Source organism: Streptomyces sp. H27-H1, assembly GCF_026627445.1.
Lineage (GTDB): Bacteria > Actinomycetota > Actinomycetes > Streptomycetales > Streptomycetaceae > Streptomyces.
Genome location: NZ_JAPNLJ010000018.1, coordinates 1 through 55,602 on the forward strand (window position 1 = coordinate 1; position 55,602 = coordinate 55,602).

Here is a 55,602-nt window from a genome sequence, read left to right on the forward strand (position 1 = left end):
GAGACACCGGGCGGCCAGGTGAGGGCAACCATCGAGGGCAACCGACTGAAAGCCATACCCGGTGTCTCTGGATCTCCGGACCTTACGACTGGCCCATCCGACCCATCAACAACGTAGGACCGACTGAAGGAATCGCCGTGTTGAACCAAGGCATCGGCTCCTGGCCGGCACGCCGGGCCCGCAGGAGCCCCGACCGAATCGCCCTCGTCCACCAGGACCGCACCCGGACCTACCGGGAACTGCATCAGCGCGTCCTCCGTCTCGCCAACGCCCTGCGCGCCCTCGGCGTCCTGCGCGGCGACCGGATCGCCTACCTGGGCCCCAACCACCCGGCGTTCCTGGAGACACTGTTCGCCGCCGGTGTGCTCGGGGCGGTCTTCGTCCCGCTCAACACCCGGCTCGCGACACCGGAACTGGCGTACAACCTGGCCGATTCCGGCAGTACGGTCCTCGTCCACGCGCCGGAGCAGACGGAGGCCGCCCGGGCCGCGGCCGACGAGGCCGGCGTGGTGCGGCACCGGATCACGCTCGCCGCACCCGGGCACGCGGGCCTCGTCTATGAGGACTTGCTCGCCGCGAACGGACCCGAGCCCCTGAACGAGGCCGTCGCCCCCGGAGACCCGTGCATGATCATGTACACCTCCGGGACCACCGGCCGGCCCAAGGGCGCCGTGCTCACCCACGGCAACATCATCTGGAACAGCGTCAACGTGATCGTCGACACCGACCTCGCCGGCGACGAGGTCACCCTGGTCGTGGCACCGCTGTTCCACACCGCCAGCCTCAACATGACCTGCCTGCCCACCCTCCTGAAGGGCGGACAGGTGGTGCTGCTCGACGCCTTCGACCCCGACCGGGTCCTGGAAACCGTCGAACGCCGAAGTGTCACCTACATGTTCGGCGTCCCCACGATGTACGACGCCATGGCCGCCCGGCCCCGCTGGAGCACCGCCGACCTGTCCAGTCTGCGCACCCTCAACTGCGGCGGCGCGCCGGTCCCGGCCCGTACCATCGCCGCGTACCTCGACCGCGGCCTGGCCTTCAGCCAGGGCTACGGGATGACCGAGGCGTCCCCGGGCGTGCTCTTCCTGGACCGGGAGCAGGTCGCAGCCAAGCCCGGTTCCGCCGGAGTACCCCACTTCTTCACCGACACGCGCGTCGTCCTCCCCAGCGGGAAGGACGCCGCTCCTGGGGAGCGGGGCGAGGTACTCGTCCAAGGCCCGAACGTGATGAGCGGCTACTGGAACCGGCCCGAGGACACCGAGGCCGCCTTCACCGACGGCGACTGGCTGTGTACGGGCGATGTCGCCCGGCTCGATGCCGACGGCTACGCCTACGTCGTCGACCGGGTGAAGGACATGTTCGTCTCCGGTGGCGAGAACGTCTACCCGGCCGAGGTCGAAGGCGTCCTCCTCACCCACCCCGCTGTCGAGGAGTGTGCCGTCGTAGGCGTGCCGGACCCGGTCTGGGGCGAGGTCGGCCGCGCGGTCGTCGTGCTTGGACCCGGCCGCCGCGCGGATGAGCACGACCTGCTCGGCCACCTCCAGGGCCGACTCGCCAAGTACAAGATTCCCAAGTCGGTGGTCTTCGCGGACGTCCTGCCCCGCACGGCCTCCGGAAAGATCGTCAAACCCGCCGTACGCGACCGCTACGTGGAGTGACCCGCCAATCTCCCCGTGCGTCACCCGTGCCCCGTCGGGGGCCGGTTCTCCACCCGGCCGCTCCCACCCCGTCACCCACTACCGAACGGACCGATTCACCATGCCCGTCACCGCCCACGGCCTCGACGCCCTCACCGCCCTCAGTGGAGCCGACCTCGGCCACACCGCATGGCGGGAGATCACCCAGGTACGGGTGAACACCTTCGCCGACGCCACCGACGACCACCAGTGGATCCACACCGACCCGGAGAAGGCCAAGACCGGCCCGTTCGGAGGCCCGATCGCCCACGGCTACCTCACCCTCTCCCTCGTCATCCCGATGTTCGGCGAGCTCCTGGACATCACCGGCGTCTCCATGAGCGTCAACTACGGCCTGGACAAGGTCCGTTTCCCCAGCCCCGTCCCCGTCGGCGCGAAGGTCAGGTTGCACGGCGCCGTCGGCACCGTGGAGGAGATCAAGGGCGACGGCGTGCAGATGCCCCTCACCTTCACCATCGAGGTCGAGGGCAGCGCCAAGCCGGCCTGCGTGGCCCTGGCGGTCTACCGCCACTACGCCTGAGAGGACACCCATGGACAAGGTCGTGGCCAGCGCCGCCCAGGCGGTGGCGGACATAGCCGACGGCGCCTGCGCCGCGGGGGGCACTGGCGCCGTGTGACGTCGTCCACGACCTGCGACGCCGGGGGACCAGCGCCCATGGGGACGGGGGCACAGTCGCAGCTGAGGGGCCGTTTCAGGGCAATCCGAAACGGCCCCTCAGTCGTTTCCGGGCCCGCCTGCGGATCGAGGTGGTCCGCGTTGCGTGGCGCACTCGACTTGAGAGGCAAGTGATTGCTTGCCTAACCTATAGCGGTGGCTGATGACCTCGATGACCTCTTCAGGGCTTTGGCCGACCCGACCCGCCGCACCATCCTCGACGAGCTCGCGGAGAAGTCCGGGCAGACGCTGTTCGAGATCTGCTCGCGGCTGAGCATGAAGCATCGGCTCGGCATCTCGCGCCAGGGCATCTCCCAGCACCTCGCCGTGCTGGAGGGCGTCGGACTCCTCGAGACCAGGCGTGAGGGCCGGTACAAGTTCCACGACCTGAATACGGCCCCGCTCCGGCAGATCGCCGAGCGGTGGCGCACGCACGATCCGTCCGGACCGGAAGAGAGCACCCCGTGAAGATCCACCTGACCAGTGTCTTCGTCGACGACCAGGCCGAGGCCCTGCGCTTCTACACCGAGATCCTCGGATTCGTGAAGAAGCACGACGTCCCGCTCGGCGGGGAGGACCGGTGGCTGACCGTCGTCTCGCCCGACGAGCCCGGCGGCACCGAACTCCTCCTGGAGCCCGCCGGCCACCCCGCCGCCAAGGCCTACCGGGACGCGCTCGTCGAGGAGGGCATCCCGCTCGCCCAGTTCGCTGTAGAGGACGTGATGGCGGAGTACGAGCGCCTGCGCGCCCTCGGCGTCCGCTTCACCCAGGAGCCACTGGCGATGGGCCCCGTCACCACTGCCGTCTTCGACGACACGTGCGGCAACCTGATCCAGCTCGCGACCGAGCCGCAGTAGCCGGCCGAGAAGCCGGCCCGCGCCAGGGCGAGGGGCGCGCCGGGCGGCCCTGGCGGGAGGCGCGGTTGGGGCGTCGCATCGCCTTCTCCGCGAAGAGTCCATCTTCGCGTAAGCCAAGGCCATCCGCGTTGGTCTGAAATGGATCACTTGGGGTCAGGTTGCGTTGTTATCAGGATGATGCCTGCTCAGATTTAGCTGTGCAAATGCGAATTGGTTCCCTTACTCTGCGCTGATACACGTGCTTGACGTTCTCAGAGGGACTCCCATTCCATGACTCATCGAAGAGCCGGTGCCCGAGTGCCCCGCGCACTCGCAGCCCTTCTCGCGCTCGTCCTCCCGCTCTCCGCGGCAGACCTGCTCACGGCGCCCGGCGCAGCCGCAGCGACCCAGGCCAAGCCCGAGGTCACCCGCGCGGAAGCTTTCGAAGGGAACTGGGCGCCCGGGGCCGACGGCCTCAGGCCCGTTCCCTGCAACGCCTTGATGGGCCACAGCGACCTGACAATGACCGCAGGCCTGCGTGACAACGACGGCGGCACCGTCACGGCCCAGTTCGTCGTCACCACTGCCGCGGGCAAGGCCGTACCGGTCTCCAACGGCGCCACCACGGTGTCCAGCGGCGGCACGGCGACCGCAAAGGTCCTCGACGAGAACCTCCCCACCGGCGCCTACAAGTGGAAGGTCCGCGCAAGGGACAAGGACGGCAATTACAGCGCCTTCACCAGCGAGTGCGCCTTCAGTGTCGACGCGATCGCGCCCGTCGAGCCCGTCACCGTCACCGTCACCAAGGAGGACGGTACCCCCGTCACCGTTCAGCCGGCGCGCACCAAGTTGCGCCTCAAGTTCAAGCACCCGGCCGCCGACCTCGCCGGCTTCTGCTGGTTCATGGACAGCCCCGTCTCGGTCAACCGTTGCGACGGAGGCGGAGGCGGAGGCGCAGGCACCTGGACTCCTGTCGCCGATGGCGCCACGGAAGCTACCGTCGAAGTCATCCTCGCGATATGGCCCCGGAGCACCCTGAATGTCTTCGCCGTGGACAAGGCAGGCAACCAGTCACCGGGTGACGCCACCACGGTGCTGAATACCTCTCGGCCGTCCTTCATCTACCCGGCCGGGCAGACTCCGTTGACCACGTGGGGCCAGGACCTCCTCGGCGACCTCAACGGCGACGGTTTCACCGACTTGCTCAGCCCCGAACCGGATGGCGGCCTGCGTCTCTACGCCGGCAACGGAACCGGCCGCGTCCAGATGAGCATCGTCGGAGATTCCGGTTGGAAGGATGCGCTGATCGCGCACGGTGGTGACTTCGCCGGCTTGCTCTCCTTCACGGACGCGCCTGATGGCTTTGAGGACGCCGTTGTCCGCCTGGGCGACGGCAAGCTCTACCTCTACGCCGGCAACGGGCTCGGTGGTTTCTCCCACGCGAAGCGGATGGCGCTGGCCCCGCCGAAGGATCTCGGTTCCAAGGGCTGGGGGCGAGTCCAGCAGATCATCGCCCCCGGCGACTTGGACCAGCGCACCGAACCCGGCTACAGGAAGGGCGACGACCTGGCCGCCATCGAGTGCGTGGACGATGCCTGTTCCGGTGCGCGCCTGCGGATCTATTCCGGACAGACCCTGGGCGGTGGAGGCGCGAACCAGACCGCACCCTTTGACTTCCAGAATCCCGCTTACACCGGCGGCAGCACCTGGAAGAACTACACGGTCCTCGCCATCGGGGACCAGAACGGCGACGGCGTCAAGGACGTCCTTTCCCGCAACAAGACCGACGGGAACCTGTACCTCTACGCCGGCAAGATCGGCGCGGACGGCAAGTTCGGCCTCGCGTCCCGCACCGCCTATGCCACCGGGGGCTGGCAGTCCGCCAACCGTCCGTTGATCGCCAGCCACGGCAACACGCAGGGCACCATCGTCAGCAAGACGATCACTGACGACGAGGGCCGGGTCATCGCGTACAAGCAGTTCCAGCCCAAGGCGGGCGACGAGCAGGGTGACGTCTGGGCCACCACTCGGGCCGACCCCAACTCGCGGGTGAACTACGTCAACAGCGCGGGTATGGCGGCCAGCACCACCTGCCCCACCGGCTGCCTGCTCTTCTACCCGGGCGGCCCCACCGCCCTCAAGGCGCCCCTCCTGATCGGCGCGAGCAACTGGTCCACCAGCATCACGAACATCTTCTGACCTCACTCGCCTCGCCCCAACCAGCAGATGTGGCCCCCGTCGAATGACGGGGGCCACATCAGCGTGAGGAGCCCGCTACCACCCGCCCTGCCGGCCGGCTGGGTCCGCTCAGCGGGGCTTGCCCGCGGGATCGGTGCCGGTCGGTCCGTGGGTCTGGTCCAGTGGTCGGCCGGCGTGCAGCTCCAGCGGGCCGGCGCCCGTCGCGCGGGCCCCGAGGCAGGCCTCGATCTGGCGGCGGAGCGCGGGTTTGACGAACCGGCGCAGCTCGGCCGGTGCCACCGCCCGCCATTGCAGGAGCTCCGTCCCGGGCAGGCGGATCCGGGCCAGGTCGGCTGAACCGAGGGTGCCGCCGTCGTAGAGGAAGCGGACCCGGGCCGGATAGCCGGGACGGTGGGACCAGTTGACGCCGAGCAGCCGGCCCGGGGCGAGGTCGAGGCCGAGCTCCTCCAGGACCTCCCGGCGGGCCGCGGCGCGCGGGATCTCGCCGAGGTCGCTGTCGATGCCGCCGCCCGGCAGGTTCCAGTGATCCGTGTCGCCGTACGCGGGCCGCACCAGCAGGACACCGCCCGCCGAGTCGGTGAAGATCACGCTCGCCGCCGTGAGGGCCTTGGGGCGGGCCGCCCGGTGGCCTGCGGGGTCGTAGGCGCCCGCGTGCTCCAGCTCCGCCCGGCGCGCCGGGTCGAGGCCGGCCGGGGAGCCGGGCTGCGGCACCCCGCCGATCAGGTGCGCGAGGGAGCCGGCGTACAGGGCGGCCAGGGCGGCGCTCAGCCGGGGCGCGTTCCGGGCGGGCAGGGCCTCGTAGGCCTCCTCCGGGGTGAGCCAGCGCGCCTCGGTGATCTCCCCGTCCGGGAAGGAGATCGCGGAGGCCTCCTCGGTCGTGAGCGGCCCGACGAGGTGGACGTGAACGACGAGGGACCGGCCGAGGGGCCCCGGCGGGCGGGAGTCCACGGCGAGCAGCCGCCCGACCGGCACGCTCAGGTCCAACTCCTCCTTCAGCTCACGGGCCAGCCCTTCCTCCGGGGTCTCGGTGTCCTCCACGCCCCCGCCCGGGAGATCCAGTTCGGTCTTGTACGAGGTGGTGAGCACGAGGACCCGCCCGCGGGAATCCAGCACGATCCCGGTGGCGGCCACGAGGGGGGAGGGATGGGCGGCGTAGTAGGCGCGGACCGAGTCGGTGTACGGGGACGGGGTCGCGGGCTGATCCGGCACGGACGCTCCTGGAGGTGCGGGGTGATGACGTACGAGATGGCGTACGCGGTGGCGTGGCACGGTGATCCGTACCCACTGGGGGAGTGTCCAAGAGCTGGAGCCCGACAGCAGCGCAGCCGCCTGACTTCCTCTGTGGATCGGGTCGGCCGATCGGGTGGCCGCATGGATCCGTGGGGGGTGTCAGCCCTTGCCCGACCCTTGCCCAGGCTATCGAAATTCGATAGGTTTCCATCGTGAGTCGATGGAGGAGTGGGTCATGGGAAAGCTGACCGTGCGTGCGCTGCGCGCCGTGCTCGTGGTGGTGCTCGTGGGCACCGTGTTGGTGCAGGGGTCGATGGTGTGGGCGTTGGCCACCGAGCCGGAGGAGGGGTCGGGGTCGCTGCCGCTGACCCCGCTGCGGGTGGCCACGATCCTGGGTGTGGTGTCGGTCCAGGTCGCCCTGGTCTGCGTGTGGCGGCTGGTGGCGATGGTGCGACGCGGAACGGTGTTCTCCCACGCCGCCTTCCGGTACGTGGATGTCGTGATCGGCGCGATCGTGGCCGTGGCCCTGGTGTGGTTCGTGGTCACGGCCATCAACGCACCCGGTCAGCGGGAGGATCCGGGTGTCACCGTCATCATGGCTGGGATCGGTGTGGCCATCCTGGGAATCGCGCTCATCGTGCTCGTACTGCGGATGCTGCTCGCCCAGGCCGTCGCGCGCGACGGCGAAGCGGCGCAGATGCGGGACGAGTTGGACGAGGTGATCTGATGCCGATCGCCGTCGACATCGACGTGATGCTGGCCAGGCGGAAGATGTCCGTGGGCGAGCTCGCGGACCGCGTGGGAATCACACCCGCCAACCTGGCGGTACTCAAGAACGGCCGCGCCAAAGCGGTGCGCTTCACGACGCTCGCCGCGCTCTGCGAGGTGCTCGAGTGCCAGCCGGGCGACCTGCTGCGCTGGGAGGCCGAGGAGGCGGCGGCGGACGGATGACGCGCACGCGGATATTCGGCCGTGCCACTCGCGCAGTTGCGTCGGCAGCGGCACTTGGCGCCGGCGTCGAGGGGGCGCCGGTATCGCCGTGGTTCGGCTCCGGCTCCGCCCGTGAGGCTGGAAACGTCCGCGCACAAGACGATGGGACATGTTTCTGAGACGGTAGGTCATTACGCGGCTCATTCGATCTCCCTAACGTTGAGGCATCAACCCGAACGGCAAGGGAGAGTCGCCATGCGTGCTGTTGTTCAGAATTCCTTCGGTGGACCCGAGGTCCTGGAGACCGTCGACATCGACCGGCCCAAGCCCCTCGGCGGAGAGGTGCTCATCCGCGTGCGGGCGAGCGGCGTGAACCCCGTGGACGTCGCCGTCAGATCGGGGGCCTACCCGCTGCTGGGCGAGCCGGCCTTCGGTGTGGGCTGGGACATCTCAGGAGTGGTGGAGGAGGCCGGTCCGGGAGCCCGGTTCAAGGTGGGGGACGAGGTGTTCGGGATGCCGTTCTTCCCACGTGCCGCGACCGGGTACGCCGAGTACGTCGCCGCACCCTCGCGGCAGGTCGCCCGCAAGCCCGCCTCGATCGACCACGTACAAGCCGCCGCCGTACCGTTGGCCGCGCTGACCGCCTGGCAGGGGCTGGTGGACGCGGCGCAGGTGAAAGCCGGCGACCGGGTGCTGATCCACCGCGCCGCCGGAGGTGTCGGGCACTTCGCCGTGCAGATCGCGAAGGCCCGGGGCGCGCATGTGATCGCGCTGGCCAGTGAGGCGCGGCACGAGTTCGTACGGGGCCTCGGGGCGGACGAGGTGATCGACTACCGGGTCACCGACTTCACGGATGCGGTACGCGATCTCGATGTCGTCTTCGACTCGAGTGCCGAGGGCGCGCGTTCGCTGAGCGTGCTGCGGCCGGGCGGCACCCTGGTGAGCATCATGGAGCACTGGAACGCGGAGCTGGCGGCCGAAGTCGAGGCGGCTGGAAGGCATTTCGCGGGTGTGTCGGTCGAGCCCGACTACGCGTCGCTCGAGGCGATCGCCGCGCTGATCGATGCGGGACGGATCCGGCCGCACGTGCAGGAGACGTTCCCCCTCGAAGAGGCGGGGAAGGCGCACGAACTGGTCGGCTCCGGGCGGGTCCAGGGGAAGATCGTGCTCACCGTACGGTGAGGCCATGGACATCCTGACTGAGGCCTTGAGTTCGATGCGGACCGGGCTGCCGACGTCCGTGCGCACCGACGGCCGCGCCCCCTGGGGGCTCCGGCTTCCGCCCGTCGCAGGGGCAGGCTTCCATGTGGTGCTGTACGGAACGTGTTGGCTGGTCCCGCTGGAAGACGCCCCGCCCCATCTGGGCCCGATCGCCCTGAGTCCGGGTGATGTGGTCTTCCTGCGCGACGGCCGGGGGCACATCCTCGCCGACCACCCGTCCACGCCGGCCGAGGTGGAGAGGCCCGAGCAGTTCCGCCCGGGGTCGCCGATCGCCGCCGTGCGGCTGGGCGGCGACGGCGCCCTGACCAGCCTGCTGTGCGGCAACTACCACTTGGACCAGGGGCGGCCTCACCCGTTGGTGAAGCAGCTCCCCGAAGTGATCCACCTGCAGACGCGGCACGGCCGCCACCCCGAGCTGAGCGCCGCCGTCCAGCTGCTCGGGATGGAGCTGGAGAACCCGCGCATCGGATCGGTCGGCATCGTCCCCACGCTGATCGACTCGCTGCTGCTCTACATCTTGCGCGCCTGGCTGGAGGACCAGCCACCGGCGGCCGGGCGGGGCTGGGCCGCGGCGCTCGGCGACCCGGCGGTCGCCCCGGCGCTGGCGGCCATCCACGGGGATCCCTCGGCCCAGTGGACCGTGGAGTCGCTGGCGGTCCGGTCGGGGCTCTCACGGGCGGCCTTCGCGCGCAGGTTCGCGGCGCTCATCGGCGAGCCGCCCATGGCCTACCTGACCCGTTGGCGCATGACGACCGCGGCCCGGCTGCTTCGCGAGTCCGACAACCCGCTGATCGCTGTCGCCGCGCAAGCCGGATACGGCTCCGAGTTCGCCTTCGCCAAGGCCTTCAAACGCGAGTACGGGCTGGCCCCCGGCGGATACCGACGCCAAACCCGGAGCGCTTGAGCTCGACCCTGCCGCGGAGCTCGGAGTGACGGCCTCCTCCTCGGTCAGGCTCGGGTGAGGAGGAGGGCGCCCATCGTGACCATGGTTGCCGCGACGAGTGCGTCCAGGGCTCGCCAGGCCGAGGGGCGGCCGAGCGGTCCGCTGAGCAGGCGGGCTCCGTAACCGAGGGCCCCGAACCAGGTGAGGCTGGCCAGGACCGCCCCGGCGCCGAAGGCCCAGCGCAGGTCGCCGCGGCCGGCGGCGAGGGACCCCAGGAGCAGCACGGTGTCGAGGTACACATGCGGGTTGAGCCAGGTCATGGCCAGGCAGGTCAGCACGGCGCGCCGGGTGGAGGCGGCGCCCCTGCCACCGCCCGGGGCGAGGGCGGCCTCCGGGGCGGGGCTTAGCACCCGGCGGGCGGCGAGGGCTCCGTAGCCGATCAGGAAGGCGCCGCCGACGAGGCCGACGAGGGTGAGGGCGGGCGGCCAGGCGGTGACGAACGCCCCGACCCCGGCCACGCCGAGGGCGATGAGGACCGCGTCCGACAGGGCGCAGATGGCGACCACGGCGAGGACCGAGTGGCGGCGTACGCCCTGGCGCAGGACGAAGGCGTTCTGGGCGCCGATGGCGACGATGAGGGAAAGCCCGGTTCCGAAGCCCGCGAGGGCCGCCGGGATGATGCCGTGTGTCATGTCTTCGACCGTAGGCAGCGGCCGGGTGAGGAGTACAGCTAAAGATTCTTACGTAGCATTAGCTCTCGTGATGGACGAACTGCCTGCCGACCAGGTACGGACCCTGCTCGTGGTGATCGACGAGGGCACCTTCGACGCGGCGGCCGCCGCCCTGCACGTGACCCCGTCCGCCGTCAGCCAGCGCGTCAAGGCATTGGAGCAGCGGACCGGGCGGGTGCTGCTGATGCGGACCAAGCCCGTGCGGGCGACCGAGTCCGGGGAGGTCGTCGTGCGCTTCGCGCGGCAGCTGGTCCGGCTGGAACGCGACGCACGGGCCGAGCTCGGCATGGCCGAGGGCCTGGGGCCGGTGCGGCTGCCGATCGCGGTCAACGCGGACTCGCTGGCCACCTGGTTCCTGCCCGCGCTGACCGGGGTGGATCAGGACCCGCCGGTCTGCTTCGAACTGCACCGGGAGGACGAGGGACACGCGACGGAACTCCTCCGGGACGGGCGGGTGATGGCGGCGGTCACCTCGCAGCCGGCGCCCGTGGCGGGGTGCACGGTGCGCAGGCTGGGACTCGCGCGGTACCTGCCGGTGGCGAGCCCGGGGTTCGCGGCGAAGCATCTGCGGGGGGCGGTGGAGCGGGACCTCAGGGTCGCGCCGGTCGTCGTGTTCGACCGGCTGGACCTGATCCAGGACAACTTCGTGCGGATGGTCACGGGGGACGCGGGCGCCAGGGCGTCGGAGGTACGCCACTACGTGCCGACGTCGGAGGGGTTCTGCGATGCGGCCGTAGGCGGGCTGGGCTGGGCGATGGTGCCGCAGGCGCAGGCCGACCCCTTGGTGGAGGCGGGGAAGCTGATGGTGATCGCGCCGGGGCGGACCCTCGACGTACCGCTCTACTGGCAGCAGTGGAAGCTGGACTCGCCCGCGCTGTCGAAGGTGGCGGAGGCGGTCGCGCGGGCGGCGGCGGGCGCGCTCGGCCAAGACGTGTCCCTCTGATCGGCGGACCGGGTGCGCCGGGCCGGAGGGAATCTTGGTCTGCGGGGCCGACGGAACCGGGTAACGTCTTTGTCATGTTCTTCCAGACACCGATTTACGAGTGAGAGCGTGATGGGCCCCTGCTGACGTCCTTCGACGTCGCCGCGCCCGTCCCCCACCGATGAATCCGTAGATCACCGCACATCATTACCGGGAGAACCCGTGACCGTAAGCAAGAACATCAACAACCCCGTGGGGCAGGGTGGCGGCCAGCGCAAGAGGCAGTCGCGCGCCGAACGGCAGAACAACGGTCCGCACCGCAACTTCGACCGCCAGGGTGCCGCCGACCAGAAGGCGGAACTGGTGCGCAAGATGCGCGAGAAGGCAGACGCTGCCGAGGACGCCGGGCAGACGGACGACGACACCGCACAGAGCTGACGCACCGCCGCCGCGGGCGGCACCGCACGGAGCAGGGCCCGGACCGCGACGCGCGGTCCGGGCCCTGCTGCCGCATCGGGGCCCGGCCGGGGCCCTTGGCCTGCGAGGACCGGGCCGGGGAGGGCTTAGGCTGCGGGCATGGAGTCCTACACGATCGGCCAGGCGGCGCGGCTGCTCGGCGTCAGCGTCGACACGGCCCGGCGGTGGGCCGACGCGGAACGGTTCCCGACGCGTCGGGAAGGTACCCGGCGGATGGTCGACGGGCCGGACCTGGCCGCGTTCTGCGTGGAGGTCGCGCAGGAGAGCGGCGAGGGCGACGAGGCCCCGTACACCTCGGCGCGCAACGCCTTCGCCGGCATCGTGACCGGCGTGAAGCTGGGCACGGTCGACGCGCAGGTGGAGATCCAGGCCGGACCGCACCGCGTCGTGTCCCTGCTGACCCGGGAGGCGGTCGAGGAACTCGGCCTGGAGGTCGGAGCGAGGGCGACGGCGCGGGTGAAGTCGACGAGCGTCTTCATCGACCGGACCTGAGCGACCCGCGGGGAAGGCCCGGCGTCCCCGGGCCGGTTCGCGGACCCGCCGAGGCGCTCGGCGGCCGTGTCGGCGGCCTCGTGCCGGCGGCCCGGGCAAAAGGGCGCGTAGCCGCGCGACCCCGTGGCCCGGTGTTCCGAGTGCAGGTGGGACACTGGCCGGCGATCAGCCTGAGGGGAGTACGTTCGTTGTCCATGTTCAGCAACCTGCGCCGGGTCGTGCGCCGCGGCTACCGGCGCGCCGTCGACCTCAGCCACCCGGTCCGCTCCCCACTGGGCAGCGCCGTCGTCAACTGCATCGTCTACCGGGACGGCGTGCGCCAGGACGGCCACGCCGATGCCGGTGAGGCGCTGCACTGGGTCCGCAAGACGGGCGAAGGCTTCGTCTGGATCGGCCTGCACGAGCCGTCGCAGGAGGAATTCGCCGGGCTGGCAGAGTTGCTGGGCCTGCACCCGCTCGCCGTCGGGGACGTGGGCAACTCCCACCAGCGGCCCAAGATCGCAGGCTACGACGGGACCCTCTTCGCCGTGTTCAAGACGGTGCGGTACGTGGAGCACGAGGAACTGACCGCGACCAGCGAGGTGGTGGAGACCGGCGAGCTCATGGCCTTCGCCGGCCACGACTTCGTCATCACCATCCGGCACGGCGGCCGCGGCACCCTCGGGCCGGTGCGCGAGGAGCTGGAGGCGGCGCCCGAGCAGCTGGCCAAGGGGCCGGTGGCCGTCCTGCACGCGCTGGTGGATCACGTGGTCGACGAGTACGTGGCCGTCACGGACGCGGTGCAGAACGACATGGACGCCGTCGAGACCATGGTCTTCAGCGAGCACGGCGGCAGCGGGGACGCCGGCCGGATCTATCAGCTCAAGCGCGAACTGCTCGAACTGCGCCGGGCGGTGGCCCCGCTGGGCCGGCCGCTCCAGCAGCTGAGCACCCAGCCGCTCCCGGTCATCCCGCCGGAGATGCGCACGTACTTCCGTGACGTCGCCGACCATCTGACCCGCGCCACCGACCAGATCAACGCGTACGACGCCCTCCTCGACTCGATACTCCAGGCCCATCTCGCGCAGGTGACCGTCGCCCAGAACGAGGACATGCGCAAGATCACCGCATGGGCGGCCATCGTCGCCGTCCCGACGATGGTCTGCGGGGTGTACGGCATGAACTTCGACAACATGCCCGAACTGCACTGGACTTACGGGTACCCCCTCGTGCTCGGCGTGATGGCCGTCGCCTGCTTCGTCATCCACCGGGGCTTCCGGCGCAACGGCTGGCTGTGACACGGCCGCTGCCGTGGCCGCGGTGGCCACGCGGCGGAAATCCAGGTGAGGTTGACCGGCAACGCCCGATATGGTCGGCCTGGGCGCGGCTAAACGACGAACGGGCAGGTCAGGCATGCAGCAGGGGTCGACGGACGCGGTGACGGCGGGCGCGGTGACGGCGGTGGATCTGGTCGGTGAGCGGGTGCGGCTTGAACCGCTGGAGGCCCGCCACCACGACGGACTGTGCGAGGCGGTCCGCGACGGCAGCCTGTGGGAGCTCGCGGTGACCCTCGTCCCGCATCCGGACGATGTCCGGGGCTTCATCGAGGACGCGGTCGAGGCGCGCGAGGCGGGCAAGCAGATCCCGTACGCGACGGTGGACGTGGCGACGGGCCGGGTCATCGGGTCGACCCGGCTCATGATGATCAACACCGCGAACCGGCGCCTGGAGATCGGCTGGACCTTCCTCGCGGAGTCCTGGCAGCGCAGCGGCGCGAACACGGAGGCGAAGCTGCTGATGCTGACGCACTCCTTCGAGGCCATGGGCATGAACCGCGTCGAGCTGCTCACGGACGTGCGGAACGAGAAGTCGCGGGCGGCGATCGCCCGTCTCGGCGCGAAGTCCGAGGGTGTGCTGCGGCAGCACATGGTCATGCGGGACGGCTGGGTCCGCGATACGGCGGTGTACAGCCTCACGCGTCCGGAGTGGCCGGACGCGAAGCTCGGCCTGCGGAACCGCCTGGCAGCGGGCCGCTGGGCAGACCGGTCGGCGGGCCCGGCCGGCAGTTGAACCCAGCCGCCCGGGGTCGCCGCGGCGGCCCCGGCGGGTGCGTCAGTGTTCCGCGAGGCCCGGGATGTGTTCCGCAGGGGCCAGGACGCGTTCTGCCCGGGTAAGGAAGTGGGTGGGGGCGTCCTCGTACGTGGCCACGTGCCATTCCGCGGCTTCGAGGGCCGGGCGGAGGTTCGGCCCGGCCAGGGGGGCGTCGGCGCTGACGGCGCGGCCGTGGCGAGCCGCGCGCTCCGCACGCCCGGAGGGGTGGCGTGAGGTCGACGCCGATCACGGTGCCGGCGGCCTCCATCTCCTGAGTCGTGTCCCTGAGTCCTGCTCGCGACCGCCCGGGCTTGCCATGAATCGCGCATATGAGATCTCGACGGCCGTAAATCACCGCATATGCGTAAGTATTCCTCGAGCAGGCTTCTATATGCCAGAAGAGGAATCGTCGGGCATCGCCCGGTCGGAGCGTGGGTCGTACCGGGGTCTTGAGGTGGTGGGACTTCTGGTAGTAAAGTTTCCTAACGAAGTCGCCCGAGCATCAACTCCCTTATGGAGGACCTGTGTTCACCCCCCACCGCAAGCGACTGGCCGTAAGTGCCGTACTTGGCGCCGCCCTCCTCGCCGCACCCGTCACCGCTCACGCGACCGCCGCCCCCACCGCGCCGACGGCCGCTGTGCAGGTGTCGGCGGCCGTCGGACTCGACGATCCGGTGAAGAAGGACATCGCCATGCAGATCGTCTCCAGTGCCGAGAACTCCTCGCTGAACTGGAAGGCGCAGTACAAGTACATCGAGGACATAGACGACGGCCGCGGCTACACGGCCGGCATCATCGGCTTCTGTTCCGGTACCCACGACATGCTCGAACTGGTCGAGTACTACACGGACATCAAGCCGGGCAACGTGCTCGCCAAGTACCTCCCCGCCCTGCGGAAGGTCGACGGCAGCGATTCGCACTCCGGACTCGACCCCAACTTCACCAAGGACTGGGTGAAGGCGGCCTCCGACTCCGACTTCAAGAAGGCCCAGGGCCACGAGCGCGACCGGGTCTACTTCAACCCGGCCGTGAATCAGGGCAAGTCCGACGGCGTCGGCGTGCTCGGCCAGTTCACCTACTACGACGCCATCGTCATGCACGGTGACGGCACCGACTCCACCAGCTTCCGCAACATCCGCAAGCGCGCCCTCTCGAAGGCCAAGCCCCCGGCCCAGGGCGGCAACGAGACGACCTGGCTCAACGCCTTCCTCGACGCCCGGGTCTGGGCGATGAAGCAGGAGGAGGCGCACAGCGACACCAGCCGCGTCGACACGGCGCAGCGGGTGTGGGTCAAGAAGGGCAACCTCAACCTCAACACCCCCCTGGACTGGAAGGTCTACGGGGACCCGTTCCACATCGGCTGACCGCTCCGAGGAGCGGGCGGCGGCGGTCCGGGGCGAACTCCCCTCCCTCCCCGGGCCGCCGCCCGTCGCCGTACCGCCCACACCACGAGCACGGCCGCGCCGGCCAGTCCGTAGGCCACCGGGATCGTCGCCCCGCCGAGCGCGCGGACCGAGACGTACGCCGCCGCCCCCGCGAGCGCCACCCCCAGCCACTCGGCGCGGCCGTCCAGCGCCACCAGCGCGATCAGGAGCAGGGCGTACCAGGAGTACCCCGGAGTCATCAGCAGGAACGCCGTGCCCGTCACCAACAGGGCCGCGCTCCAAGGCTGTTCGGGGTCCCCGCGTTGCCAGACGTACACCGTGATCGCCAGTATCCCGGCCGCGACCGCGGGCACCGACCAGGAGTCCGGGAGCACCAGGCGCAGCAGCGCGTAGCGGCCGCCCGCGCCCGGATCCTCGTACCCCTCCTCCTCGGCGTAGCCGCCCAGGTAGCCGAAGACCGACGCGCGCGAGAACAGCACGTACGGCAGGTACGTCAGGCCCACCACCGCGGCCGCGGGCAGGAGCAGCGCCGCCGCGTCCCGCCACCGCCGGACGCCGGCCAGCGCGCCCGGCAGCAGCACGGCGGGCAGCAGCTTCGCCGCGATCGCCAGCCCGAACAGGGCCCCGCCGAGCGGGCGCCGGCGCACCACGACCCCCAGCGCCGCCACCGACAGCAGGACGGCGAGCACGTCGATGTGCGCGTTGTTCACCGCCTCCACCGCCACCGCCGGACACCAGGCCCAGTACGCGGCCGTACGGAGCCGCGCGCCCCGGCGCCGCTGGACCAGCAGCAGGGCCCCCGTGACGGCGAGCGCCAGCAGGGCCCCTCCGATCTGCAGGGCTTTGTGGCGCACGCCCGCCGGGGACAGGGCGTGGACCAGCCCGAAGTAGCCCTCGGCGACCGGCGGGTAGACGGTGTGGACGGAGGGCCGGTTGATCCGCGTGCAGACCCCCGGCTCGATGCCCACCCGGTCCGGCCCCGCGCAGGCGGCTTCGCCGCGCGGGAACAGCCAGTCGTCGCGCAGGTCGCGCAGCGCCGGATCGGCGGGGGCGTGGTCGTACGGGGAGACCCCGGCCGCCTGCACCCGCCCGTCCCAGGCGTAGCGGAAGGAATCGGTGCTGGTCAGCGGCGGCCCGGAGAGCCCCGCCGCGCAGCAGGCCAGCGCGCCCGCCAGCACGAGCGGGACCACGTACCGCTCCGGCACCCGCCGCAGCGACCAGGCGGCCGCGCCGAACAGGGTCCAGGCGGCCGCGTACCACCAGGTGAGCCGCGCCGGATCGGCGAAGTAGCCCTCCTCGTGGACGGCGGGCACGAGAACGACGGCCAGCGCGGCGAGCAGCAGCACGGTGAGGAAGGTCCGGGCGCGGGGGTGGTCCATGCGGGCCAGCCTCGCAGCGCGGGGCGCCGTCGGGCGGGTGACCCGGCCCGGTGTCCGCGTTTCGTAAGGTGTCGGGCGGGTGACCCGGGCGGGTGTCCGCGTTTCGTAAGGTGTCGGGCCGCCCGTGCCGGGCCCGGCGGCGCTCTCATGGGAGGCATGACTCCGCCCGTACCCCCTGCCGAGCCGCCGCCGCCCTCGCCGCCGCCCCCCGCCCCGCCGGAAGGCGTTTCCCGCTTCACGATCCGGCCGCCCTCCTTCACCGGCCGCCTCCACGACGCCCGCACCGCCACCTCCATCGGCCGCTGGCTCGGCGCGGCCTTCGCCGTCTGCTTCGTGACCGGCCTGATCAGCCACTACCTCCAGCATCCGCCCGGCTGGGCCGCGAACGTGCTGCCCAGCCGCCCGGTCTGGGGCTACCGGCTCAGCCAGGGCCTGCACATCGCCAGCGGGCTCGCGGCGATCGTGCTGCTCCTGGCCAAACTGTGGACGGTCTACCCGAGGCTGTTCGTGTGGCCGCCGGTGCGCAGTGTCCGGCACGGGCTGGAACGCCTGTCGGTGGCAGTGCTCGTGGCCTCCGCCGTCCTGCAGGTCTTCACCGGGCTCCTCAACATCGCCGAGTGGTATCCGTGGCCCTTCGGCTTCATCCAGACGCACTTCGCGCTCGCCTGGGTGGTGTTCGGCTCACTGCTCCTGCACGTTGCCGTCAAAGCCCCCGAGATCAAGGCCCATTGGAGCCGCCGGTCACCCGGAACGCTCCAACTTCCCGCCCAGGACGGCCCGGACCGGCGCGCCCTGATGATCGGGGTGGGCGCGGCCGTCGGAGCCGTCACCCTCACCACCGTCGGACAGGCCTTCACTCCCCTCAAGCGGCTCGACCTGCTCGCACCCAGGCACCCCGACCACGGACAGCAGGGACTCCCGGTCAACCGTACGGCCGCGGCCGCCAGGGTCACCGACGAGGCGGTGCGGGACTGGCGGCTGGAGGTACGGGGACCCGCCCCCTACACGCTGACACTCGATCAGCTCCGCTCCCTGCCCAGGGCGCAGGCGCGGCTGCCGATCGCCTGCGTGGAGGGCTGGAGCGTGGAAGCGCGCTGGAGCGGCGTCCGGATCCGCGACCTGATGGCGCGAGCCGGCGCCCCGCCCGGGGCCGGGCTGAGGGTCACCTCGCTGGAGAAGGGCGGCGCCTACCGGGTGATGGAGATGGGCCGGGACTACGCCGAGGACCCGCTGACCCTGCTCGCCCTGGAACTGAACGGGCAGGTCCTGAGCGCCGACCACGGCTACCCGGCGCGGGTCATCGCGCCGAACCGGCCCGGAGTCCTGCAGACCAAATGGGTCACCCTGCTGGAGGTGCTGTGAAGAGCCTGCGACTGCTCCTGGGCGGCGCCGGGCTGCTGTTGATCGCCATCGGGGGCCGGCTGCTGGCGGACCTGCCCGACCCCTTCGACGTGCTGGTGTGGCTGGGCGGGGCGCTCGTCCTGCACGACGGGATCATCGCGCCCCTCGTCCTGGCGACCGGCCTCGCGGTCGCCGCCGTGCCCGCGCGCGGCCCCGTACGGGGAGCCCTGCTGACGGCGGGCGTGCTCGTACTGGTCACCCTGCCCCTGCTGCTGCGACCGGGGGCGCCGCCGAACCCGTCGGCCCTGCCGCTGCCGTACGGGCGGAACCTGGCGGTGGTTCTCGCCGCGGTGGCGGTGGCCGCCGGGGCGACGGCGGTCGTGGGCCGGTGGCGGCGGCGCTCGCGCTGAGGGCGCGCCGGCGCAGGGCTCCCCGTACGGTGGGGGAGCCCCTACTCGGACTACGGGGATCCGGCCCCGCGTGCCAGGGTGACGAAAGCCCGGCCCGCCGTCGTCCAGTGGCCGGCCGGGGTCCAGCCCGCGGCCGCCGCGTGCCGGGCCAGGGCCGCAGGACCGACGCGGGCCCAGGGGAACGGGGCACCGAGGCCGCCGCGGCCGTCGGCCACCCGGACCTCACAGCGCTCGTCCACGTCGGTCCCGGCCTCCGCCTGCGCGCACTCCACGATCAGCGAGCCGGCCGCCGCGACCACCTCGGCCGTCCGGCGCAGGAGCACCGCGGGGTCGCCGCCGATGCCGATGTTGCCGTCGATGAGCAACGCCGTGTCCCAACGGCCCTCACCCGGAAGGGAGTCGAAGACCGACCGGTGCAAGGCGGCGCCGCCCGACCGCGCGGTCCGGGCCACCGCCTCCGGGCTGACGTCGATCCCCAGGGCCCGGTGTCCCCGGGCGGCGAGTGCGGACACCAGCCGGCCCGGGCCGCAGCCGATGTCCAGGACGGCGCCCCGGCAGCGGCTCAGCACCGTCCGGTCGGCGCCGTCCGGAGCCTCGCACCAGCGCTCCACGTCCAGCGGGAGCAGCCACCCGTCGCCCCGCCGCAAGTACAGCGGTCCCCGGCCGCGGCGCAGGGCCACCGTGTACGGGTCGGCCGACCAGGCGGTGACCGGACCGCCGGCCCGGGCCGCGCCCGAGGTGAGCGTGGTCATCGCAGGACCGGACGGGTAATGGCCGCCAGTCGGGCGGCGAAGGCGCCCGCAGGGGCCTCGGCGGCGACCAGTCGGGCGTCCTCGGCGGTGTCGACGTCCCGCAGGACGGGCAGCCGGCCGGTGCGCAGCCCGGCCGCGCGGAGCCGCTCGTACTGGACCGCGCCCGTCCCGGGGACCGACATCGGAACGCCGCGCAGCAGTGCCGGGTCCGGGGCCGCCAGCCCGAGTGCCCAGAAGCCGCCGTCGACTGCGGGGCCGAACCAGGCGTCGTGCGCCGACCAGTCCACGTCCAGCAGCTCGGGCGTGACCTGCGGGGTGTCCATGCCGATCAGCAGCGCAGGCCCCGTACAGCCCGCGAACGCGGCGGCGAGCCGCAGGTCCAGGGTCCCGGCGCACTGCGGGACCACCTCGAAACCTGGCGGCAGCCACGGGCCGGGCCGGCCCTGAAGGACCAGGACCCGGCGCCGCGCGGGGGCCGCGGCGACGGCGGCGAGGGTGTCGGCGAGCGAGGCCTCGGCCAGCTCGGCCGCCTCGGCCGGGGTGTACGGCGGGGTGAGCCGGGTCTTGACCCGGCCCGGGACCGGCTCCTTCGCGATCACCAGCAGCGTGGTCGTGCTCATCGCGCACCGCCGGAGGGTGAGCCCGCACCGGCCCGGCCGGCGGCCCGGTGGTCGGCGGGCTCGGCCAGAACCCGGCTCATGTCCCGCACCGCCTGCCAGGTGCCCCGCCAGGTGCCCGTCACCTTCGACTTGCCCGAGCGCGGCAGGTACGGCACGTCCTCCTCCCGGATCCGCCAGCCCGCGTCCGCCGCCCGGACCACCATCTGCAGCGGGTAGCCGGAGCGCCGGTCCGACAGGTCCAGTCCCAGCAGGGCCTCCCGCCGGGCGGCCCGCATCGGGCCCAGGTCGCGCAGCCGCAGACCGGTCCGACGGCGCAGGAGCCGGGCCAGCGCCAGGTTCCCGGCCCGGGCGTGCGGCGACCAGACGCCACGGCCCTGTGGACGGCGCCGGCCGAGCACCAGATCGGCCTCGCCCGCGGCGACGGCCGCCACGAAGCCGGACAGCAGCCCGGGATCCAGCGAGGCGTCGCAGTCGCAGAAGCAGACGACGTCCGCCTCCGCGGCGAGCAGCCCGGCGTGGCAGGCGGCGCCGAATCCGCGCCGGGACTCCGTCACCACCGTCGCGCCGAGCGACCGTGCGAGCTCGGCGGAGCCGTCGGTGGAGCCGTTGTCCACGACCAGGGCCCGCCAGCCGGCCGGGATGCGGGCAAGGACCCAGGGCAGCGCCTCGGCCTCGTTCAGACAGGGAAGTACGACGTCTACCGTCACGGTTTCGCTCACGGTTTCACCGTATGAACCGAGGTCCCGCAAAAGGGCCGTGGACTCCTTACGAAACGCGGACGTCGCCCCCACGGACGCGGTCGGGGGCCCGGGCCGGCGCCCGTGGGTGGGAGGCTGGAGGGTATGAGCGGTGACGGCGTGGGCAGTAGTGGTACGGGCGGCGGGGACGGCGCGCGCGAGGGCGAGGCCCCGGGCGGCGACCCGGGCCTCGGTACGGGCGGTGCGCGGCCGGCGCCCGCTCGGATCCTGGTCGTCGACGACGACCCGACCGTGGCGGAGGTCGTCACCGGCTACCTCAGGCGCGCCGGCTACACGGTGGAGACCGTCGCCGACGGCCCGGCGGCGCTCGAGCGCGCCGCGCTGATCCGGCCGGACCTGGTCGTACTGGACCTCATGCTGCCGGGTCTGGACGGGCTGGAGGTGTGCCGCAGGCTCCGCGCGACCGGACCGGTGCCCGTGATCATGCTGACCGCGCGGGGCGACGAGGACGACCGGATCGCCGGACTGGAGCTGGGCGCCGACGACTACGTGACGAAACCGTTCAGCCCGCGCGAGCTGGTCCTGCGGGTCACCTCCGTGCTGCGGCGCGCGGCGGCCACCGGGGCCGCGGGCGCGGCGGGCGCGGGTGCGGCCGAGGCCCGCCTGACGGGCGCCGGGATCACGCTCGACCCGGCCACCCACCGGGCCGCGAAGGACGGACACGAACTGGCGCTCACCGTCAGGGAGTTCGATCTGCTCGCGCACTTCCTGCGCCATCCCGGGCAGGCGCACGGCCGAGAGGACCTGATGCGCGAGGTGTGGGGCTGGGACTTCGGAGACCTGTCGACGGTGACGGTGCACGTACGCCGCCTGCGCGCCAAGGTCGAGGAGGACCCCGGCCGTCCGAAGCTGATCCAGACGGTCTGGGGCGTCGGCTACCGATTCGAGCCGGGCGGGGTGACCGCGGCATGAAGGACATACTGCTCATCGCGCTGTTCGCGTTCGGCGGGGCCGTGTGCGCGGGGGTGCTCGGCGCGGTCGTGCTGAGAGTGGTGCGCCACCGGTCGGTGGCGGTGTCCCTGACGGTGATCGCCGCCGTGACGGTCACCGCCATGCTGGCCGGGACGCTCGCCGTGGCCCAGGCGATGTTCCTCTCCCGGCACGACCTCGGGGTGGTCACCCTGGTCGTGGCGATGGCGGCGGTGGTCTCACTGGCCGTCGCGCTGGTGCTGGGGCGGTGGGTGGTGGCCCGGAGCCGGGAACTGTCGCTGGCCGCACGGGACTTCGGCGACGGCGGCAGCTTCGCGGCGCCGCCGGGCCTGGCCACCGCCGAACTGGACTCGCTGTCCCGAGAGTTGGCGGCGACCAGCGAGAAGCTGGCGGTGTCCCGGGAGCGGGAGCGGGCGCTGGAGACCTCGCGGCGGGAGCTGGTGGCCTGGATCTCGCACGATCTGCGGACCCCGCTGGCAGGACTGCGGGCGATGTCCGAGGCGTTGGAGGACGGGATGGCGGAGGACCCGGCGCGATACCACCGGCAGATCCGCACCGAGGTGGACCGGCTGAACTCCATGGTCGGAGACCTGTTCGAACTGTCCCGGATCCACGCGGGGGCGCTGGCGCTGAGCCCGAGCCGGATGTCCGTGTACGACCTGGTCGGCGACGCACTGTCCGGGGTGCACCCGCTGGCACGGGAGCGTGGCGTACGGCTCGACGGCGCGGCCGTGGACCGGGTGCCGGTGGAGGTGGACGGCAAGGAGATGACCCGGGTCCTCGCCAACCTGCTGATCAACGCGATCCGGCACACGCCGGCGGACGGAACGGTCGCCATCGCGGCCTCCGTACGGGCGGGCGGGGGCGCGGTGATCGTCTCCGTGACGGACGGCTGCGGCGGGATCCCCACCGAGGACCTGCCGCGCGTCTTCGACACGGGCTGGCGGGGCACGCCCGCGCGGACGCCTCCGGCGGGGGTGGCATCGGTTCCGGCGCCTCCGGCGGGGGCCGGGCTGGGGCTGGCGATCGTACGGGGCATCGTGGAGGCGCACGCGGGGCGGGCGGCCGTACGGAACGTTCCCGGAGGGTGCCGGTTCGAGGTGACGCTGCCGGTGTCGACCTGACGGTCGGGCGGGCGGGGCGGCCGGGGCCCAGGGGCGCTGCCCCCGCCCCGCGCCTCAAACGCCGGCGGGGCTGGAGGGTGCCGGCGGGGGCTGGATGGGCCGCATGGGTTGACGGGTGCCGGTGGTGGCTGGATGGGCCTGCGGGGCTGGTGGAGGCTGGATCGGGTCGCCGGGTGGTTCAGGCGTTGGTGGGGTTCTGGTGGGTCTGGCGTTGGGGGGCGTGGGCGAAGGCCGTCATGCCTGTGGTGAAGTCGGTTCGGGGGCGCCAGCCGAGGTCGGTGCGTAGGCGGTGGGAGTCGGCCGTGATGTGGCGGACGTCGCCCAGGCGGAATTCGCCGGTGATGACGGGGTCGGGGCCACCGTGGGCGGTGGCCAGGGCGGTGGCCATTTCGCCGACCGTGTGGGGGGTTCCGCTGCCGGTGTTGTACGGGGTGCACACGCCGAGCGGCGTGCCGGCCTCCAGGGCCAGGGCGTTGGCCTCGGCGACGTCCTGGACGTGGACGAAGTCCCGCCGCTGGCCGCCGTCCTCGTACACCTGCGGGGCCTCGCCCCGGGCCAGCGAGGACCGGAAGAAGGAAGCCACTCCCGCATAGGGGGTGTCGCGCGGCATCCCCGGGCCGTACACGTTGTGGTAGCGCAGCGACACCGCCCGGCCGTCCACGCACCGCGCCCAGGAGGCCGCGAGGTGCTCCTGGGTCAGTTTCGTCGTCGCGTACACGTTGCGCGGATCCGTCGGCGCGTCCTCGGAGACGAGTCCCGGCGCCAGCTCCGAGTCGCAGACGGGGCAGTGGGGTTCGAAGCGGCCCTCGGTCAAGTCGGCCACGCGGCGCGGGCCCGGGCGGACGACCCCGTGGCGGGGGCACTCGTAGCGGCCCTCGCCGTAGACCACCATCGAGCCGGCGAGGACCAGGTCGCGGACGCCGCGCTCCGCCATGGCGGCGAGCAGCACCGCCGTGCCGAGGTCGTTGTGGGAGACGTACGCGGGAGCGTCCGCGAAGTCCTTGCCGAGGCCGACCATCGCGGCTTGGTGGCAGACGGAGTCCACCCCGCGCAGGGCCGTGCGTACGGCCTCGGGGTCGCGGACGTCGGCCCGTACGAACTCGACCCCGTCCGCCGGGGGGACGAGGTCCAGGACGAGGGGATCGTGGCCGCGAAGACGCAGAGTGGTAACGATGTGGGAGCCGATGAACCCGGATCCACCGGTGACAAGTACGCGCATGGCGTGGACGCTACGGAATTCCAGGGGCCCAAGGGGGGTCCCACGCCCTGACGTAAGACTTCCGTCAGCTCATTTCGTCACGGCCGGTGACCGGACCGGAGCAAGCGGGTCAAGTTGCGTCCGGTAAGCGCGTGTTTGGGTGACTGAGCATCAAAAAGTAACTCTTTCGGCGCCTTGTCAAGTGGCTTGACCGCGACGTAAGCGGGGCATAAGTTCTGCCCCGGCTCGCTCCATCAGGACCGGCCCACGAACCGTCTCTTGGGGGGACTCATGCACTACTACACCGACGTTCTGAAGAAGTACGTCGACTTCTCCGGCCGCGCGCGCCGCCAGGAGTTCTGGATGTTCTTCCTCTTCAACACGGCCGCGCTGATCGTCGCCGCCATCCTCGACGCCGTCCTCGGCACGTCGCCGCTGCTCTACGCGCTCTACGCGCTGGCCACCTTCCTGCCGAACCTGGGCCTCACCGTCCGTCGCCTCCACGACCAGGGCAAGTCCGGCTGGTGGATCCTCGTCGGCCTCATCCCCCTGGTCGGCTGGATCTGGGCGCTCGTCCTGATGGCCACCGAGGGTCAGCCCAACCCGAACCAGTACGGTCCGAGCCCCAAGGCCGTGCACGCCTGAGCAGGCCCGTAACCGGTAGTGCGTGAGCGCCGCCCCTGGCTGAAAGCAGCCGGTGGCGGCGCTTTCCGCGTTACCGGGCGGTCGTGGCTACCGTGGCGGCTTCGGCCACCGAGCGTGACGCGCGTCTCGCACACGCTTGCGGCGGGGGCTGTCCCGACCGGCCCGATCACGAGATATCTTGATGTCGAGCAATGTTGCAGACGAGAGACGCAGACTGTGGAGCGGAGCATCCGGTGACTGACTCGACCATCATCTACACGCACACTGACGAGGCCCCGGCCCTCGCGACGTATTCGTTCCTGCCTGTGATCCAGGCGTACGCGTCGACGGCCGGTGTGAATGTCGAGACCCGTGACATCTCCCTGGCAGGTCGGATCATCGCCAGCTTCCCGGAGTACCTGGAAGAGGGCCAGCGCATCGCGGACGCCCTCGCCGAGCTCGGCGAACTGGCGAAGACCCCGGGCGCCAACATCATCAAGCTGCCCAACGTCTCGGCCTCGATCCCGCAGCTCAAGGCCGCGGTCGCCGAGCTCCAGGGCCAGGGCTACGCGCTGCCGGACTACCCGGACGACCCGAAGAACGACGAGGAGCGGGAGAACCGCGCCCGTTACGACAAGATCAAGGGCAGCGCCGTCAACCCGGTCCTGCGCGAGGGCAACTCCGACCGCCGCGCCCCCGCCTCGGTCAAGAACTACGCCAAGGCGCACCCGCACCGCATGGGTGCCTGGACCACCGAGTCGAAGACGAACGTCGCCACCATGGGCGAGAACGACTTCCGCTCCACCGAGAAGTCCGCCGTGATCACCGAGGCCGGCACGCTCCGCATCGAGCACGTCGCCGCCGACGGCGCCGTCACCGTGCTGCGCGACTCCGTACCGGTACTCGCCGACGAGGTCGTGGACGCGTCCGTCCTGCACGTCGACGAGCTGCGCACCTTCCTCAACGACCAGATCGAGCGCGCCAAGGCCGAGGACGTCCTGTTCTCCGTGCACCTCAAGGCCACGATGATGAAGGTCTCCGACCCGATCATCTTCGGCCACGTGGTCCGCGCCTTCTTCCCGAAGACCTTCGCCCGCTACGGCGAGACCCTGGTCGCCGCCGGCCTGTCCCCGAACGACGGCCTCGGCACCATCCTGAACGGCCTGGGCGCCCTGCCCGACGGCGACGCGATCAAGGCCTCCTTCGAGGCCGAGATCGCCGAGGGCCCGGCCCTCGCGATGGTCGACTCGGACAAGGGCATCACCAACCTGCACGTTCCGTCCGACGTCATCGTCGACGCCTCGATGCCGGCCATGATCCGCACCTCCGGCCACATGTGGGGCCCGGACGGCGCCGAGGCCGACACCCTCGCGGTCCTCCCGGACAGCAGCTACGCCGGTGTCTACCAGGTCGTCATCGACGACTGCCGTGCGCACGGCGCGTACGACCCGTCCACGATGGGCTCGGTGCCGAACGTCGGCCTCATGGCCCAGAAGGCCGAGGAGTACGGCAGCCACGACAAGACCTTCGAGCTGGCCACCGCCGGCACCGTCCGTCTCGTCGACGCCTCGGGCGCCACGGTCCTGGAGCAGGAGGTCGCCGCCGGCGACATCTTCCGCGCCTGCCAGACCAAGGACGCGCCGATCCAGGACTGGGTCAAGCTCGCCGTCACCCGCGCCCGCGCCACCGGAGTCCCGGCCGTCTTCTGGCTCGACGAGGGCCGCGCGCACGACGCGCAGCTGATCGCCAAGGTCAAGACGTACCTCGCCGATCACGACACCGACGGTCTGACCATCAAGATCCTCTCCCCGGTCGAGGCCACCGCATACTCCCTGGAGCGCATCCGCCGCGGCGAGGACACCATCTCGGTGACCGGCAACGTGCTGCGCGACTACCTGACCGACCTGTTCCCGATCCTGGAGCTGGGCACCAGCGCCAAGATGCTGTCGGTCGTCCCGCTGATGAACGGCGGCGGCCTCTTCGAGACCGGCGCCGGCGGCTCCGCCCCGAAGCACGTGCAGCAGCTCGTCAAGGAGAACTACCTGCGCTGGGACTCCCTCGGTGAGTTCCTCGCGCTGGCCGTCTCCTTCGAGCACCTCGCCACCACCACCGGCAACGCCCGCGCCCAGGTGCTGGCCGACACCCTGGACCGGGCGACCGGCACCTTCCTGGCCGAGGACAAGTCGCCGAGCCGCAAGCTGGGCGGCATCGACAACCGCGGCAGCCACTTCTACCTCGCCCTGTACTGGGCGCAGGAGCTGTCGCGCCAGACCGACGACCCGAAGCTGGCCGCGGCGTTCGACCCGCTCGCCAAGTCGCTGGCCGAGTCCGAGGAGAAGATCGTCGGCGAGCTCATCGCCGTCCAGGGCTCCCCGGCCGAGATCGGCGGCTACTACCAGCCCGACGCGGCCAAGGCCGCGGCGATCATGCGGCCGTCCGCGACGCTGAACCAGGCGCTCGCGCTCCTCGGCTGAGACCGTCAGGACTGAGGTCCACCGCTTCAACGGGTCCGCCCCGGCCGGCTGCTGCCGACCGGGGCGGACCCGTGTCCGGACACTGTCCGGCGCAGGTCAGAGCCGGTGCACCCGCCCCGGTGCGATGGCCAGCGGGTGGCGCCCTGCGGCCAGGATCCGCAGCCCGGGCGCCACCGCGAGCAGGTCGCGCAGCCAGCCCAGGGTCTCGGCCGCGAGATGGTCGCAGCCGTCGAGGACGAGCAGCATGTCGCGCTCGGCCAGCCATGACGCCGCGTTCGACGTCCCGTACGGCAGGAACGGCATGCCCGGTACGCAGCCCAGCGCGGCGGTCAGGTCGCGGACCCCGAACCGGTGGTCCACGGACACCACGGCCACGCCGTCGTAGAAGTTGCACGCGAGCCGTTGCCCGATCTCCCGCACGAGCAGGCTCCGGGGCTCCCGGAACCGCCCGGTGACGCTGACCACCTTGCCCCGCCGCACGGCGGTGAACAGGCGGGACAGCTCGATGGATGTTGCCGGAAACGTACCGGCGCCTCTGAATTCCCTCATCGGCACGATGCCCCCCATGCATGCGTGACCACACACGGCAAGAGTGTTGTTTCAAGCCGTATGAAGACAATTATGGGCCAGTTTCGTCGGAAGGCCAGAGGAATTCCGTATTCCGGCGAAAGGCCCGTGCCGCCCGGTGATCGTCGCAGTTGTGCAGACGGCAGGCGCCGAGAAGCAAACGTGGGACGGCGCCGACCCCAACCCGAACGGCGAGATCCGCATCGCCGCGGCCTTCGCCGACGTCATGGCGTCCGCCTTCGGCGCCCCCTTACCCCCGTCCCTTCCCCGAGGCCGCCCAGGTGGCGGCGCAGGCCAAGGAATCCACCGACTGAGCCGCCGCTCGGATCCTCCGCCCCGGGCGTAGTCCCCGTAGGCCCCGTGACGTACGCACCCGGTCCCGTCTCCCTGGGAACAGTTGTCCGGGGGGCGGGAATCGGCTGTACTGCTGCGTAGCCCGACGCTCGGGCATATTCCGGGGAGGGGCCACCATGAGTGCGGACCAGCGGCGGGCACAGCGGCGCGGGAGACCCGTTTCGCACCGGCGCCGTCCGGGATTCAGAGGACGCAGGCCGCTGCTGGCACTGTTCCTGTCCGCCTTCCTCCTCGTGGGCGTCTGCGCCGCGACCGGCATCGCCTGGGAGCCGCGCACGGCCGGGGACCACCGCGAGCTCTCGGCGCCGGCCCTCACCGACGCCCGCCCGGGCGGCTCCGACGACAGCGCCGCGCTCCTGCCCGCACCCGCCGACCCGGTCACCCCCGCCCCCGAGGAGCAGAGCCCCGGCGCGAAGACCCCGGACCCCAAGGACCCGGGTTCCGGTACGGACGGCCCGGTGCACCCCACCGGAGCCCTGCCCTTCGACATGCCGCAGCCGGCCGCCCTGCGCTCGGGCGCCGCCGGCAAGAAGCTGGTCTTCGCCCACTACTTCACCCCGTACCCGCTCTCCCTCGACAACGTGAACGCCGACGCCGACTACTACACCCGCAACTACCTGAAACCGGAAGGCGAGAGCGGCAAGCACGCGCGCTACGGCGGCCTGCTGCGCGACCGGCCGCTGCCCGTCCAGCCCAAGAGCGGCGACTGGGAGCTCGCCAACCTCCGGCAGGAGGTCCGTACGGCACGCGCCGCCGGCATCGACGGATTCACCCTCGACCTGCTCTCCCTCTCCGGAAAGAACCGAGAGCGCTCCAACCTCCTCCTGGAGGCCGCGAGTTCGGTGGACCCGGGCTTCAAGATCATGCTGATGCCGGACATGACCTCCCTGAACACCGACGACCCGGGCGTACTCGCCGACGCCCTCGCGGAGCTCGGCAAGGCCCCGGCCGCCCACCGGCTCCCCGACGGACGGCTGGTGGTCTCGCCGTTCAAGGCCGAGGAGAAGAGCGCCGCCTGGTGGAGCCGGGTCATCGACATCCTGAAGTCCCGGCACGGCGTCCGCACCGCCTTCGTACCGCTCTTCCTCGACTCCGGCGCGCACAGCGGCGAGTTCGAGTCCATCAGCTACGGATACTCCGAGTGGGGCAGCCGCAGCTACGTCGGCCAGGAGAGCTCCACGCGCGACGTACGGCGTGCCCACGCCGCGGGCAAGATCTGGATGCAGCCCGTATCGGTCCAGGACGCCCGGCCCAACCAGGGCATCTACGACGAGGCCGGCAACACCGCGACCCTGCGCGCCACATGGAACCGCGCCATCGAGGACGGGGCCGACTGGGTCCAGCTCACCACCTGGAACGACTACAGCGAGGGCAGCCAGTTCGCGCCGTCCCTGCACAACGGCCATGCCTACCTGGACCTTTCCTCGTACTACCTCACCCGGTTCAAGACGGGCGGCTGGCCGAAGATCGTCCGCGACACCCTGTACCTGAGCTCGCGCACCCAGTTCGCCGCCGCCGACCCGAGCGGCGGCCAGTCCCTCGTGATGTCGCTGCGCAAGGGCAGCGCCGCGGCCCGGGACGCGGTGGAGGTGCTGAGCTTCCTGACCGCGCCCGCGAGCATCCGTACGGCCGTCGGGGCGGCCGGGGAGGACCACGAGGCCCCGGCGGGGCTCCACTCCGAGCTGCTGCCCCTGGGTGCGGGCGCCCGCTCGGCGGCCGTGGTGCGAGGCGGCGAGGCCGGAGCCCGGGTGGAACTGCGCTATCCGGTGGACCGCACCGTGGAGGTCCAGGACCTCCAGTACCACGCCGCCACCAGCGGCCGGAGCTGAGTCCGCAGGGGCCGAAGTCCCTTGACTCGGCACCTTCGTCACCCCATATGTAGTGGCGGCTTCCTGCTGTCGCATCTATATGTAGGGTTGGTTCTGCCGGTTCGGCGGGGCCTCTCCCCGACCGAGGCAACAGGGAACCCGGTGGGAATCCGGGACTGCCCCGCAACGGTGAGTCGCCACGGCGACGAGCCCGACACCTGCCGGCACGTGATCCATTCTTCCGTGCCGAGCCTCGTGGGAGGGCTGCCGTGACTGCGGGGGTCGATGCCGTAGAGACCGTGACCGAATACCTGGACCGCCAGGACTGGCGGGTGAACGCCAACCCCAACCAGTCCGCGGGAGCTGCTCCGCCGCGGGCCGCCGGAGGGTGGGGTGTCGCTCCGGGCGGCGGCGGGGCATGATCGGGCCGACAGCCGCGCCGCACCCACGGAGGTCCACGTGACCGAGCCAGCCGAGCCCGCCGACCGCACCGACCGCACCGACCGCGTCGATCCCGCCGACGCCGCCGGGCCGGCCGGGGCCGTCTCGCTCGGCGGGCCGATACGGCCCGCCGAGTTCCCGGGCGGGCGGGGGCTGTTCCGGCTCGACGGCGCCGTCAGCCACCTGAACCACGGGTCGTTCGGCGCCGTGCCCGTCCCCGTCCAGGAGAGGCAGGCCGCTCTGCGGACGCAGGCGCACGCCGACCCCGACGCCTTCTTCCTCGGCGTCCCCGACCGGCTCGTCGAGGCCCGGTCCCGGATCGCCGTCCGGCTCGGCGCCGATCCGGACGGGCTCGCCTTCATCTCCAACGCCACCGAGGGCGCCAATCTGGCCCTGGACTCGGTGGAGTTCGCCCCCGGCGACGAGATCCTGGTCACCGACCACGGCTACGGCACCGTCGTCGCGGCCGCCGCCCGCCGCGCCCCGCTCGTCACCGTGGCCCTGGGCCCGGACCTCCCCGACGAGGACGCCGTACGGGAGACCGTGCTGGCCGGGGTCACCCCGCGGACGAGGGTGGCCGTACTCGACCACATCAGCTCGCCCACCGCCCGGCTCATCGCCTCGCCGCGTCTGCTCGCCGAACTCGCCGACCGCGGCATCACCACCATCGTGGACGGCGCCCATGCCCCGGGCATGATCCCCGAACCGCTGGCCGCAGGCGCCGACTTCTGGTTCGGCAACCTCCACAAATGGGCCTACGCCCCGTCCGGCACCGCGATGCTGGCCGTCGCCCCGCAGCACCGCGACCGGGTCCGGCCGCCGGTGCCCTCCTGGGAGGACCACTACGGCTTCCCGCGCTCGGTCGAGAACCGCGCCACCTTCGACTACACCGGCTGGCTCGCCGCCCCGGACGGGCTCGACCTGCTGGAGCAGCTCGACGCGGCCAAGGTGCGGGCGCACAACAGCGCCCTCGCCGCCTACGGCGCGGCCCTGCTCGCGGAGATTCCCGCCCTCGCCGCGCTCCCGCACACCGAGGGCCTCGCCCTGCGCACGCTGCGGCTGCCGCCCGGGGTGGCCGAGACCCCGGACGCCGCCCGCGAACTGCGCGAGCGGATCGCGGCCGAGCAGCGGATCCGGGTACTGATCTGGCCCTGGCCGGGCGGCGGCGGTATCCGGGTGAGCGGGCAGATCTACAACCGGGCCGAGGAGTACGAACGGCTCGCCGAGGTACTGCCCGCCTACCTGCCCTAGGCCGTCTCTTTCGGATCGGGCCCGATCCGAAAGACGGGCTCAGCCGCGCCGCAGCAGGTACGTGTCCATGATCCAGCCCTTGCGGGCGCGTGCCTCGGCGCGCAGCTCCTCGATCCGGCCGGCCACCTCCGCCAGCTTCCCCGAGACCAGGATCTCGTCGGGGGTGCCCACGTACGCACCCCAGTAGATGTACAGGTCCTGGTCGAGGTGGGCGGTGAAGGCGTGGCGGGCGTCCAGCATCACCACCACGTCGTCCACATCGGCCGGCCAGCCCTCCGAGAGCCGGCGCCCGGTGGTGATCTGGACCGGGCGGCCCACCCGGTTCAGGTTGGTGCGGTGGCGGGCCAGCAGCGAGGAGATGCTGCTGATGCCGGGCACGACCTCGTGCTCGAAGGCGACCCGGCCCTTTTCCAGCACCTCGTCGAGGATCGCGAGCGTGGAGTCGTAGAGCGACGGGTCGCCCCACACCAGGAACGCGCCCGTCTCGCCCTCCGCCAGGTCCTCGGCGATGAACCGCTCGAAGAGCTCGGCCCGCGCGCTGCGCCAGCCGTCCACTGTGGGCGTGTAGTCGGCGGGTGTCCGGTCCCGGTCGGGATCGCGGCCCTCCACGAGCCGGTGTCTGGGGCGGGCGTGCGCGTCGAGCATCGCGCGCCGCAGCCCGGTCAGATCCGCCTTTTCCTCCCCCTTCTCCAGGATGAGGAATGCGTCTGCCGCGCCGATCGCCTTGACCGCCTGGAGGGTCAGATGGTCCGGGTCGCCCGCGCCTATGCCGATCACTGAGAACTTCTTCACCGGGCTATTGTGCCCACCATGCGCGTCGCCCTGTTCGTCACCTGCGTCAACGACGCGCTGTACCCGCGTACGGGCATCGCCGTGGTCCGCCTCCTGGAGCGGCTCGGGGTCACCGTGGACTTCCCCGCCGCGCAGAGCTGCTGCGGTCAGCCGCAGTACAACACCGGCTACCGGCGCGAGGCCGAACCGCTGGTCCGGCGGACCGCCGAGGCCTTCGCCGGGTACGCGTACGTGGTCACCCCCTCCGGCTCATGCGCCGCCATGATCCGCGCCCACTACCCCCGGATCGGGCACGCGGCCGAGGCCGAGGGCCGGGGTCCCGCCCTGGCCGCGCTCGCCGAGGACCTCGTACCGCGCGTGTACGAGCTCACCGAGTTCCTGGTCGACGTCCTCGGGGTGACGGACGTGGGCGCGTACTTCCCGCACACCGTCACCTACCACCCCTCCAGGGTCGCCGAGACCGGCACCATGGTCGTCTTCGAATCCGAGGGCAACGGCCGGATGTGCCTGACCCTGCCCGAGACCCTGATCTCCGTGGTCGGCATCGAGAAGGTGGTTCCGGCCTTCCGGGATCTGGAGATCTTCCTCCAGACGCTCCCGCGCTCCTCGACGGCCGAGCGGATGAACCCGTACACGACCATGTGGACCGGCACCACCGACGCGGACGGCCCCTCCGTCTTCCACCTCGTCCTCCTCGACAACGGCCGCACCGACACCCTCGCCGACGAGGTGGGCCGCCAGGCCCTGCGCTGCATCCGCTGCTCCGCCTGCCTGAACGTCTGCCCCGTCTACGAGCGCGCCGGCGGCCACGCCTACGGCTCCGTCTACCCCGGCCCGATCGGCGCCATCCTCAGCCCCCAGCTCCGGGGCACCGCGAGCGAGATCGACGCCACCCTGCCCTACGCCTCCACCCTGTGCGGGGCCTGCTACGAGGTCTGCCCGGTCGCCATCGACATCCCCGAGGTACTGGTCCACCTGCGCGAACGCGTCGCCCAGGGCGGCCCGGTGACCCGGGAGGGCGTCCGCGTCAGCATCCGCCCCGCCGACGGCCACACCGCGCAGCGGGCCGCGATGCGGGCCGCCCGGCTCCTCCTCGACCACCCGGGCGCACTGCGCGCGGGGGAGCGGCTGCTGGCCCGCGCCCGGAGGCTGCGACCGCGCCGGCTGCCGGGGCCCGGGCGGGCCTGGACGGACAGCCGGGAGCTGCCGGAGCTTCCGGAGCGCTCGTTCCGCGACTGGTGGGCGGCGCGCGAACGGGAGGCACGCCCGTGAGCGCCAGAGACCTCATCCTGGCCCGCATCCGCCGGGCCCTGCCGGAGCCGCGCCCGGATACGGCGATCCCCCGGGACTACCTCCAGGTGCACGGCGCCCGCACCCCGGCCGAAACCGTCGACCTGCTCGCCGCGAACCTCGCGGAGTACCGCGCCAAGGTCCACCGGGTCGACGAGGACGGCCTCGCCGCGCTGCTGGCCCGGCTCCTCGCCGAGCGGGGCGCGTCGTCGGTCCTCGTACCGCCCGGGCTGCCCCCGCACTGGCTCGCGGCAGCCGACCCGACCCGGATCCACGACAGGGCCGACTCCACCCCGTACCAGCTGGACGCGGTGGACAGCGTGGTGACCGGCTGCGCCCTGGCCATCGCCGAGACCGGAACGATCGTCCTCGACGGAGGCCCGGAGCAGGGGCGGCGCCGGATCACTCTGATTCCGGACCACCACGTCTGCGTGGTCCGCGTCCCCGGCCAGGTGGTGGACTCGGTGCCGCTGGCGCTGCCGCTCCTGGACCCCACCCGCCCCCTGACCTGGATCTCCGGACCCTCCGCCACCAGCGACATCGAACTGGACCGGGTGGAGGGCGTGCACGGCCCCCGCACCCTGGAGGTCGTACTCCTCGGCGCACAATGAGTGCCATGTCCGCACACATCGCCCTCACCGCCCTCGTGGTCCACGACTACGACGAGGCCATCGACTTCTACACCCGCGCGCTCGGCTTCGACCTCGTCGAGGACACCGCCCGCCCGGACGGCTCCCGCTGGGTCGTGGTGCGCCCCAAGGGCGCCAAGGAGTCGGCGCTGCTGCTGGCCCGGGCCAAGGACGCGGACCAGCGTTCCCGGGTCGGCGACCAGACGGGCGGCCGGGTCGGCTTCTTCCTCTACACCGACGACTTCGCCGCCGACCACGAGCGGATGACGGCCGAGGGCGTCCGCTTCCTGGAGGAGCCGCGCCACGAGACGTACGGCTCGGTCGCCGTCTTCCAGGACCTCTACGGCAACCGCTGGGACCTCCTCCAGCCGGCCTAGTGCTGTGACCGGAAAGGTTCACCGGATCGCGGCGCCCGGCACGGCACTTCTCCCCCAGCTACCGCTGGGAGGTGCCCCCCGCGTTGTCGGACCGGGCGAGTACGTCCAGTACGGGCCTCGGTCCTCCGCCTTGCGATGCACCGCACCGGACACCGCGACCCGGCAAACCTTCCCGGCCACAGCACTAGGACCCGGCCGGGGGCCGGCAACCGTCCCCGAAGAGGCGCAGCCTCCGACGCCGCTGCCCGAACTCAGGCCCGAACGGACCCGCCTGCGAGCATCGGGGCCTCGGCCGCCGCGTCGACGACGGCGCCGCCCTCGACCCGCCCCGCCAGCTCCCGCGCCCAGCGGACGATCCCGCCCAGGTCCATCCCGTACGGCACCCCGGGCCCGGCGGGGGAACCTGCTCCGGGTCCGGTCTCGTGTCCGGCGTCAGATCCGGACTCAGGTCCGGACTCAGGTCCGGACTCGGTGTCGGCCGCGGGGGCGGCAGCGTCGTGGGGCTGGTCCAGCCCGGCCAGGGCAGCGGCTCCCCGGCGCAGCAGTCGCGCCCCGCCGACCGCGTTCCCGCGCGCGCAATGCGTCAGCCCGACCGCCAGCTGTGCGAGCGCGCGCCACAGCGGAGCCGCTTCCCCGGGCCCGGACTTCCAGGCGTCCTCGAACACCTCGTGCGCGTGGAACGGCATCCCGGCGTCCAGCAGCCGCTGCGCCTCCGCCACCGTCTCCCCGGGCGACCGCACCACCCCTTCGGGCTGCCGCTCCACCCCCTCGGCCCCGTAGGGCAGGGGTCGCCCCAGCCCGTCTCTGGGCCGGGCGTTCCGTGCCCGACCCTCACCGTCCCGATCCCTTGCGTTCACCTCCCCATCCTCTCCCGCGCCGATAACCGGTGCATGCACACCCCCCGCCGTGGGGTAATGTTCTGCTTGTGCCGCAGGGACGGGGGAAACCCCAGATCAGAAGCACATCGGGACGTGGCGCAGCTTGGTAGCGCACTTGACTGGGGGTCAAGGGGTCGCAGGTTCAAATCCTGTCGTCCCGACTTTTAGAAGTCGGATCCAAGAGGTCGTTTCAGAGAAATCTGAAGCGGCCTCTTAGTCGTTTCCGGGGACCAGTTGGGGGATCGAACCCGTGGCCCGGTGCGCCCGCCACCACCCCTGTCGCACACCCTCCGCGACGGCTGCGCAATTCGCCCCGGGGGAGCGGGTGTTCAGCTGACCCTTCCCCACCGGTGAACCACTCCATCAATGCGGCATCTGCTAGGAAAGTCGCAATCGGAGACGGTAGATGCGGTCCAATCTGCTCGATAGGATCTGTATCTGCGTCCGCTAGAGTGAACCTCGGTGCGGGAACGCGTGGGCTTGAGTCGTCCCCGGTCGCCCGGGTGAGCGCCCACAACCGAGAGGCCCGACAGGCCGGACCCGCATCCACATCTCCGCCGGGACGCGGGCTCAGCCGCGCCGACAGCAGCGGCAGGACCCCGTCCGTGCCGGCACCCCGTACCTCAGCCGCCGTTTCGACCATCAGAAGGATGGAATCCGATGACCAGAAGGCTGCTGCGGCTCCCAGCCCTGCAAAGGGCGCTGCTGGTCAGCGGGGGCGCCGCGATCAGCGGGGGCAACGTCACCACCACCAATTTCACCGGACCGGCTCTGGCGGCGACGACCTCAACGGCAGCTTCCCCAGCGACGCCGACGGCGAGCCTGTCCGTGAGGGTTCCACCTCGGCCGCCCACTGGACGGCCGCCATCCACGCCGGGAGATCGTCCTCCCCGAACACCTGCACCGACGTCTGGGCGCTGCGCCTGGCCATGAACAACGGGTACGGAAGGTGAGGGCGGACAGCCTGGTCCGAGGTCGCTCCCGCGCCAAATAGCTCGGTCATCGACATATGTCGGTTGCCGAGCTATCGTGGCGTCGTGAACGATCAACCTTTGCGCGAGCCGACCTTGCTCATCCTCACAGCGATCGCCGACGCCCCACGGCACGGATACGCGATCGCCCAGGAGGTCGAGAAGATCTCGGAAGGGCGCACGAAAATGCGCACCGGAACGCTCTACGGGGCCCTGGAGCGGCTCCTCGAGCAGGAACTCATCGTGGTCCACGACGAGGAGGTGGTCGACGGGCGCAGGCGGCGCAGCTACACGCTCGCGCCGCGTGGGCGTGAGGTGCTGGCCACCGAGGCGGCCCGGATCGCCCGGACCGCCCGGGAGGCGACCCGGCGTCTGGAGCTCGGCGGGTTCGACGGGGCGGTGACCGCGTGAGCGCGCTGTTGAGGCTCTACCCGGCCGTCTACCGCCGGGAGTTCGGCGACGAGATCGCCGACTCCTACCGCGAGGCCACGGCCGGCGCGGGCAGGCCGGCGCGCCTGCGCGAAGCCGTCGATGTCGTCGGTCACGCGCTGCGCATGCGGCTCGGGCTGGGCTCGGCGGGACGCGCCGGACGGCTCCTCGCGGCCCTCGCGCCGTTCGCCGTCGTCGCGCTCGCGGTGAACGCGATGACCTGGGCCAGGCTGAGCGTCACCGCCCTGCGCATGGACCGGCAGATCGACGGCATCGGCCCTTCCGTTCTGATGGGGGCGGCCGGCCTCGCGATGCTGCTGGGCGCCGTACTGGCCCTGACCGGCCGCTGGGCGGTGGGTGTCTGGACCGTGCTGGCGGGCACCGCCGCGATCTTCACGTCCCAGGTGCTACGGCTGGGCCTGGGCCTTGAATTCGCGGTCGTCACCAGTGGGCCGCTCCTCCTCCTGGCCCTGGTGGCGGTCCTGTGTCCGCCCGACCTGCGCTCGACGCGGAGCCTGCGTGCGGCCGGGGTGTCCGCCGTCGGGGTGGCCACGGTCCTGCTGACCATCGCGCCTCAGATGTGGACGCTGCCGTACCCGCTCGGCGCGCTGTACGTCGCCGGGCCGGTGGCGGGCGGGCTGATGCTGGCCGGGCGGCCCGCGTTCGCCCGGCTGAGCACGGCGCCCGAGGTGCTCCTCGCTGGTCTGCCCTTCGTCGTACTGGGCGCGTTCAGCGGGTTGCTGGACCTGCTGTTCCTGCCCGCGCTCGGCCTGTTGCTGGCCGCGTCCACCACGGTCGCCGTCCGCCGCCGGAGAGGCCGTTCGAAGCCGTCGGCTTGAGCCACCGGGCGCCTTGCCGGCGGGGCGGGCAGCGGCCCGCCCCGCGGGCCGGCCATCGGAGAAACCTGTCGGATCTCCGCGGAGTTCGGCCGGTTCTGGACTGTGGACGGAAAAAGGCTTGGACCGCACGGGCGCCCGTGCGGGACACTCCGCTCTCTGACCAGATGGTCCGAGAAGGCGGGGTTGGGATGGGATCGCCCGAATCGTACGGAAGCCCACCGAACGACAGTCCATCGAACGGCAGTTCACCGAAGGAGAGTCCGCCGCGCCGGAGCCCGGTGCTCCTCGCACTTCGTTACTACGGACGGGAGCTGGCCCGCCTCAAATGGCTGACGGCGCCCGCGATGCTGTTCCCGGCACTGGGCAACATCGGCATCCACTACATCGCACCGCTGATCGTCGCGAAGCTCGTCGGCCGGATCGCCGGAGGATCGGGGGACGCCGGTGGCGCCATCTCCTGGACGATGCCCTACGTCCTGACCTTCGCCGGGGTCCTGCTGCTCTCGGAAGCGCTCTGGCGCGCCGGGCTGCACTGCCTGAACCGCCTGGACGCCCGCGGGATCGAGCAGCTGTACGTCACCGGCATGGACGAACTCTTCGCCAAGGACGCCGCGTTCTTCCACGACAACTTCGCCGGGTCGCTGACGAAGCGCGTCCTGAGCTTCGCCTCCCGCTTCGAGGAGTTCGTCGACACCCTGACGTTCTCGGTCATGGGCAGCTTCGTGCCCCTGGTGTTCGCCTCGGTGGTGCTGTGGCAGTACGACCCGCTGCTCGTCGTCGGACTCCTGACGATGATCGTGCTCACGGGACTGTGCGTGGCACCCCTGATCCGTCGCCGCCAAGCGCTCGTCGCCCGGCGGGAGGAGGCGATCGCCCACGTGTCGGGCCACGTGGCGGACAGCCTGATGAACATGGACACGGTCCGGGCCTTCGCCGCCGAATCGCGTGAGGCGGCCGAACACCGTTCCCGCGTCGCGGAGTCGAGGCGGCTCACGCTGCGCTCGTGGGACTACGGCAACCTGCGCATCGACACGCTGGTCGCGCCGCTGTCCGTGGTGACCAACGTGCTCGGCCTGATGCTCGCCATCGTGCTCGGCGGGGGAGCGCACGGAGTGGAGGCGGTCATCGTCGCCTTCACCTACTACGCCAACGCGACCCGCATCATGTTCGAGTTCAACCAGATCTACCGTCGTCTGGAGAGCTCGATGACGGAGGCCGCGCAGTTCACCGAACTGCTGCTGACGCCTCCGACCGTGCTCGACCCGGCGGAGCCGGAACCGCTGCGGTGCCCGCCCGCCGCCGACGTACGGTTCGAGCGGGTGACCTTCTGCCACGCGGGCGCGCGGCCGCTCTTCGACGGCCTGGACCTGGCCGTGCCCAGCGGCTCGAAGCTCGGCCTCGTCGGCCGCTCCGGCGGGGGCAAGACCACGCTCACCCGGCTGCTGTTGCGGATGACGGACATCGGCGCGGGCCGGATCCTGATCGGCGGGCAGGACATCAGCCGGCTCAGCCAGGCCGACCTGCGCAGCCTCATCGCTTACGTTCCCCAGGACCCGGCGATGTTCCACCGGACCCTGCGCGACAACATCGCCTTCGCCCGCCCGGAAGCCACCGAAGCGGAGATCCGCCGCGCCGCCGAGGCGGCGCACGTCACTGAGTTCGCCGACGGGCTGGCGGACGGCTTCGACACGATGGTGGGCGAGCGCGGGGTGAAACTGTCCGGCGGGCAGCGCCAGCGGGTCGCCCTCGCCCGGGCGATCCTGCGCGACGCGCCGATCCTGCTCCTCGACGAGGCGACCAGCGCCCTCGACTCGGAGAGCGAGATCCTCGTCCAGGACGCGCTGTGGGGGCTCATGGCCGGACGGACGGCGCTGGTGGTCGCGCACCGGCTGAGCACCGTCGCCACCATGGACCAGCTCATCGTCCTCGATCGCGGACACATCGTCGAGCAGGGCACGCACAGCCAACTGCTGGCCGCGGACGGCACTTACGCGAAGCTGTGGCAGCACCAGTCGGGCGGCTTCCTCGACGGTACCGCAGCCGCACAGGCCGACCTGCGCTGAACGGCGGCCCGGGTACGGGTACCCGGTCAGAACTCGGCTGCCAAGGCGAGCTGGCGCTCGCGGTCCTGTCTCAAAAGCTGCGGTATGGCGCCGCTCGGGGCCACGCCCAGTTCCGCGGAGAGCAGCTCCTGATAGCGGCGGTATCGGCGGTGTGCGTCGGCGACCTCGCCGACGAACAGGCAGGACTGCACGGCCAATCGCCGGGGCCCCTCCCTCAGCGGGTCGGCCTGGGTCGCGGCGTCGGCCAGCTCGAGCACCGCGGAGTGCTGCCGTCGCTGGAGGAACCTCTCGGCGAGGCGCTCCAGCGTCTGGACGCGCTGGAGCTTCCACTTCTCCTGGAACGGCACGAGCCAGTCGTCGTCCCAGTCGTTCAGCAGCGGATGGCGCAATACGCTCCACGCCTGCGGCAGCCGGTCCTCGGCCACCACTATCCCACCCGCACCGGACACCGCCGCCATCAGCCCGGCCGCCGCCCGGTAGTCCACCTCGACGTCATCGGCAAGCGTGACGGTGGTGTGCGAAGCCCGCAACAGGCCCCCGGCCGTGGCCTGGTTCAGCCGCCACAACGTCTGGCGCAACCGGGCCCCCGCCCGGTCGGCCGGGGCATCGGGCCACAGCCGGGCGGCCAGATCGCCGCGCCGGAACGGGCGGTCGTTGAGCACCAGGGCCGCGACGATCCGTTGCTGGATGTCGCTGAGATCGGTGACCCGATGGTCGGTGCGGCAGACGAAGCCTGGCAACAGCGATATGTGCACGATGCCTAAGCCTGTGGGATTCATCGCACCTCTCGGGTCGTCCGACGGGCCGCCGGCCGCCGGGTGGGCGCTCCATTGATCCCGATTTCCACGTTCGCTTCACATGAGCTTCACAACGGCTGTGGTATGAGCGTGAGGCAAGGTCCGGAGATCGTCAACACCCGTGCGCGGCGCGTTCTCGCCGTTACGGTCGCCCTCGCAATACACCCCGCCCGCGCTGCGTATGTCCCCTTCGTCGCTCCGGCACAACCCACATTCGTGGGGTTGTTTCACGGGTCCACCGCGCGCAGTCTCGGTTGCGTCCCCGATCGAACGCGACAGCGAAAGGTGGAAGCATGACCTTCAACGCCCTGGAGTCCCTGCGTACGGCCGGCGTTATCGGCGGCACGATGGCGCCCGCTCTCGAAGAGTTCTACGCCAGCCTGACCCCCGAGGAGACCAAGGTCCTCATCTCGACGAAGACCCGCCTCGCGGCGATCCTGCCCGACGTGGTGGCGCACTCCCAGGACTGGACCTCACCCGAGGCCACGAAGGAGGGCTTCGACGCCGCGATGCTGTGTGCCTGCGGCCTCTGGTCGGGATCGGGCCAGGCCGAGAACTGACCGTTCACGGGCGGGGTCCGGCGGCCACTCGCGTCGGGCCCGCGCCTGTGTCAGCCCAGAGAGGAGGCGGGATGCGCGGGAATCTGGTCCGAAACCTGTCGTTGTTCGAGGTGCCGGGCGACCTGACGTACTTTGTGCACGGTGAGGACCACCTCGTGGTCAACCCGGAGGTGGCCGCCCGGTGCGTCCTCGCCGGACGCGAGTTCCGGGTCCTCGAAGCCCTGGCGGCCGCCCGGGCTCGCGGGGAACAGCCGGTACTGGAGCAGAACGACGAGACGGAACGCGTCCTCGCCAAGCTCATCCTGAACTGGATCGTGTACTTCAACGGCAACAAGCCGAAGGTCAGGCTGAGCGAACCGCCCCTGGGCGTCGCGTACTACGCCGTCACCGACGGCTGCAACCTGCGCTGCCCCTACTGCTACGCCTCGTCCGAAAAGTGCCTGCCGGGCGAGCTCGACACCGCCGAGTCCCTGGACCTGGTCTCGCAGATCGCCGACTTCGGCGCCGGGACCATCATCTTCACCGGCGGCGAGCCGATGCTCCGCAAGGACCTCTTCCAGATCGTCGAGCACGCCAAGAACAGCGGCCTGAAGGCCAACGTCATCACCAACGCGACGATGATCCGGACCGAGGCGAAGGCCAAGCGGTTCGCCGAGCTCTTCGACGCCGTCACGGTGAGCCTCGACGGAGGTACGGCCGAGACCCACGACCGCACCCGCGGCAAGGGCGCGTTCGCCAAGACCCACCGGGCGATCCAGCTCCTCAACGAGGCCGGTGTGGCGCCGGCCATCAACCACATCGTCACCTCGGACAACGTCCACGAGCTGGAGGACTTCGCCTCGTTCCTCGACGGGATCGAAATCCACAGCGTCCGCCTGATGAACCACAACGACCTGGGCCGGGGCGTCGGCGACGAGTACGACTTCGGCTGGCAGGACCACCTGCGGGTGCAAGAGCTCGTCTGGACCTCGCCGGTCGCGGGCAAACTCAAGCCGGACGGTCCGAGGCCGGTCACCGCCTGCTCGGTCAAGGGCAACTGCGGCATGGGCGGGAACGAGATCTACGTCAACTCCCTCGGCGACGTCTACCCATGCAAGCTCATCACGGGCAAGGGGGAGTACGCCGGCAACATCAGGAAACAGCGGCTGTCGGAGATCTTCGCCAGCCCGGTCCTGACCTCGATGCGCAAGAGCACCGTGTACGGCGGGGAGTTCCACTCCGACTGCGAGAAGTGCTACATCAAGGCGAACTGCGGCGGCGGCTGTCGGGCCGCGCACATGTCGGAGTCCGGGGACCTGCGGCGCAACAGCCGCCACCTGTGCCGGATCCTGCGGCACGGCGTCACCACACAGCTCTGGCAGGAGACCGGGGTGACCCGCGCCGAACTGGCCCTCAGCGGAACTGAGATGACGATTCCGCGGCTGGTCGCCAGCGGAGAGGTGCACGAGGCCCACGAACAGTGGAAGACCTACGTCCGCCCGCCGGCGCCCGTGCCCGCGATCAAGGTGGGCGAACTGATTCCGATCATGCCGGTGAACAGGAGGCTGGGCGATGTCCCTGCACATCAGTGACGCGGTGATCTGGCAGGAGACACCGGACGGCGTCTCGCTCTACCACAGCGAGTCCGGCGACTTCCGCACCCTGAACTCGACGGCCGCCCAGATCTGGGCGCTCGTGGAGAGCGACGGGGACCGGGAGACGGTCATCAAGAACCTGTCCCTCCTGTTCGCGGGGCACAACCCCGTGATGACGGCCCGCATCCGCGCGGAAGTCGACGCGTTCATCAGCTCCATGGTCGAAGCCGATCTGCTCTTGGAGACGGAAGCCCCAGCGCAGGCCCCAGCGCAAGCCGCAGCGCAGGCCGGGCCGGGCGCCGAGACGCGGAGCGAGCCGGCCGCCCGGTCATGACCAAGGCCGTCGTCCTCGGCGGAGGGTTCGCGGGCGTGCTGGTGGCCACGGTGCTCTCCCGCTACGTCGACGAGGTCACCGTGGTCGAGGCCGGCCACTACCCGGCCGGCCCGGGTGTCCGGCCGGGCCTGCCGCAGGCCTTCCACAGCCACGTGCTCGTGACCGCCGGCGCCGAGGCCCTGGAAACGCTGCTCCCGGGAACGCTGGAAGCGCTCCTCGCCCAGGGCGCGCACCGCCGGGGCCTCCCGGACGGCGCACTGATCCTGAGCGCGGACGGCTGGTTCCGCCGCCACGAGACCGGAGCCTTCATGGTCTCGTGCAGCCGCTGGCTGATGGACCACGTCATCCGGCGGCGGGCCCTGGCCGACGGGGCGGTCTCGGTGCGGGAGCGCACCCGGGTCCTGGGGCTCGTAGGAGACGCGTCGCGCGTGACCGGTGCGCTGGTCGCGGGCGAGGACGGCTCCGGCGGGACCCTGCACGCCGACCTCGTGGTGGACGCGACGGGCCGGCGGTCACGGGCCGGACGATGGCTGACCGTGATCGGCGGACCCCACGTCGAGGAGGAAGTGGTAGACCCGGGGCTGGCGTACTCCACCCGGATCTACCGGGCGCCCCCGGGCCTGGCCGCCGAGCTCCCGGCGATCATGGTGCATCCGCGGCCGGAGAACGGCCGGCCGGGGTACGGAGCCACGCTGTTCCCCATCGAGGACGGCCGGTGGATCTTCACCCTGACCGGCACGCGCGCCGCCAGACCGCCGGCGGACGAGCCGGGATTCACCGACTGCGCGCGTTCGCTGCGCTCGCCGATCGCGGCGGAGCTGCTGGCCGCGGCCGAACCCCTCGGCGGGATACGGCCGTACCGGGCCACCGCGAACCGCCGGAGGTTCTTCGAGCGGCTGCCCCTGCCCGAAGGCTTCCTGGTCGTCGGCGACGCACTGGCGGCGGTGAACCCCGTCTACTCCCACGGGATGTCCGTCGCACTGCTCAGCGCCCTACGACTGGACCGGGAGCTGGCCGGGCGCGGAGCCCGGCCCTCCGCCCTGCCCGCGCTCCAGGCGGCCGTGGCGGAAGTGGCCGACGAGTCCTGGCGGATGGCGACCGAGCAGGACCGGGTACGGGCCGCCGCGGGCGGCCCCGGGCCGGCTGAGGTCTCCGGGTCCGCCGCCGCGCGGCAGATGAGGGCACGGGTGTCCCGGGCGGTGCTCAGCAGCCCGGCGCTGATGACCCAGCTGTTCCGCGCCCAGACACTGGTCTCGTCCTCGTCCCCTGTCCCGTCCCCGGTCCGCCCCCCGGCCTCCGTCCGGGCCGCCGCCCCGCCGCTCGACACCGACGAGGCGGTCGCGCAGTTCCCCGGGCTGCGCGACTGGTGGTTCTCCGGGCGCAGCGTCCAGCAACCCACCCGGGAAGGGAACCGTGACCACTGAAGCCGTACCGCTGATCCCGCACTCCGTCTTGTTCGGCAACCCGACGTACCTCGTGCCCGAGATCTCGCCGGACGGAACCCGGCTCGTCTACCTGGCCCCGGACGAGGGCGTGCTGAACGTCTGGACGGCGCCGGTGGACCGGCCGGACGAGGCCAGGGCCGTCACGCACGACCGGGGCCGCGGCATCCGCACGTACGGCCTGTGCCACGACGACCGGACCCTCTTCTACCTGCGCGACGAGAACGGCGACGAGAGCTGGCGGGTCCACCTCGTCGATCTCCTCACCGGCGAGGAGCGCTGCGCCACCCCCTTCGACGGCGTGCAGGCACGGATCCTGGCGCACAACCGGTGGCACCCGACGACGGTGCTGATCGGGCTGAACAAGGACCGGCCGGGTCTGCACGACGTCTACGCCCTGGACCTGGTGACGGACCGGCTCGCCAAGGTCGCGGAGAACCCCGGGTACCTGAGCTGGATCGTCGACACCGACCTGCGGGTGCGCGGCGGCACGGTGATGAAGCCCGACGGCGGCCTGTCCGTGTTCCTCGACCCGCCGGACGGACCGGACGGACCCGGCGGACCGGACGCTGCCCCGCCCTGGCTCGACGTGCCCTACGAGGACGCCATGGGGACGCGGGTCATCGGCTTCTCGCGCGACGGCGCCACCTGCCACCTCCTGTCCTCCATCGGCGCCAACGCCACCCGCTTGTTCGCGGTCGACCTGGCGACCGGGCGGCGGACGCTGCTCGCCGAGGACCCGGTGTACGACGTCAAGCAGGTCGAGTTCGACCCGGTGAGCCGCCGGCCGCAGGCGGCGCTGTTCGCGAAGGACCGCGACGAATGGGTGTTCCTCGACGAGGAGTTCGGCAAGGACCTCGGCCGGATCCACGGGGAGCTCGCGCTCCTGTCGGTCGACGGCGAGGTCTACGTGGACCGCACCGACCGCGGTGAACGGCTGTGGACGGTCTCGGTGGTGACCGGAGCCGGTCCCGTCCTCTACTACGTCTACGACCGGCCGGCCGGCGCGCTGCGCTACCTCTTCAGCCACCAGCGGGAGCTCGAGGCGTACCGGCTGGCCTCGATGGAGCCCTTCGAGTTCACCGCGCGCGACGGGGTCACCGTGCACGGGTACGTCACCTGGCCGCCCGGCGCCGAGCGCAAGGGGCTGCCGGCGGTGGTGAACGTGCACGGCGGACCCTGGGCCCGCCACACGTTCGCGTTCGACGAGGAGGCGCAGCTGCTGGCCAATCGCGGCTACGCGTGCGTCCAGGTCAACTTCCGCGGTTCGACGGGCTACGGCAAGCACTTCCGCAACCTGGGCGCCAAACAGTGGGGCGCCGACATGCAGAGCGATCTGCTCGACGCGGTCGCCCACCTCGTCGCGGGCGGCGGGATCGATCCCGCACGGATCGCGATCATGGGCTGCTCGTACGGGGGCTACGCCGCGCTGGTCGGCGCGGCGTTCACCCCGGAGGTGTTCACCTGCGCGATAGACCTCTGCGGTCCGTCGAACCTGCTGACGCTACTGGCGGCCGGGGCGCCCTACCGCACCGCCCTGCGGTCCTTCATGCACGCGAACGTGGGGGACCCGGAAACGGAGCGGCCCATGCTGTGGGAACGCTCTCCGCTGTCGCGGGTCGGCGACATCCGCATCCCCGTCCTGGTCGTCCAGGGTGCGAACGACGTCCGGGTACCCCAGGCGGAGGCCGAGCAGATCGTCGCGGCGCTGGAGGCCAAGGGGCTTGCGTACGAGTACCTCCTGTTCCCCGACGAGGGCCACGGTCTGGCCCGGCCCGCCAACCGGCAGACCTACTACGCCGCGGTCGAGCGGTTCCTCGCGGCGCACCTGGCCTGACCCGGCAGTGGCCCGGCCGTGCCCCGCCGTGCCCCGCCGTGCCGTGACGCCGGGCCGGGGTCACGCCACCGCGGGGTCGCGGCCGGTCAGGGCCGCCCGCACCAGATTCGGCAGGTGCAGGCGGGTGTCCGTCTCCTCGTGGGCGGCCCGGACGAATCCGCGGCCCGTCAGCGAGCCCAGTCCGTCCACGACCTCGTTCATCGGCCGGTACAGGGCTTCGGCGGCCTCGTAGACCGTCAACGCCCTCTCGAAGCCGGACAGTTCCCGAAGGAGTGCGCGGGGGGCGGGGTCCAGGCGCTCGACCCCGGACCGGATCGGGCAGCCGATCGTCCCGGGAACACCCGCGGCCCCGGTCGTCGCCGGAAGCTCGAGCAACTGCGCCGCGGGCATGTCCGCCAGCCGGCGCAGGCTCAGTACCCCGCACCGTGCGGCCGCCGCCTCCAGCGCGGCCGGCAGGCCGTCCAGGGTCCGGCACAGCCGCACCACCGCCCCCGCGTCCTCCCGGCCGAGTACGAATCCCGGCCGGATCTCCGAGAGCCGGTCCACGAGCAGCCGCACCGACGGCACGCCGGCGAGGATCTCCAAGGACCTCGCCGCCTCCCAGTCGGGCCCCGGCGCGGCCAGCGGCGCCAGCACGGTCCCCTGGACGCCCGCCACGGTCCACGGCGCCCGTGAGGTACTGACCACCCGGACGCCCGGACAGTACGCCAGCAGTTCTTCCACGCCGACCGGATCGCGCGCGTCGGCCACCCCGTCCAGCACGAGCAGCACCTCGTGCCGGCCGATGAGGCGGCAGACCGCGGAGACGTCCTCCGCACCCGATTCGACCAGCATCCGCAAGGACCGCAGCAGCGGTCCGAAGGCCGTGCCGTGACCGTCGAGGGCCACCGTTCCCGTACCGATCCACAAGACCGGCCACCCGCGCCGGGAGCTCAGCCGCGCCGCGGTCTCCGCAGCCACCCGGGACTTCCCCACGCCGGGCAGCCCCGAGAGGGAGATCAGCCGGCGGTGGCCCGACTCCAGGGCGCCCACCATCGCCCGGACCTCGACGTCGCGCCCGAGGAGCGCGTTGACCGACCGGGGCACCGAGAGGCAGGGATCGGCTCCGGCCGGTGCCGGCCGGCCGCTGCCCAGGCCCGCGGTGACGAACAGCTCCCGCGCCAGGCCCTCCAGCTCCAGGGCCTCGGCGAGCAGCCGGACGGTCTGCATCCGCGCGTTCACCCGGCCCGACTCCAGGGCGCGGATCGTCCGCGGGCTGATCGTCGACAGGTCGGCCAGCGTCCGCTGGGTGAGTCCGGCCTGGACGCGCTTGAAGCGGAGCAGTTCGGGAAACGACGGGGCCTCGGCCTCGGCTCTGTGGACCATAGGCCAGGAGGGTAGGAGGGGCCCGTTCCGTCCGCGTCTCCGGTTCGTCGCCGGCACGTCTGCGCTCCGTCTCCGTCGGCCGTCAGACCACCTTCGAACTGGGGTGCGCACCCCGGTCCAGCAGATCCAGCGAGATGCTCAGCAGCGAGACGGCCAACGGGTCGGACGCGTCCATGACCGCGTGCTGCGACAACCGCGCCAGCAGCTCTCCCATGGGCGGGGCCGCGCTCGCGGCCTGCTCGCTGCGCCGCAGCAGCGCGAGGCTCAGGGCGGCCTGCGTGGCGAGCAGCCCCAGCAGTTCGATGTCGTCGAGCTCCCGGCCGGGGGCGTTCGCGTCGTGGGCATGGCGGTCCAGCACCTCGATCACGCCGATGCACTCCCCGTCCGCGATGAGCGGGGCGGCCATGATGCTCGCGGGAACGTACCCGGTGGAGGCCGCTGCGTCGCGGGCGAACCGGTCGGTCGCGCCCACGTCGTCCGTGATCAGGGGCTGCCCGCTGGCCGCCACCCAGCCGGCGATGCCGGTGCCGGGCTCGAAGCGCTTGCCGACCAGGCCCTGTTCGCCTTCGCCGGCGACCGCCGCGAAGATCAGCTCGCCGGTGTCGGGGCTCACCATGAAGACCGATGACGCGGCGGCCCCGTAGATGTACCGGGCCACCGTGACGACAGACTGCAGCAGCTGACGTTCGGTGGCCATCAGATCGTGTGGCCAGGGTTTCATTCTCCGCCTCCTTGGACCGATACGTTCGCGGCGCAGTGATACAGGACGCTCTTGAGCTGGAACGGCGTCAGCCACGGATGCTTGCTCAGGACGAGGGCCGCGATCCCGGCCATGTGCGGCGCCGCGAAGCTGTTGCCGGTGTTGCGGACCGTGCCGCCGCCGAGGCTCGCCACCGGCACGCGCACCCCGCGGGCGCGGAACTCGACCGGTGGCGCGGCGTTGTAGTAGAAGCGCATGCCGTCCGGTTCGGCATGGCTGGCGACCGAGATCACCGACGCGAAGTTCCAGGGGAAGCTCTCGATCGGCAAGTTGTGCGCCGCCGCCACCACCGCCGTCCGGCGGAAGTAGGCGCGGTCGCACAACTCGCCTAGCCGGTCCCGGAATTCGACCCTGCTCGTCGACAGGCTCATGCTGACGACGTCGAACCCCTCCTCGATCGCGAAGGCGAGTCCCGCGATGAGCGCGGAGGCGCTGCCGGCCCGCCCGTCACCGAGGACCTTGAGCGAACTGAGCGAAACCCGGGGCGCGATGGAGCGGATGATGCCCGCGCACGCCGTACCGTGCCCGGCGCTGTCGAGGGGCTCGCACTCCTCCACGCGCGGAGCCCGGCCCTCGGCGCTCACCACCTGCCAGGCCCGCTCGACCGTGCCGACCAGCGGATGCCCGGCCTGGACGCCGCTGTCGAGCACGCAGACCCGTACACCCTCGCCGCTCGCACCCTCCCAGGCCCAGCGCGGGCCGATCCCCTCGAACAGGGCCGTCGGCAGGGGCTCGTCGGCGCCGCCGCCGGCCGGCATGCTCCACGCCGGCATCCCGGACGCGTGCGGCCGCCGCTCGCGCCGCCAGGGCGCGCCGTTCATATCCATTCCCGTACCGTCCCCAGCGGTTTCACGGCGCCGACGGCGCGGTAGCTGTCGGCGGCCAGCCCGGCCATGGCCCGGGCATCGGCCCCCTCGCCCAGCCACCGGTGGGCCCGGGCCAGGTCGAAGCAGACCTCGCCGCGCAGACACGGGTCGTCGATGTCCCGGAGCAGCCGCAGCACCTCGGCGCGCATCGGCTCGGCGCGGCCCTCGGCGGCGGCGCTCAGCACGACGGCCGACATGCACAGGATCCGCCCCCGTACGTCCATCTCCGCACGCCGCGCCAGCAGTTCCGCGATCCGGCGGGCAGCCTCCTGGGCCCGGTCACGGCGGGCGCACTCGCGCGCCGCCTGCACCCGCATGGTCAGCGCGACCGGTACGTAGCCGGCCTGCTCGAGGGCGTCAGCCGCGCCCCGGAAGCGCCGCTCGGCCTCCGCGTGCTCACCGTCCAGCGAGGCGGCCAGCGCGGCCACCTGGTCGACCAGGACACGGCCCATGGTCAGCCGGAGCTGTCCGACGACGGTCTCGGCCTCGGCCAGCGCCGAGCGCGCACCGGCCCGGTCCCCGGTCAGCGCCAGACAGCGGGCCCGGGCGGCCAGCGCGGGCAGGGCCAGGAACCGGTCGACGGCGAACCGCTCCAGGAGTTCCGCGCACCCCGCGAGCTTCTGCGCCATTGGACTCGGCGACCACTGGCGGATCTCGCACAGGGCCACCAGCAGCCGGTCCTCCTCGTACGCGTCACCCACGGCCCGGGCGTGCCCGAGCGCGGCGCACGCCGCCTCCTCGGCCGCCCCGAACCGCCCGTGGTCCAGGTGGATCAGCATCCGCAGCTGCTCGAAGCGGCACCGGGCGGACCCGTCCGCCTCCTCGCCGCCGACCGCGACCCGCAGCCCCTCCACCTCGGCCGCGGTGACCTTGCCGAGGCGGGCGGCCAGCAGGTGCCGCTGTACCCGCACCAGGGCCGGGGCGGGGCCGGATCCGGGGGAGGCCCACGCGGCCTCCTCCACCACCTCCAGGGCGCCCCGGGTGTCCCCGGAGAGCATGAGGGCGTCACTGAGCCGGACGGCCGCCACCGACCTGCACCGGTCCGGCCCGGTCCGCGCCAACGCGAGCGCCCGTCCGAGCAGTCCGATCGCGGTCGGCACATCACGCTGCCGCAAGGCCAAGGTGCCCTCGCCCAGCAGGGCCACACCCGCCTGCCGGGCCAGCTCCGGCAGCTCCTCGTCGTCCGGGCGCAGCCCCCCGAGGAGCCGGGTGGCGGCTTCCAGGTGGAAACCGGGACTGAAACCGTGCTCGGCCAGCCGGCGGTGCCAGGAGACGCGCTGCTCCTTCTCCAGCCGGCCGTACGCCACTTCGTGCACCGGCTGCTGGACGAAGCGGAACCCGCCCTCCTCCGCCGTGGTCTGGAACAGCCGCTGCGCGGCGAGCCCCGCGACGGCCGCCGCCGGGGCGGGCTCACCCAGCAGCGCGAGCTGCTCCAGGGTGAACGAAGGGCCGATCACCGAAGCCGCGCCCAGCAGCCGCCGGGCGGGCGCGGGCAACCGGTCGATCATCGCCCCCACCATGGCCGTAATGCTCGGCGGTACCTCCTCGACGGTCCGGCCGCCCCGCAGCCAGTCCATCATCAGCCGGATGTACAGCGGATTGCCCGCGCTGTAGAGCGCGACCCGGTCGACCTGCCCGGCCATGTCGAGCCCGTGCAGCTCCACCTCGCCGCCGGTCCCGGGCCCGGCCAGCGAGATCGCCAGCCGCGCGCTGTCGGCCGGGACCAGCGCCCCGACCTCGATCACCCCCTCCTCCCGCGACCAGGGACCGTCCCGGCCCGCGAGCTCCGGCCGGGACACGCAGACCATCAGGAGCGGGAGATCGCGCAGGCCCTCCATCAGCTCGCCGATGAGCCGCAGCAGCGACTGCCCGCCCCACGCGAGGTTGTCCCACACCACGACGAGGGGCTGGCAGGCCGCGGCGGTGAGCAGCTCGCGGGTGGCCCAGGACACCTCCTCCACACCCGGGCCCGGGGCCGCCCCGGCCCGCCGGGGCAGCGAGGCCTCGCGCAGGGCGGCGAGCACCGCGGCGATGCGGTCGTCCGTCCGCAGCAACTCCGCGCAGGACGGCGCCCGTCGGGTCAGTGCGTCCAGCATCTCCACGAGCGCCGCGTAGTTCCCGTCGGTTCCGTAGGACTGGCAGCTGCCGAACACCGCGACGGGTCTCGCCCCGGCCGCGACGAGGTCGTCCACGGCCTCCCGGACCAAGCGGGTCTTGCCGATGCCAGGCGGCCCGAGCACGGTCACCAGTTCCGAACGCCGCTCCCGGGCCACCCGGTGGTAGATCCCGCGCAGCCGGTGGCGTTCGGCGCCGCGGTCCACCATGAGGGAATCCTCGACGGCCCCGCCTGCTGCCGCCTCGCCGGTCACCACCAGCACGGGGACCGGCTCGGCCTTGCCCTTCAGCGCCACCGGCGGCACCGGGGCCATGGTGTAGTGCGGGCGGGCCAGGTGGGCCACGGTCTCGTTCACGATGATCTCCCCGGCGACCGCCAGCGACTGCAGGCGCGCGGCGAGGTTGACCACGTCGCCGACGACCCGGATGCCGGCCCGGGCCGAACGCGTCACCAGCGCCTCGCCGGCCGCGATACCGCAATGGACCTCGACCGGCGCCGCGTCGGTGGCGGGCGTGCGCAGGTCGCGGACCTCGGCGCGGATCCGCATGGCGGTCCGCAGCGCCCGCGGCGCGTCGTCCTCCTGGGAGGTGTCGGCGCCGAAGACCGCCATGACGGCATCACCGATGAACTTCTCGACGACCCCGCCGTGTTCCTCCACCGCGGCCGAGCAGATCTCGTAGTACTCGTCGAGCAGCCTTTGCAGCGGCTCCGGATCCACGCGCTCGGCCAGCCGTGTCCACCCGACCAGGTCGAGGAAGAGGACGACCACCAGTCTTCGGCTCATGCGTGCTCCTCCTCCACATCCTCCGAGGGCGGGTGCCGGCGGGCGGGCCGGCGCCGGGGATCAGAGCAGCTTCAGGTCGTGCGCCCACACCTCGGCATCCGTACCGGAATCCGCCTCGACCAGCCGGAGCTGGACCGCCACGACGACCGCGGTCTCCTCCTCGGTCAGGCCCGCGAGCACCTCGCGCTGCGCGGTGCTCAGCTGATCGACCGGAAGTCCGGCCTCGCGCAGAGCGGTCAGAGGATCGAACACGTCACTCACCCCTTTCACGGGGCCGCACGGCGGCGGCCAGACATCGATCGGCAGAAGCCGGTGCACGTAGCAGTAGGCCACCAGCTCCGCCCTGTTCCTGCAGTTGAACCGGTCGAGGAGGACACTGATCTCCTCGCCCACCGTGTGCCTGCTCAGGCGCAGCGCACGGGCCACGCGGTCGGTCGTATGACCGCGTGCCACCAAGGCCATGAGCACCAGGCCCCGGCCGGAGATCTCGCCACCCCGTATCGCCGTCATCGGCGCGAGCTCCTCACGACGGACTCCTCACGACGCACTCCTCACTGCCCACTCCGTACGAACAGCTCACGGACCATGACGGCGGCCATGAACGAGACGCCGTGCCAGCGCGCCTTGCGTTCGAACCAGAGCCAGTCGCCGTCCGGGTTGGCCTCCAGGAAGACCGGCTCCCCGGTGTCGGACACGAGCAGGTCGAACGCCCCGTAGCGCAGGTTCCAGGCGGCGCACAGGGTGCGTACCGCCTCCGCCGCGGGCTGCGGGCAGTCGACGCGCGTCACGGTGACGCCTTCGGGATCCGTCATCGGGCTCGCCGGATCGGGCTTGTGGACCTCGAAGGCGCAGATCCCGCCGTCGAGGTGATAGACGCGCAGCTCACGGGCGTGCGCCACGTACTCCTGGACGACGACCGGGCGGCTCCTCACGGCCCCGTCGACCGCTCCCGGACCCCGCAACGCCGCCTCGCGGCCCACGACCGCGGGCAGGCACGCCTGCCAGTTCCGCCGGTCCGGCTCGAACAGCCGGAAGTCCTGCGTCTTGACCACGAGCTCGGACGCCCCCACGCCGCGCGCGCCCGCCCGGACGTCGGTGGTGACGACCGTACGGGGCGTGCGCACGCCCAGCCTGCGCGCCTCCACCAACTGGCCCGGTCCCACGACCGTGCCGCCCGGCAGAGCCGCGTCCGCCGCGGACGCCACCTGGCGCAGGAACCCGGACCAGGACTCCGCCCGCAGCGGACTCATCGAACCGGGCGGCCGCGCCTGCGCCAGCAGCGCACAGGCCGAACCGTGCCGCACCCAGACCACCGCCGGCCTGACCCGGCGCCCGGCGATGTCCAGCAGACCGGTGTCCACATCGAGAGACATGGACAGTGAAGGGAGTTCGTCCTGCCGGATCAGTATCGCCGGAGTTTCCAGCGGCCCCGTCAAAGCGTCGCGGACGACCTCCAATTCACGGCCGCCCGCGCAATTCACAAGAACCACAACGGATTTGCCGTCGTGGTCTTCCGCCTGTCCTGAACGGCTCATGCTGCGAATGCTAGCCAACGCCGGCCTGCGGGGGGCGGCAGAGCGGAGGCAGTTCCAAGGCAGCTTGAGCACCGGCCGCTCCCGCGCCGTCCTGCGGGCGTAACGTCCAGCCGCATCGACTCGATCGGAAATGCCGGAGAAACATCAATAGGAACATCGATCACATTGTGGAGGGCGGACCGTGGCGAATGGTGTGGTGAACGCCGAGGAGTTGACCAAGCGCTACCGAGGTAAAGAAACGCCGGCTGTCGACCGAATTTCATTCGACATCGCCAAAGGCGAGACGATCGGGCTGCTGGGACCCAACGGTGCCGGAAAAACCACCCTGATGAAAATGATCTGCGGAGTCACCCCGCCCACCACCGGGCAGATCCGGGTGTTCGGCGTGGATCCGGCCCGCGACCCGGTCGCCGCCAAGAGCGGCATCGGCGCGATGCACCAGTCCGCCCCCTACGACGAGATGCTCTCGGCCCTGGACAACCTGCTGATCGCCACCCGGTTCAAGGGCCTGTCCTGGCGCACCACCCGGCCCTGGGCGCTGGAGGTGGCCGAGTACCTCGGCCTGGGGGACTCCCTGTCGCGGCTCGTGTTCCAGCTGTCCGGCGGACAGCGTCAGCGTCTGCAGCTCGTACGCGCCCTGCTGACCATCCCCGAACTCCTCATCCTCGACGAGCCCTCGGCCGGACTGGACGTGGCCGGCCGGCACCAGATCGAGCGCTTCGTACGGTGGCTCCGTGAGGAGTACGGCATGACCGTCATCTGGACCAGCCACATCATCCAGGAGCTGGAACGCAACGCCCAGCGCGTCCTGGTCATCAACAAGGGCAAGGTGGTCCGCTTCGCCCAGCCGAGCGAACTCGTCCGGGAGTTCGGCGGAGCCCACCTGCTGGTCAGCGTCGACGACGCGGTCGGGGCCAAGGTCGTCAAGGAATGGGCGGCCACGGCCGGACTGGCCGCGACGGCCCAGGACGCCGAGGTACGCATCGAGAACGCGCAGGTCCGGGACGTGCTGCCGCAACTGTCCCGGCACTGCCACGACTCCGGAGTCGCGATCTCCGGAATCTCCACCGTCACCGACTCGCTGGAGCAGGTCTTCCTGCGCATGACCGGGAACGAGGACTGAGACCGTGGCCGACCTGGGATTCAAGACCACCGCACCGGTCGCCTCGGGGAAACCGGCGGACTTCGCCGCCGTGTTCTACCGCGAGTACGCGCTCCTCGCCCGCAACAGGGTCAACCTCATCCTCGGCCTGACCCCCATGCTCGTGTACCTGCTCCTGGTGAACACCTCGCTGGGCAACGTCGTCGGGAACATCACCTACCGCGGCGAAACCCTGCCGTTCGCGGTGTTCCTCCTTCCCATGGTGCTGTCGATGTCGGTGGTCAGCGCCTCCGGGACGACGGGCATGGCCATGTTCCAGGAGGAAATGAGCGGCGTGTCGACCCAGCTCTGGAGCTGGCCGCTGCGCCGGTCGCGCTTCCTGGCCGGCAAACTGCTGGCCGGAGTCTCGCTCGTGCTGGCCCAGAGCCTGCTCGCGCTGGCCGTCGCCGCGGTCATCTTCGACTACCCCTTCCACGCGTCCCACTGGATCTGGCTGCTGC

Annotated in this window: 55 protein-coding genes, 1 tRNA gene and 1 riboswitch (1 of these 57 only partly in view); of the genes, 39 read left to right on the top strand and 17 right to left on the bottom strand. The window is 71.8% G+C overall.

From position 1 onward, the window contains the following. The first annotated feature begins 137 nt into the window (after positions 1-137). The 5 genes from OTB20_RS20675 (at position 138) to OTB20_RS20695 (ending at position 5,390) form a co-directional block, all read left to right on the top strand. Positions 138-1,661: an acyl-CoA synthetase gene (locus tag OTB20_RS20675; protein ID WP_267819529.1), complete on the top strand. Its 1,524-nt coding sequence runs from the start codon at positions 138-140 to the stop codon at positions 1,659-1,661. A gap of 100 nt (positions 1,662-1,761) precedes the next feature. Next, positions 1,762-2,220, top strand: a complete 459-nt coding sequence (locus OTB20_RS20680; protein WP_267759157.1) for a MaoC family dehydratase — start codon at positions 1,762-1,764, stop codon at positions 2,218-2,220. A gap of 291 nt (positions 2,221-2,511) precedes the next feature. Beyond that, a complete protein-coding gene (locus tag OTB20_RS20685) occupies positions 2,512-2,823 on the top strand; it encodes an ArsR/SmtB family transcription factor (protein ID WP_267819531.1) in 312 nt (103 codons plus the stop codon). Next, positions 2,820-3,212, top strand: a complete 393-nt coding sequence (locus OTB20_RS20690; RefSeq protein ID WP_267819533.1) for a VOC family protein — start codon at positions 2,820-2,822, stop codon at positions 3,210-3,212. The genes OTB20_RS20685 and OTB20_RS20690 overlap by 4 nt, the downstream gene beginning before the upstream one ends. 270 nt (positions 3,213-3,482) lie before the next feature. Further along, positions 3,483-5,390: a hypothetical protein gene (locus OTB20_RS20695; RefSeq protein WP_267819535.1), complete on the top strand. Its 1,908-nt coding sequence runs from the start codon at positions 3,483-3,485 to the stop codon at positions 5,388-5,390. 108 nt (positions 5,391-5,498) lie between these two features. Here the strand turns inward: OTB20_RS20695 and OTB20_RS20700 are convergent, their stop codons facing one another. After that, positions 5,499-6,599 carry an NUDIX domain-containing protein gene (locus tag OTB20_RS20700; protein ID WP_267819537.1) on the bottom strand — a complete coding sequence of 367 codons (1,101 nt, stop codon included), beginning with the start codon at positions 6,597-6,599 and terminating at the stop codon, positions 5,499-5,501. Positions 6,600-6,855: 256 nt separating this feature from the next. On the opposite strand from OTB20_RS20700, the gene OTB20_RS20705 reads away from it, so the two are divergent. The 4 genes from OTB20_RS20705 to OTB20_RS20720 all read left to right on the top strand — a co-directional run bounded on the left by OTB20_RS20705 (position 6,856) and on the right by OTB20_RS20720 (position 9,675). Continuing rightward, on the top strand, positions 6,856-7,347 hold the full coding sequence (locus tag OTB20_RS20705) for a DUF2975 domain-containing protein (RefSeq protein ID WP_267819539.1): 492 nt from the start codon (positions 6,856-6,858) through the stop codon (positions 7,345-7,347). Beyond that, the gene (locus OTB20_RS20710) at positions 7,347-7,571 is read left to right on the top strand and encodes a helix-turn-helix domain-containing protein (protein ID WP_267819541.1); all 225 of its coding nucleotides are present in this window, start codon (positions 7,347-7,349) and stop codon (positions 7,569-7,571) included. Before OTB20_RS20705 ends, OTB20_RS20710 begins: the two co-directional genes overlap by 1 nt. 234 nt (positions 7,572-7,805) lie before the next feature. Then, positions 7,806-8,732, top strand: a complete 927-nt coding sequence (locus OTB20_RS20715) for an NADP-dependent oxidoreductase (RefSeq protein ID WP_267819543.1) — start codon at positions 7,806-7,808, stop codon at positions 8,730-8,732. 4 nt (positions 8,733-8,736) lie between these two features. Continuing rightward, complete coding sequence (locus tag OTB20_RS20720) at positions 8,737-9,675, top strand: AraC family transcriptional regulator (protein WP_267819545.1); 939 nt, start codon at positions 8,737-8,739, stop codon at positions 9,673-9,675. A 44-nt stretch (positions 9,676-9,719) separates the two neighbouring features. On the opposite strand, the gene OTB20_RS20725 is transcribed toward OTB20_RS20720, so the two are convergent. After that, positions 9,720-10,346 carry a LysE/ArgO family amino acid transporter gene (locus tag OTB20_RS20725; RefSeq protein WP_267819546.1) on the bottom strand — a complete coding sequence of 209 codons (627 nt, stop codon included), beginning with the start codon at positions 10,344-10,346 and terminating at the stop codon, positions 9,720-9,722. A gap of 70 nt (positions 10,347-10,416) precedes the next feature. Between OTB20_RS20725 and OTB20_RS20730 the strand changes: the two genes are divergently transcribed. From OTB20_RS20730 to OTB20_RS20755, 6 genes are all read left to right on the top strand, one after another. Continuing rightward, on the top strand, positions 10,417-11,328 hold the full coding sequence (locus tag OTB20_RS20730) for a LysR family transcriptional regulator ArgP (RefSeq protein ID WP_267819548.1): 912 nt from the start codon (positions 10,417-10,419) through the stop codon (positions 11,326-11,328). A gap of 201 nt (positions 11,329-11,529) precedes the next feature. Then, positions 11,530-11,745, top strand: coding sequence for a DUF6243 family protein (locus OTB20_RS20735; protein WP_267758696.1), 216 nt, complete (start codon positions 11,530-11,532; stop codon positions 11,743-11,745). Positions 11,746-11,883: 138 nt separating this feature from the next. Next, positions 11,884-12,276, top strand: coding sequence for a TOBE domain-containing protein (locus tag OTB20_RS20740; protein WP_267758695.1), 393 nt, complete (start codon positions 11,884-11,886; stop codon positions 12,274-12,276). 194 nt (positions 12,277-12,470) lie between these two features. Next, on the top strand, positions 12,471-13,553 hold the full coding sequence (gene corA / locus OTB20_RS20745; protein ID WP_267819550.1) for a magnesium/cobalt transporter CorA: 1,083 nt from the start codon (positions 12,471-12,473) through the stop codon (positions 13,551-13,553). Positions 13,554-13,668: 115 nt separating this feature from the next. Then, positions 13,669-14,325: a GNAT family N-acetyltransferase gene (locus OTB20_RS20750; protein ID WP_267819552.1), complete on the top strand. Its 657-nt coding sequence runs from the start codon at positions 13,669-13,671 to the stop codon at positions 14,323-14,325. 545 nt (positions 14,326-14,870) lie between these two features. Beyond that, the gene (locus OTB20_RS20755; protein ID WP_267819554.1) at positions 14,871-15,710 is read left to right on the top strand and encodes a chitosanase; all 840 of its coding nucleotides are present in this window, start codon (positions 14,871-14,873) and stop codon (positions 15,708-15,710) included. Here OTB20_RS20755 and OTB20_RS20760 read toward each other — a convergent pair. Beyond that, the gene (locus tag OTB20_RS20760; RefSeq protein WP_267819556.1) at positions 15,683-17,110 is read right to left on the bottom strand and encodes a glycosyltransferase family 87 protein; all 1,428 of its coding nucleotides are present in this window, start codon (positions 17,108-17,110) and stop codon (positions 15,683-15,685) included. The two genes, OTB20_RS20755 and OTB20_RS20760, sit on opposite strands and share 28 nt — an antisense overlap. A 156-nt stretch (positions 17,111-17,266) precedes the next feature. Between OTB20_RS20760 and OTB20_RS20765 the strand changes: the two genes are divergently transcribed. Together OTB20_RS20765 and OTB20_RS20770 are read left to right on the top strand one after the other, a co-directional pair. Further along, positions 17,267-18,472 carry a molybdopterin-dependent oxidoreductase gene (locus OTB20_RS20765; RefSeq protein ID WP_267819558.1) on the top strand — a complete coding sequence of 402 codons (1,206 nt, stop codon included), beginning with the start codon at positions 17,267-17,269 and terminating at the stop codon, positions 18,470-18,472. Beyond that, the gene (locus OTB20_RS20770) at positions 18,469-18,861 is read left to right on the top strand and encodes a hypothetical protein (protein WP_267819560.1); all 393 of its coding nucleotides are present in this window, start codon (positions 18,469-18,471) and stop codon (positions 18,859-18,861) included. The genes OTB20_RS20765 and OTB20_RS20770 overlap by 4 nt, the downstream gene beginning before the upstream one ends. A gap of 50 nt (positions 18,862-18,911) precedes the next feature. Here OTB20_RS20770 and OTB20_RS20775 read toward each other — a convergent pair whose 3' ends face one another. Genes OTB20_RS20775 through OTB20_RS20785 form a run of 3 tightly spaced genes read right to left on the bottom strand, consistent with a single transcriptional unit; the run spans position 18,912 to position 20,952 of the window. Next, positions 18,912-19,613: a class I SAM-dependent methyltransferase gene (locus OTB20_RS20775; protein ID WP_267819562.1), complete on the bottom strand. Its 702-nt coding sequence runs from the start codon at positions 19,611-19,613 to the stop codon at positions 18,912-18,914. Further along, positions 19,610-20,233, bottom strand: coding sequence for a TIGR04282 family arsenosugar biosynthesis glycosyltransferase (locus tag OTB20_RS20780; RefSeq protein ID WP_267819564.1), 624 nt, complete (start codon positions 20,231-20,233; stop codon positions 19,610-19,612). Before OTB20_RS20780 ends, OTB20_RS20775 begins: the two co-directional genes overlap by 4 nt. Next, on the bottom strand, positions 20,230-20,952 hold the full coding sequence (locus OTB20_RS20785) for a glycosyltransferase family 2 protein (protein ID WP_267819565.1): 723 nt from the start codon (positions 20,950-20,952) through the stop codon (positions 20,230-20,232). The genes OTB20_RS20780 and OTB20_RS20785 overlap by 4 nt, the downstream gene beginning before the upstream one ends. Positions 20,953-21,195: 243 nt before the next feature. Here OTB20_RS20785 and OTB20_RS20790 point away from each other — a divergent pair, with 243 nt between their 5' ends. Then, positions 21,196-21,903, top strand: coding sequence for a response regulator transcription factor (locus OTB20_RS20790; protein ID WP_324290401.1), 708 nt, complete (start codon positions 21,196-21,198; stop codon positions 21,901-21,903). Continuing rightward, positions 21,900-23,045 (top strand): sensor histidine kinase, encoded by a 1,146-nt coding sequence (locus OTB20_RS20795; protein WP_267819569.1) that lies wholly within the window; start codon positions 21,900-21,902, stop codon positions 23,043-23,045. Before OTB20_RS20790 ends, OTB20_RS20795 begins: the two co-directional genes overlap by 4 nt. Before the next feature lie 178 nt (positions 23,046-23,223). On the opposite strand, the gene OTB20_RS20800 is transcribed toward OTB20_RS20795, so the two are convergent. Next, a complete protein-coding gene (locus tag OTB20_RS20800; RefSeq protein ID WP_267819570.1) occupies positions 23,224-24,264 on the bottom strand; it encodes an NAD-dependent epimerase/dehydratase family protein in 1,041 nt (346 codons plus the stop codon). A gap of 270 nt (positions 24,265-24,534) precedes the next feature. On the opposite strand from OTB20_RS20800, the gene OTB20_RS20805 reads away from it, so the two are divergent. After that, a complete protein-coding gene (locus OTB20_RS20805) occupies positions 24,535-24,888 on the top strand; it encodes a DUF805 domain-containing protein (RefSeq protein ID WP_267819572.1) in 354 nt (117 codons plus the stop codon). 233 nt (positions 24,889-25,121) lie between these two features. After that, positions 25,122-27,341: an NADP-dependent isocitrate dehydrogenase gene (locus OTB20_RS20810; protein ID WP_267819573.1), complete on the top strand. Its 2,220-nt coding sequence runs from the start codon at positions 25,122-25,124 to the stop codon at positions 27,339-27,341. A gap of 96 nt (positions 27,342-27,437) precedes the next feature. Here the strand turns inward: OTB20_RS20810 and OTB20_RS20815 are convergent, their stop codons facing one another. Beyond that, positions 27,438-27,890 (bottom strand): hypothetical protein, encoded by a 453-nt coding sequence (locus OTB20_RS20815; protein ID WP_267819575.1) that lies wholly within the window; start codon positions 27,888-27,890, stop codon positions 27,438-27,440. 488 nt (positions 27,891-28,378) lie between these two features. On the opposite strand from OTB20_RS20815, the gene OTB20_RS20820 reads away from it, so the two are divergent. The 3 genes from OTB20_RS20820 to OTB20_RS20830 all read left to right on the top strand — a co-directional run bounded on the left by OTB20_RS20820 (position 28,379) and on the right by OTB20_RS20830 (position 31,762). Further along, a complete protein-coding gene (locus OTB20_RS20820; RefSeq protein ID WP_267819576.1) occupies positions 28,379-30,091 on the top strand; it encodes a glycoside hydrolase family 71 protein in 1,713 nt (570 codons plus the stop codon). 80 nt (positions 30,092-30,171) lie between these two features. Next, positions 30,172-30,311, top strand: a riboswitch (cobalamin riboswitch). Positions 30,312-30,339: 28 nt separating this feature from the next. Further along, positions 30,340-30,492, top strand: a complete 153-nt coding sequence (locus OTB20_RS20825) for a hypothetical protein (RefSeq protein ID WP_267819577.1) — start codon at positions 30,340-30,342, stop codon at positions 30,490-30,492. Positions 30,493-30,529: 37 nt separating this feature from the next. Continuing rightward, positions 30,530-31,762, top strand: coding sequence for an aminotransferase class V-fold PLP-dependent enzyme (locus OTB20_RS20830; RefSeq protein ID WP_267819578.1), 1,233 nt, complete (start codon positions 30,530-30,532; stop codon positions 31,760-31,762). 39 nt (positions 31,763-31,801) lie between these two features. Here the strand turns inward: OTB20_RS20830 and cobF are convergent, their stop codons facing one another. Then, positions 31,802-32,554, bottom strand: coding sequence for a precorrin-6A synthase (deacetylating) (gene cobF / locus OTB20_RS20835; protein ID WP_267819580.1), 753 nt, complete (start codon positions 32,552-32,554; stop codon positions 31,802-31,804). 18 nt (positions 32,555-32,572) lie between these two features. Here cobF and OTB20_RS20840 point away from each other — a divergent pair, with 18 nt between their 5' ends. Genes OTB20_RS20840 through OTB20_RS20850 form a run of 3 tightly spaced genes read left to right on the top strand, consistent with a single transcriptional unit; the run spans position 32,573 to position 34,850 of the window. Then, positions 32,573-33,826, top strand: coding sequence for a heterodisulfide reductase-related iron-sulfur binding cluster (locus OTB20_RS20840; protein ID WP_267819582.1), 1,254 nt, complete (start codon positions 32,573-32,575; stop codon positions 33,824-33,826). Beyond that, positions 33,823-34,455 carry a LutC/YkgG family protein gene (locus OTB20_RS20845; RefSeq protein WP_267819583.1) on the top strand — a complete coding sequence of 211 codons (633 nt, stop codon included), beginning with the start codon at positions 33,823-33,825 and terminating at the stop codon, positions 34,453-34,455. The genes OTB20_RS20840 and OTB20_RS20845 overlap by 4 nt, the downstream gene beginning before the upstream one ends. 5 nt (positions 34,456-34,460) lie before the next feature. Beyond that, positions 34,461-34,850, top strand: coding sequence for a VOC family protein (locus tag OTB20_RS20850; protein ID WP_267819585.1), 390 nt, complete (start codon positions 34,461-34,463; stop codon positions 34,848-34,850). Positions 34,851-35,101: 251 nt separating this feature from the next. On the opposite strand, the gene OTB20_RS20855 is transcribed toward OTB20_RS20850, so the two are convergent. After that, positions 35,102-35,746: a DUF309 domain-containing protein gene (locus tag OTB20_RS20855; protein ID WP_267819586.1), complete on the bottom strand. Its 645-nt coding sequence runs from the start codon at positions 35,744-35,746 to the stop codon at positions 35,102-35,104. A gap of 69 nt (positions 35,747-35,815) precedes the next feature. On the opposite strand from OTB20_RS20855, the gene OTB20_RS20860 reads away from it, so the two are divergent. From OTB20_RS20860 to OTB20_RS20880, 5 genes are all read left to right on the top strand, one after another. Beyond that, positions 35,816-35,889, top strand: a tRNA-Pro gene (locus OTB20_RS20860). Between the two features lie 489 nt (positions 35,890-36,378). Beyond that, on the top strand, positions 36,379-36,681 hold the full coding sequence (locus tag OTB20_RS20865) for a hypothetical protein (protein ID WP_267819588.1): 303 nt from the start codon (positions 36,379-36,381) through the stop codon (positions 36,679-36,681). 84 nt (positions 36,682-36,765) lie between these two features. After that, positions 36,766-37,110, top strand: a complete 345-nt coding sequence (locus OTB20_RS20870; protein WP_267819590.1) for a PadR family transcriptional regulator — start codon at positions 36,766-36,768, stop codon at positions 37,108-37,110. Beyond that, complete coding sequence (locus OTB20_RS20875; protein ID WP_267819592.1) at positions 37,107-37,967, top strand: hypothetical protein; 861 nt, start codon at positions 37,107-37,109, stop codon at positions 37,965-37,967. Before OTB20_RS20870 ends, OTB20_RS20875 begins: the two co-directional genes overlap by 4 nt. Positions 37,968-38,155: 188 nt before the next feature. Next, entirely contained in the window at positions 38,156-40,030 is a 1,875-nt protein-coding gene (locus tag OTB20_RS20880) for an ABC transporter ATP-binding protein (RefSeq protein ID WP_267819594.1), read from the top strand. Between the two features lie 26 nt (positions 40,031-40,056). On the opposite strand, the gene OTB20_RS20885 is transcribed toward OTB20_RS20880, so the two are convergent. Next, positions 40,057-40,809, bottom strand: coding sequence for an AfsR/SARP family transcriptional regulator (locus OTB20_RS20885; RefSeq protein WP_267819595.1), 753 nt, complete (start codon positions 40,807-40,809; stop codon positions 40,057-40,059). Positions 40,810-41,120: 311 nt separating this feature from the next. On the opposite strand from OTB20_RS20885, the gene OTB20_RS20890 reads away from it, so the two are divergent. The 5 genes from OTB20_RS20890 to OTB20_RS20910 all read left to right on the top strand — a co-directional run bounded on the left by OTB20_RS20890 (position 41,121) and on the right by OTB20_RS20910 (position 46,574). Beyond that, entirely contained in the window at positions 41,121-41,387 is a 267-nt protein-coding gene (locus tag OTB20_RS20890) for a StsA-related sactipeptide RiPP (RefSeq protein WP_267756435.1), read from the top strand. A 71-nt stretch (positions 41,388-41,458) separates the two neighbouring features. Further along, a complete protein-coding gene (stsB, locus tag OTB20_RS20895) occupies positions 41,459-42,958 on the top strand; it encodes a StsB family radical SAM/SPASM domain sactipeptide maturase (protein WP_267819596.1) in 1,500 nt (499 codons plus the stop codon). Beyond that, positions 42,939-43,295 (top strand): PqqD family protein, encoded by a 357-nt coding sequence (locus OTB20_RS20900; protein ID WP_267819597.1) that lies wholly within the window; start codon positions 42,939-42,941, stop codon positions 43,293-43,295. The genes stsB and OTB20_RS20900 overlap by 20 nt, the downstream gene beginning before the upstream one ends. After that, complete coding sequence (locus tag OTB20_RS20905) at positions 43,292-44,719, top strand: NAD(P)/FAD-dependent oxidoreductase (protein WP_267819599.1); 1,428 nt, start codon at positions 43,292-43,294, stop codon at positions 44,717-44,719. The genes OTB20_RS20900 and OTB20_RS20905 overlap by 4 nt, the downstream gene beginning before the upstream one ends. Then, the gene (locus tag OTB20_RS20910) at positions 44,709-46,574 is read left to right on the top strand and encodes a S9 family peptidase (RefSeq protein ID WP_267819600.1); all 1,866 of its coding nucleotides are present in this window, start codon (positions 44,709-44,711) and stop codon (positions 46,572-46,574) included. Before OTB20_RS20905 ends, OTB20_RS20910 begins: the two co-directional genes overlap by 11 nt. A gap of 60 nt (positions 46,575-46,634) precedes the next feature. Here the strand turns inward: OTB20_RS20910 and OTB20_RS20915 are convergent, their stop codons facing one another. The 6 genes from OTB20_RS20915 to OTB20_RS20940 all read right to left on the bottom strand — a co-directional run bounded on the left by OTB20_RS20915 (position 46,635) and on the right by OTB20_RS20940 (position 54,000). Beyond that, positions 46,635-47,939 carry a helix-turn-helix domain-containing protein gene (locus OTB20_RS20915; protein WP_267819602.1) on the bottom strand — a complete coding sequence of 435 codons (1,305 nt, stop codon included), beginning with the start codon at positions 47,937-47,939 and terminating at the stop codon, positions 46,635-46,637. 82 nt (positions 47,940-48,021) lie between these two features. Continuing rightward, a complete protein-coding gene (locus tag OTB20_RS20920; RefSeq protein ID WP_267819604.1) occupies positions 48,022-48,660 on the bottom strand; it encodes a GAF domain-containing protein in 639 nt (212 codons plus the stop codon). Further along, complete coding sequence (locus OTB20_RS20925) at positions 48,657-49,526, bottom strand: S8 family serine peptidase (protein WP_267819605.1); 870 nt, start codon at positions 49,524-49,526, stop codon at positions 48,657-48,659. Before OTB20_RS20925 ends, OTB20_RS20920 begins: the two co-directional genes overlap by 4 nt. Next, positions 49,517-52,465: an adenylate/guanylate cyclase domain-containing protein gene (locus OTB20_RS20930; protein WP_267819607.1), complete on the bottom strand. Its 2,949-nt coding sequence runs from the start codon at positions 52,463-52,465 to the stop codon at positions 49,517-49,519. Before OTB20_RS20930 ends, OTB20_RS20925 begins: the two co-directional genes overlap by 10 nt. Before the next feature lie 60 nt (positions 52,466-52,525). Beyond that, positions 52,526-52,975, bottom strand: a complete 450-nt coding sequence (locus tag OTB20_RS20935) for a helix-turn-helix transcriptional regulator (protein WP_267756457.1) — start codon at positions 52,973-52,975, stop codon at positions 52,526-52,528. Between the two features lie 41 nt (positions 52,976-53,016). Beyond that, positions 53,017-54,000, bottom strand: coding sequence for a hypothetical protein (locus tag OTB20_RS20940; RefSeq protein ID WP_267819610.1), 984 nt, complete (start codon positions 53,998-54,000; stop codon positions 53,017-53,019). A 181-nt stretch (positions 54,001-54,181) separates the two neighbouring features. On the opposite strand from OTB20_RS20940, the gene OTB20_RS20945 reads away from it, so the two are divergent. Together OTB20_RS20945 and OTB20_RS20950 are read left to right on the top strand one after the other, a co-directional pair. After that, complete coding sequence (locus OTB20_RS20945; RefSeq protein ID WP_267819612.1) at positions 54,182-55,123, top strand: ABC transporter ATP-binding protein; 942 nt, start codon at positions 54,182-54,184, stop codon at positions 55,121-55,123. Positions 55,124-55,127: 4 nt separating this feature from the next. Further along, positions 55,128-55,602, top strand: partial view of an ABC transporter permease gene (locus OTB20_RS20950; RefSeq protein ID WP_267819614.1) — the 5' portion only. The gene runs 335 nt beyond the window's last position; the window shows 475 of its 810 coding nt (coding positions 1-475); the start codon lies at positions 55,128-55,130; its stop codon lies beyond the right edge, outside the window.

Bases quoted from the DNA above. Each gene is read 5' to 3' on its own strand.
- OTB20_RS20680 (WP_267759157.1), top strand. From the start codon at position 1,762: ATGCCCGTCACCGCCCACGGCCTCGACGCCCTCACCGCCCTCAGTGGA.
- OTB20_RS20695 (WP_267819535.1), top strand. From the start codon at position 3,483: ATGACTCATCGAAGAGCCGGTGCCCGAGTGCCCCGCGCACTCGCAGCC.
- OTB20_RS20705 (WP_267819539.1), top strand. From the start codon at position 6,856: ATGGGAAAGCTGACCGTGCGTGCGCTGCGCGCCGTGCTCGTGGTGGTG.
- OTB20_RS20710 (WP_267819541.1), top strand. From the start codon at position 7,347: ATGCCGATCGCCGTCGACATCGACGTGATGCTGGCCAGGCGGAAGATG.
- OTB20_RS20715 (WP_267819543.1), top strand. From the start codon at position 7,806: ATGCGTGCTGTTGTTCAGAATTCCTTCGGTGGACCCGAGGTCCTGGAG.
- OTB20_RS20720 (WP_267819545.1), top strand. From the start codon at position 8,737: ATGGACATCCTGACTGAGGCCTTGAGTTCGATGCGGACCGGGCTGCCG.
- OTB20_RS20725 (WP_267819546.1), bottom strand. From the start codon at position 10,346: ATGACACACGGCATCATCCCGGCGGCCCTCGCGGGCTTCGGAACCGGG.
- OTB20_RS20730 (WP_267819548.1), top strand. From the start codon at position 10,417: ATGGACGAACTGCCTGCCGACCAGGTACGGACCCTGCTCGTGGTGATC.
- OTB20_RS20740 (WP_267758695.1), top strand. From the start codon at position 11,884: ATGGAGTCCTACACGATCGGCCAGGCGGCGCGGCTGCTCGGCGTCAGC.
- corA (WP_267819550.1), top strand. From the start codon at position 12,471: ATGTTCAGCAACCTGCGCCGGGTCGTGCGCCGCGGCTACCGGCGCGCC.
- OTB20_RS20750 (WP_267819552.1), top strand. From the start codon at position 13,669: ATGCAGCAGGGGTCGACGGACGCGGTGACGGCGGGCGCGGTGACGGCG.
- OTB20_RS20760 (WP_267819556.1), bottom strand. From the start codon at position 17,110: ATGGACCACCCCCGCGCCCGGACCTTCCTCACCGTGCTGCTGCTCGCC.
- OTB20_RS20765 (WP_267819558.1), top strand. From the start codon at position 17,267: ATGACTCCGCCCGTACCCCCTGCCGAGCCGCCGCCGCCCTCGCCGCCG.
- OTB20_RS20775 (WP_267819562.1), bottom strand. From the start codon at position 19,613: ATGACCACGCTCACCTCGGGCGCGGCCCGGGCCGGCGGTCCGGTCACC.
- OTB20_RS20780 (WP_267819564.1), bottom strand. From the start codon at position 20,233: ATGAGCACGACCACGCTGCTGGTGATCGCGAAGGAGCCGGTCCCGGGC.
- OTB20_RS20795 (WP_267819569.1), top strand. From the start codon at position 21,900: ATGAAGGACATACTGCTCATCGCGCTGTTCGCGTTCGGCGGGGCCGTG.
- OTB20_RS20800 (WP_267819570.1), bottom strand. From the start codon at position 24,264: ATGCGCGTACTTGTCACCGGTGGATCCGGGTTCATCGGCTCCCACATC.
- OTB20_RS20805 (WP_267819572.1), top strand. From the start codon at position 24,535: ATGCACTACTACACCGACGTTCTGAAGAAGTACGTCGACTTCTCCGGC.
- OTB20_RS20815 (WP_267819575.1), bottom strand. From the start codon at position 27,890: ATGAGGGAATTCAGAGGCGCCGGTACGTTTCCGGCAACATCCATCGAG.
- OTB20_RS20820 (WP_267819576.1), top strand. From the start codon at position 28,379: ATGAGTGCGGACCAGCGGCGGGCACAGCGGCGCGGGAGACCCGTTTCG.
- OTB20_RS20840 (WP_267819582.1), top strand. From the start codon at position 32,573: ATGCGCGTCGCCCTGTTCGTCACCTGCGTCAACGACGCGCTGTACCCG.
- OTB20_RS20850 (WP_267819585.1), top strand. From the start codon at position 34,461: ATGTCCGCACACATCGCCCTCACCGCCCTCGTGGTCCACGACTACGAC.
- OTB20_RS20865 (WP_267819588.1), top strand. From the start codon at position 36,379: ATGGAATCCGATGACCAGAAGGCTGCTGCGGCTCCCAGCCCTGCAAAG.
- OTB20_RS20880 (WP_267819594.1), top strand. From the start codon at position 38,156: ATGGGATCGCCCGAATCGTACGGAAGCCCACCGAACGACAGTCCATCG.
- OTB20_RS20885 (WP_267819595.1), bottom strand. From the start codon at position 40,809: ATGAATCCCACAGGCTTAGGCATCGTGCACATATCGCTGTTGCCAGGC.
- OTB20_RS20890 (WP_267756435.1), top strand. From the start codon at position 41,121: ATGACCTTCAACGCCCTGGAGTCCCTGCGTACGGCCGGCGTTATCGGC.
- stsB (WP_267819596.1), top strand. From the start codon at position 41,459: ATGCGCGGGAATCTGGTCCGAAACCTGTCGTTGTTCGAGGTGCCGGGC.
- OTB20_RS20900 (WP_267819597.1), top strand. From the start codon at position 42,939: ATGTCCCTGCACATCAGTGACGCGGTGATCTGGCAGGAGACACCGGAC.
- OTB20_RS20905 (WP_267819599.1), top strand. From the start codon at position 43,292: ATGACCAAGGCCGTCGTCCTCGGCGGAGGGTTCGCGGGCGTGCTGGTG.
- OTB20_RS20915 (WP_267819602.1), bottom strand. From the start codon at position 47,939: ATGGTCCACAGAGCCGAGGCCGAGGCCCCGTCGTTTCCCGAACTGCTC.
- OTB20_RS20920 (WP_267819604.1), bottom strand. From the start codon at position 48,660: ATGAAACCCTGGCCACACGATCTGATGGCCACCGAACGTCAGCTGCTG.
- OTB20_RS20925 (WP_267819605.1), bottom strand. From the start codon at position 49,526: ATGGATATGAACGGCGCGCCCTGGCGGCGCGAGCGGCGGCCGCACGCG.
- OTB20_RS20930 (WP_267819607.1), bottom strand. From the start codon at position 52,465: ATGAGCCGAAGACTGGTGGTCGTCCTCTTCCTCGACCTGGTCGGGTGG.
- OTB20_RS20935 (WP_267756457.1), bottom strand. From the start codon at position 52,975: ATGACGGCGATACGGGGTGGCGAGATCTCCGGCCGGGGCCTGGTGCTC.
- OTB20_RS20940 (WP_267819610.1), bottom strand. From the start codon at position 54,000: ATGAGCCGTTCAGGACAGGCGGAAGACCACGACGGCAAATCCGTTGTG.